This window comes from Clostridium bowmanii (genome assembly GCF_018861315.1).
Lineage (GTDB): Bacteria > Bacillota > Clostridia > Clostridiales > Clostridiaceae > Clostridium_AD > Clostridium_AD bowmanii.
Genome location: NZ_JAHLDL010000002.1, coordinates 115344 through 173014, shown reverse-complemented (window position 1 = coordinate 173014; position 57671 = coordinate 115344). Strand labels below are relative to the sequence as shown.

Annotated in this window: 48 protein-coding genes and 4 pseudogenes (2 of these 52 cut by a window edge); 15 read left to right on the top strand and 37 right to left on the bottom strand. The window is 31.0% G+C overall.

Annotated elements, in window-relative coordinates; all coding sequences use genetic code 11:
* Together KPL51_RS02010 and KPL51_RS02005 are read left to right on the top strand one after the other, a co-directional pair.
* Positions 1-613, top strand: partial view of an AAA family ATPase gene (locus KPL51_RS02010; protein ID WP_216156577.1) — the final stretch only. 1079 nt of this gene lie to the left of the window's left edge; the window shows 613 of its 1692 coding nt (coding positions 1080-1692); its start codon lies beyond the left edge, outside the window; the stop codon is at positions 611-613.
* A 33-nt stretch (positions 614-646) separates the two neighbouring features.
* Positions 647-964, top strand: coding sequence for a DUF6618 family protein (locus KPL51_RS02005; RefSeq protein WP_312888317.1), 318 nt, complete (start codon positions 647-649; stop codon positions 962-964).
* A gap of 169 nt (positions 965-1133) precedes the next feature.
* On the opposite strand, the gene KPL51_RS02000 is transcribed toward KPL51_RS02005, so the two are convergent.
* From KPL51_RS02000 to KPL51_RS24210, 4 genes are all read right to left on the bottom strand, one after another.
* A complete protein-coding gene (locus KPL51_RS02000; RefSeq protein ID WP_216156571.1) occupies positions 1134-2645 on the bottom strand; it encodes an IS1634 family transposase in 1512 nt (503 codons plus the stop codon).
* A gap of 115 nt (positions 2646-2760) precedes the next feature.
* A complete protein-coding gene (locus KPL51_RS24220; RefSeq protein WP_216156568.1) occupies positions 2761-3504 on the bottom strand; it encodes a MerR family transcriptional regulator in 744 nt (247 codons plus the stop codon).
* 176 nt (positions 3505-3680) lie between these two features.
* Positions 3681-4076 (bottom strand): Rpn family recombination-promoting nuclease/putative transposase, encoded by a 396-nt coding sequence (locus KPL51_RS24215; RefSeq protein WP_312888299.1) that lies wholly within the window; start codon positions 4074-4076, stop codon positions 3681-3683.
* 40 nt (positions 4077-4116) lie between these two features.
* Positions 4117-4368 (bottom strand): PD-(D/E)XK nuclease family transposase, encoded by a 252-nt coding sequence (locus KPL51_RS24210; protein ID WP_312888298.1) that lies wholly within the window; start codon positions 4366-4368, stop codon positions 4117-4119.
* A gap of 211 nt (positions 4369-4579) precedes the next feature.
* On the opposite strand from KPL51_RS24210, the gene KPL51_RS01985 reads away from it, so the two are divergent.
* The 3 genes from KPL51_RS01985 (at position 4580) to KPL51_RS24205 (ending at position 8112) form a co-directional block, all read left to right on the top strand.
* Positions 4580-4780: a hypothetical protein gene (locus KPL51_RS01985; RefSeq protein ID WP_216156566.1), complete on the top strand. Its 201-nt coding sequence runs from the start codon at positions 4580-4582 to the stop codon at positions 4778-4780.
* A 376-nt stretch (positions 4781-5156) separates the two neighbouring features.
* Positions 5157-6536 carry an RNA-guided endonuclease IscB gene (gene iscB, locus KPL51_RS01980; protein ID WP_216156563.1) on the top strand — a complete coding sequence of 460 codons (1380 nt, stop codon included), beginning with the start codon at positions 5157-5159 and terminating at the stop codon, positions 6534-6536.
* A 22-nt stretch (positions 6537-6558) separates the two neighbouring features.
* Positions 6559-8112: a M56 family metallopeptidase gene (locus tag KPL51_RS24205; RefSeq protein ID WP_224853601.1), complete on the top strand. Its 1554-nt coding sequence runs from the start codon at positions 6559-6561 to the stop codon at positions 8110-8112.
* A gap of 330 nt (positions 8113-8442) precedes the next feature.
* On the opposite strand, the gene KPL51_RS01970 is transcribed toward KPL51_RS24205, so the two are convergent.
* Entirely contained in the window at positions 8443-8709 is a 267-nt protein-coding gene (locus KPL51_RS01970; RefSeq protein ID WP_216156555.1) for a DUF4272 domain-containing protein, read from the bottom strand.
* A 199-nt stretch (positions 8710-8908) separates the two neighbouring features.
* On the bottom strand, positions 8909-9001 hold the full coding sequence (locus tag KPL51_RS23875; protein WP_216156771.1) for a helix-turn-helix domain-containing protein: 93 nt from the start codon (positions 8999-9001) through the stop codon (positions 8909-8911).
* Between the two features lie 677 nt (positions 9002-9678).
* Between KPL51_RS23875 and KPL51_RS01960 the strand changes: the two genes are divergently transcribed.
* Entirely contained in the window at positions 9679-12303 is a 2625-nt protein-coding gene (locus KPL51_RS01960) for a hypothetical protein (RefSeq protein WP_216156552.1), read from the top strand.
* Positions 12304-12367: 64 nt separating this feature from the next.
* Here the strand turns inward: KPL51_RS01960 and KPL51_RS01955 are convergent, their stop codons facing one another.
* The 17 genes and pseudogenes from KPL51_RS01955 to KPL51_RS01880 all read right to left on the bottom strand — a co-directional run bounded on the left by KPL51_RS01955 (position 12368) and on the right by KPL51_RS01880 (position 38274).
* Positions 12368-12631: a Fic family protein gene (locus KPL51_RS01955; RefSeq protein ID WP_216156549.1), complete on the bottom strand. Its 264-nt coding sequence runs from the start codon at positions 12629-12631 to the stop codon at positions 12368-12370.
* 29 nt (positions 12632-12660) lie between these two features.
* Positions 12661-12807: pseudogene (gene dinD / locus KPL51_RS24665) on the bottom strand (DNA damage-inducible protein D); the annotation flags it as partial.
* Between the two features lie 100 nt (positions 12808-12907).
* A complete protein-coding gene (locus KPL51_RS01950) occupies positions 12908-14116 on the bottom strand; it encodes an IS1096 element passenger TnpR family protein (RefSeq protein ID WP_216156547.1) in 1209 nt (402 codons plus the stop codon).
* Between the two features lie 219 nt (positions 14117-14335).
* Entirely contained in the window at positions 14336-16729 is a 2394-nt protein-coding gene (locus tag KPL51_RS01945; protein WP_216156545.1) for a restriction endonuclease-like protein, read from the bottom strand.
* Positions 16698-18161: an McrB family protein gene (locus KPL51_RS01940; protein WP_216156543.1), complete on the bottom strand. Its 1464-nt coding sequence runs from the start codon at positions 18159-18161 to the stop codon at positions 16698-16700. Before KPL51_RS01940 ends, KPL51_RS01945 begins: the two co-directional genes overlap by 32 nt.
* A 303-nt stretch (positions 18162-18464) precedes the next feature.
* Positions 18465-20306: an MrfA Zn-binding domain-containing protein gene (gene drmB / locus KPL51_RS01935; RefSeq protein WP_216156541.1), complete on the bottom strand. Its 1842-nt coding sequence runs from the start codon at positions 20304-20306 to the stop codon at positions 18465-18467.
* A gap of 2 nt (positions 20307-20308) precedes the next feature.
* On the bottom strand, positions 20309-23704 hold the full coding sequence (locus KPL51_RS01930; RefSeq protein ID WP_216156539.1) for a helicase-related protein: 3396 nt from the start codon (positions 23702-23704) through the stop codon (positions 20309-20311).
* Entirely contained in the window at positions 23704-25431 is a 1728-nt protein-coding gene (locus KPL51_RS01925; RefSeq protein WP_216156537.1) for a PhoH family protein, read from the bottom strand. Before KPL51_RS01925 ends, KPL51_RS01930 begins: the two co-directional genes overlap by 1 nt.
* A gap of 14 nt (positions 25432-25445) precedes the next feature.
* Positions 25446-28025, bottom strand: a complete 2580-nt coding sequence (locus tag KPL51_RS01920) for a DrmE family protein (RefSeq protein WP_216156534.1) — start codon at positions 28023-28025, stop codon at positions 25446-25448.
* An 18-nt stretch (positions 28026-28043) separates the two neighbouring features.
* Positions 28044-30077 carry an AIPR family protein gene (locus KPL51_RS01915; RefSeq protein WP_216156531.1) on the bottom strand — a complete coding sequence of 678 codons (2034 nt, stop codon included), beginning with the start codon at positions 30075-30077 and terminating at the stop codon, positions 28044-28046.
* A 778-nt stretch (positions 30078-30855) separates the two neighbouring features.
* Positions 30856-32178 carry a DNA cytosine methyltransferase gene (locus KPL51_RS01910; protein ID WP_216156528.1) on the bottom strand — a complete coding sequence of 441 codons (1323 nt, stop codon included), beginning with the start codon at positions 32176-32178 and terminating at the stop codon, positions 30856-30858.
* A gap of 615 nt (positions 32179-32793) precedes the next feature.
* A complete protein-coding gene (locus KPL51_RS01905) occupies positions 32794-33897 on the bottom strand; it encodes a hypothetical protein (RefSeq protein ID WP_216156525.1) in 1104 nt (367 codons plus the stop codon).
* A 1-nt stretch (position 33898) separates the two neighbouring features.
* Positions 33899-36079, bottom strand: a complete 2181-nt coding sequence (locus KPL51_RS01900) for an ATP-binding protein (protein ID WP_216156522.1) — start codon at positions 36077-36079, stop codon at positions 33899-33901.
* Between the two features lie 264 nt (positions 36080-36343).
* The gene (locus KPL51_RS01895) at positions 36344-36580 is read right to left on the bottom strand and encodes a DUF2922 domain-containing protein (RefSeq protein ID WP_216156519.1); all 237 of its coding nucleotides are present in this window, start codon (positions 36578-36580) and stop codon (positions 36344-36346) included.
* Positions 36581-36649: 69 nt separating this feature from the next.
* Positions 36650-36874: a DUF1659 domain-containing protein gene (locus KPL51_RS01890; protein WP_216156516.1), complete on the bottom strand. Its 225-nt coding sequence runs from the start codon at positions 36872-36874 to the stop codon at positions 36650-36652.
* A gap of 79 nt (positions 36875-36953) precedes the next feature.
* Complete coding sequence (locus KPL51_RS01885) at positions 36954-37487, bottom strand: sigma-70 family RNA polymerase sigma factor (RefSeq protein ID WP_216156513.1); 534 nt, start codon at positions 37485-37487, stop codon at positions 36954-36956.
* A gap of 445 nt (positions 37488-37932) precedes the next feature.
* Entirely contained in the window at positions 37933-38274 is a 342-nt protein-coding gene (locus KPL51_RS01880; RefSeq protein ID WP_216156510.1) for a hypothetical protein, read from the bottom strand.
* Between the two features lie 564 nt (positions 38275-38838).
* On the opposite strand from KPL51_RS01880, the gene KPL51_RS01875 reads away from it, so the two are divergent.
* From KPL51_RS01875 to KPL51_RS01870, 3 genes are all read left to right on the top strand, one after another.
* Positions 38839-39423: a hypothetical protein gene (locus KPL51_RS01875; RefSeq protein ID WP_216156509.1), complete on the top strand. Its 585-nt coding sequence runs from the start codon at positions 38839-38841 to the stop codon at positions 39421-39423.
* Between the two features lie 160 nt (positions 39424-39583).
* The gene (locus KPL51_RS23870) at positions 39584-39706 is read left to right on the top strand and encodes a hypothetical protein (RefSeq protein WP_263628171.1); all 123 of its coding nucleotides are present in this window, start codon (positions 39584-39586) and stop codon (positions 39704-39706) included.
* Positions 39707-39731: 25 nt separating this feature from the next.
* The gene (locus tag KPL51_RS01870) at positions 39732-39917 is read left to right on the top strand and encodes a hypothetical protein (RefSeq protein ID WP_216156506.1); all 186 of its coding nucleotides are present in this window, start codon (positions 39732-39734) and stop codon (positions 39915-39917) included.
* A gap of 213 nt (positions 39918-40130) precedes the next feature.
* Here the strand turns inward: KPL51_RS01870 and KPL51_RS01865 are convergent, their stop codons facing one another.
* The 3 genes from KPL51_RS01865 to KPL51_RS01855 all read right to left on the bottom strand — a co-directional run bounded on the left by KPL51_RS01865 (position 40131) and on the right by KPL51_RS01855 (position 42595).
* Complete coding sequence (locus KPL51_RS01865; RefSeq protein ID WP_216156503.1) at positions 40131-40295, bottom strand: hypothetical protein; 165 nt, start codon at positions 40293-40295, stop codon at positions 40131-40133.
* A 266-nt stretch (positions 40296-40561) separates the two neighbouring features.
* Positions 40562-40936, bottom strand: coding sequence for a hypothetical protein (locus KPL51_RS01860; protein WP_216156500.1), 375 nt, complete (start codon positions 40934-40936; stop codon positions 40562-40564).
* A gap of 237 nt (positions 40937-41173) precedes the next feature.
* Entirely contained in the window at positions 41174-42595 is a 1422-nt protein-coding gene (locus tag KPL51_RS01855) for an IS4 family transposase (protein ID WP_216156497.1), read from the bottom strand.
* A 389-nt stretch (positions 42596-42984) separates the two neighbouring features.
* Here KPL51_RS01855 and KPL51_RS01850 point away from each other — a divergent pair, with 389 nt between their 5' ends.
* Entirely contained in the window at positions 42985-43827 is an 843-nt protein-coding gene (locus tag KPL51_RS01850) for a hypothetical protein (RefSeq protein ID WP_216156470.1), read from the top strand.
* 305 nt (positions 43828-44132) lie between these two features.
* On the opposite strand, the pseudogene KPL51_RS01845 reads toward KPL51_RS01850, so the two are convergent.
* From KPL51_RS01845 to KPL51_RS01810, 8 genes and pseudogenes are all read right to left on the bottom strand, one after another.
* A pseudogene (locus KPL51_RS01845) lies at positions 44133-44782 on the bottom strand (nucleotidyl transferase AbiEii/AbiGii toxin family protein).
* A gap of 152 nt (positions 44783-44934) precedes the next feature.
* The gene (locus tag KPL51_RS01840) at positions 44935-45528 is read right to left on the bottom strand and encodes a type IV toxin-antitoxin system AbiEi family antitoxin domain-containing protein (RefSeq protein ID WP_216156467.1); all 594 of its coding nucleotides are present in this window, start codon (positions 45526-45528) and stop codon (positions 44935-44937) included.
* A gap of 902 nt (positions 45529-46430) precedes the next feature.
* Positions 46431-46682, bottom strand: a pseudogene (locus KPL51_RS01835) (ATPase); the annotation flags it as partial.
* A gap of 2 nt (positions 46683-46684) precedes the next feature.
* Positions 46685-46849 carry a hypothetical protein gene (locus KPL51_RS01830; RefSeq protein ID WP_216156464.1) on the bottom strand — a complete coding sequence of 55 codons (165 nt, stop codon included), beginning with the start codon at positions 46847-46849 and terminating at the stop codon, positions 46685-46687.
* A gap of 260 nt (positions 46850-47109) precedes the next feature.
* Entirely contained in the window at positions 47110-47424 is a 315-nt protein-coding gene (locus KPL51_RS01825) for a type II toxin-antitoxin system RelE/ParE family toxin (protein ID WP_216156461.1), read from the bottom strand.
* Position 47425: 1 nt separating this feature from the next.
* Positions 47426-47683 (bottom strand): type II toxin-antitoxin system Phd/YefM family antitoxin, encoded by a 258-nt coding sequence (locus tag KPL51_RS01820; RefSeq protein ID WP_216156458.1) that lies wholly within the window; start codon positions 47681-47683, stop codon positions 47426-47428.
* A 173-nt stretch (positions 47684-47856) separates the two neighbouring features.
* A complete protein-coding gene (locus KPL51_RS01815; RefSeq protein ID WP_216156456.1) occupies positions 47857-48894 on the bottom strand; it encodes a virulence RhuM family protein in 1038 nt (345 codons plus the stop codon).
* Positions 48884-49126, bottom strand: a complete 243-nt coding sequence (locus KPL51_RS01810; protein ID WP_216156453.1) for a helix-turn-helix domain-containing protein — start codon at positions 49124-49126, stop codon at positions 48884-48886. The genes KPL51_RS01815 and KPL51_RS01810 overlap by 11 nt, the downstream gene beginning before the upstream one ends.
* Positions 49127-50853: 1727 nt before the next feature.
* Here KPL51_RS01810 and KPL51_RS01805 point away from each other — a divergent pair.
* The 3 genes from KPL51_RS01805 (at position 50854) to KPL51_RS01795 (ending at position 53155) form a co-directional block, all read left to right on the top strand.
* A complete protein-coding gene (locus tag KPL51_RS01805; protein WP_216156450.1) occupies positions 50854-51645 on the top strand; it encodes a transporter substrate-binding domain-containing protein in 792 nt (263 codons plus the stop codon).
* Positions 51646-51738: 93 nt separating this feature from the next.
* Positions 51739-52419, top strand: a complete 681-nt coding sequence (locus tag KPL51_RS01800; RefSeq protein WP_216156448.1) for an amino acid ABC transporter permease — start codon at positions 51739-51741, stop codon at positions 52417-52419.
* A 10-nt stretch (positions 52420-52429) separates the two neighbouring features.
* Entirely contained in the window at positions 52430-53155 is a 726-nt protein-coding gene (locus KPL51_RS01795) for an amino acid ABC transporter ATP-binding protein (protein ID WP_216156768.1), read from the top strand.
* A 233-nt stretch (positions 53156-53388) separates the two neighbouring features.
* On the opposite strand, the gene KPL51_RS23865 is transcribed toward KPL51_RS01795, so the two are convergent.
* The 3 genes and pseudogenes from KPL51_RS23865 to KPL51_RS01780 all read right to left on the bottom strand — a co-directional run bounded on the left by KPL51_RS23865 (position 53389) and on the right by KPL51_RS01780 (position 54668).
* Positions 53389-53466 (bottom strand): type II toxin-antitoxin system RelE/ParE family toxin, encoded by a 78-nt coding sequence (locus KPL51_RS23865; protein WP_216156766.1) that lies wholly within the window; start codon positions 53464-53466, stop codon positions 53389-53391.
* A 110-nt stretch (positions 53467-53576) separates the two neighbouring features.
* Positions 53577-53852 (bottom strand): annotated as a pseudogene (locus KPL51_RS01785) (VapE domain-containing protein); the annotation flags it as partial.
* A complete protein-coding gene (locus tag KPL51_RS01780) occupies positions 53853-54668 on the bottom strand; it encodes a metallophosphoesterase (protein ID WP_216156445.1) in 816 nt (271 codons plus the stop codon). It abuts the pseudogene before it with no gap.
* Between the two features lie 468 nt (positions 54669-55136).
* Here KPL51_RS01780 and KPL51_RS01775 point away from each other — a divergent pair, with 468 nt between their 5' ends.
* Both KPL51_RS01775 and KPL51_RS01770 read left to right on the top strand, forming a co-directional pair.
* Entirely contained in the window at positions 55137-57146 is a 2010-nt protein-coding gene (locus tag KPL51_RS01775; RefSeq protein WP_216156442.1) for an alkaline phosphatase, read from the top strand.
* A 209-nt stretch (positions 57147-57355) separates the two neighbouring features.
* Positions 57356-57671 carry the 5' portion of a CPBP family intramembrane glutamic endopeptidase gene (locus KPL51_RS01770; RefSeq protein WP_216156439.1) on the top strand. 506 nt of this gene lie beyond the right edge of the window, so only the first 316 of its 822 coding nucleotides appear in the window; it begins with the start codon at positions 57356-57358; its stop codon lies off the right edge, out of view.

Below are 57671 nucleotides of genomic sequence, written 5' to 3'. Positions count from 1 at the left end.
AAAAGTCAATTCAAATTTAACAAAGGTTATTTATCTTTGCTTTACTACCGTAACTACTGCTGAGTTTTATCGTCAGTTTTGTATCTCCTTAGGACTTGAACCTTCCTCTCGCAAATCAGATATGTTTAAAAATATAAAAGACTATATGGAAAGCATGAGCAGTGACAAACACCTTCATTACATACTTGTATGGGATGAAGCACAGTATTTGAGTAATGATATATTGAAGGATTTAAAACTACTCATGAATTTTTCTATGGACTCAAAGGATTGTTTTTCACTAGTTTTGATAGGTCACCCTATACTTAATAACATCTTAGAAAAACAGATACATGAAGCATTAAAACAAAGGATCATAATAAATTATGATTTTGAAGGCCTTTCAGAGACTGAGGCTATAGAATACATTCATTCTAGACTGTCACTAGCATGTGCTTCTTCTAAAATAATTGATGATAATTCCATTTTAGCTGCATATAGCAGCTGCACTGGTTCTATAAGACGTCTAAATATGATATTAACAAAGGCTTTGATAATAGGTGCACAGCACGAAAAAACAGCGATTGACACCAACACAATAATGGCTGCCGCCAATGAATTATCGCTTCGTTAACCACAAATTATTTTTATACGAGGAGGATTGTCCATGCTAATTAAATTTGAGTGTACAATGAAAACGGGTAAAAAAATAGAAAACTGGTCTGGGATGATAACTAAATTAACTAAATTCGGAAGTCATTACGAGCTTAAGATTGAAAGTAGAAGTGGATTTATTGTAGTTATAGGCAAAACAAATTATGGCAATTTTGCTTGTATTCCCGATTATGATGTAGGATGTCATCTTTCTACCTTAAACGATTTGTTTTGGAATTCTGAACGCTTATGTGAAATTATGAACAAAGTAGATGCGATAACTGTGGCTCACGCCCTACAATCTGTCGCTGAACATATTGATTTAAACTAACATGCTTGAGTAGCTATTATTGCTACACATTTTTTATATAAAAGTAGCCTTCCGGCTAAAGGAAATTATACTAATAAAGTGAATTTTCCTTATTGATAAAGTGATTTTATAGGGAAAACCTTACGTAAATCACCTACTAGCAATAGAAATAAAATGACGTTTCAATTAGTTATAATTTGACGTTTAACATTATAATTGCACCTTCTGCTTTCATTTCTCGCCTTACCACATGTTCAGCAACAGAAAGTATCATCATTGATATTAAAATAAGGTACGTCAGTGCCTCTATACGCTCCGGTGTTTCTAAATATAACGAATTAACAAAGTGAGGCGATTTAAGCTGCTGAAACTTTTTTTCAACTCCGATTTGTGTTTTATATTCCCTAAGTAAATCCTCAGCTTTTAAGGTAAGATCATTACTACAAAGTATGAATGTGCAGGCTTGCTCAAAGTTTTTCTGAATTTTTTCTTTATCTTCATTTATCTCTATTTGTAAAAAATGCTCCATTATATGTTCAACTTTACTTATATCCTTGGGTTGGCGACCCTTTTTCTTTTTTTCTGTAACCAGTATTTGCATACTTACATTGTGATATTTGACTTTTTTTAAGTCCCTTTTAAGCAATCTTAAAATTTCTTTATTAGCATCTTCTTCACATGCAAAAGCTGTCTTTAAATATGTTTTTGAAAGTTTCCGCAATACCTCTTTTTCTTTAATTACTTGCTTCGCAATTGTTCTTTCCTTAATATTTTCAAGATTTACAGAGTAACATACTGCACATTTTAATTTAGTACCTTCATAAGTACAATCTTGTTCTATTACATAATATTTACTTGCTTTACCTTGTGATGTTTGAATTTCTATCTCACTCATTTTTGATCTACGATCGAGAGCTTCTCGTATACATTCTTTTGCAAGTGTTGTAGTTTCAGGCATCCTTGTTATAAGCTTAATATTTCTACTTTCTGCTTTTTTCAAATTTCTTGCTGTAAAAAGTGCACTATCTGCTATATAATGAAAATCTTCGGTGGAAATGTTAAGTCTTCTAAGAACACCTTCAACGTCTTCGAGTGTTTCGTTGTTGTATGTTTTGTCATCTTTGTTTCCTGATAATACCTTTGCATCAACTATAACCCCGTTGGCTACGCCTATACCCATTTTAATTTGTTTTTTATCTTGCCTTTTCTGCTTACTATGACCAAAATCTATTGATATTACCCCTTGCTTAAGTTCTTCAGTTTCATACGTTCCCCACATTACCTTTGAAGTTGTGTCATAATTTATATTTACTACTTTTATCCCATAATTAGCAAATGCTTGAGCACTTAGTTCTCCGAAAATTTTCCTTGGTCCAGCTTCATAAAACGCGTCTAGAAATTTACCAAATCTATCATCATTAATTTGACTTAAATCTATAGGACAATGAAATATTCCTTCAAGATCTTTCTCTTTATAGTATTCATTTAAAAGATATAGTGGATGATGGTCATCACAAATATTTACAATCATCATCTCAGCCATTATCCCGTAAGGGATATCAGTCTTTCTTCCTAAACTTTTCTCCAAATTTAAGTTGAACACTTCTGACAACTTGAGCTGTTCGCAAAGGCCAACCATAAAATTCATCTTACAATCATAGTACATTTCCATATCAATAGATAACATATCATTCATATCCATAAGTTTACTCACCTTCAAAAAGTATTTTATGAATATATTCGACATAAAACTAAAAAATCCTTTTTGTAAATAATTGTAAATAAATATCTTTTTAGTAAATAATTAGTTTTGAAATTCATTCAGCGGAATATAAGATATATATTTCCCTGGATGGTATTAAGAAGTTAATGTTGTTTTCCTGCGCATAGTCAAAAACAGCTTTATATGCCATGTTTAAACTTTCATAACTCCCTGTATGTCTTGTGAAAACAGCACTGATTTGCGGTAATTCTTTTGTAGTAATGATGGGGTCACTAACTTGTTTTGATATAGGAACACAGACTTCAATATCTGCTGCTTCTTCTTTATACTCACCATCATAATAACAACTAAAAGGTTGACCCTTTGCAGCACTTTTTATTGCTTTGTATATTCTACTGATATACATACCAAGATCACTGTACTTACCTTTATACCTAATAGATGCCACTTTAACAGCCGGAATATCCCTTATCTCAATTTTATAATTCACAATATCACCCTCCAATAATTTTGGTTTAATATAGAGGTTGATTTTTTTCAGCAATGCTTTTTCTTCCATAATCTTCTTCTTAATTATATCTTTCTTTTCTTCTAATATATAGGCTATATCAGCTTTATCCTGATATATACTTATAACATCTTTAATTTCAGAAATCGAAAAATTCAGTTCACGCAACATCACAATTAGTTCTGCCTTCTTAAACTCATTTTCGTCATAAAACCTATATGAATTTTCTTCACTCCGATAAGAAGGTTTAAGAATATTCTCTTCATCATAATATCGTAGAGCCTTAACACTTAGATTTGTTATTTTTGAAAACTCTCCTATTTTATACACTGTATCACCTCTATATTTATATCATAAACTATTTCCTGCACAGGAAAGTCAAGTAATATCTCGTGACAATTAAAATATTGGATATTAATAATTTAAATTATAATAAAAAACCGCCTGGATAAAATTCAACTTACCCTGGCGGTGGATATTTTTCTTTAATTATGCTCACTATGGTTTTAATGCACCATATTATGCTTTATTTCAATTAACCTTTCTACTGTAAGCTCTGTTATTTCAGCTATATCATCCATAGAAAGGCCTTTTATTATCATTTTCTCTGCTACCTTTATCGCTTTCTCAGTTGCTCCTTTTTCTATTCCTTTTTCCTCTGCTGATTTTATCCTAGTAAGTTGGTCGCTAATTTCTGCCTGCCTAGCTTCATATAACATTCTAGCCTTTTTATCCTTGCTTATTATTTGCAATAAGCCATAAGCTTTCTTCATGTCCTTATTTTTTTCTGCTAACATCTCCATCTCTCCCTTCGATTTTGCATCTAAGAATTCCATCCACTGAACTATTGGATCATTTTCATCTTTCTCAATGTCTTCATCAAATAGTTTTGCGATCTCCAAGAAGTGTACCTCAATTATATCCGTCAACCTATAACCTGTTTTATCTTCTGTTTTTTGTTTTTACTCGTACATCCAGTATCCCTTTTTTATCTTCCTTAAAGTCCTTTAGTAGTTCACTATTTATTATTTCTATTCCCTCAAATTCTTCTTCTGGAACACCTAACACATCACTTAATAGTGCTATTAGTAAGTCTTTATGTTTTTCATTTCCAAATATATACTTAAATACAATGTCATATTTTGGAGACATGATGAAATTATCATCTATTAATTTCATTTTTTTCTTAGTCATTGTATCACATCCTCAATATTTAACTTTGACTATTATCTACTATTTTATTCTACACTATTTATTATATAGTATTGTAAAATTGGTGGAAATAATGCAAATTTATCTTGTTTCCATAGAATGGCGCATTACCTTTTACATTCACCCATTTTATGCTAAACTTATCTATAGATGCTTTATATTTAGAAATTTAAAAAAATTTGTAGGGAGTGAAATGTTTGAACCTATATATTTACAATTTAGATGGAACTTTAAACTTACTAAAGTAGATGATTTTTTTGAATTAGACGATCATAAAGTTATAAATGTATTTGCTATAGAAAAAATGGGAATCTTAGATGAATCGTATGATTTATTTAGCAAAACAATAGATGCCTGCTGTCATTATACTGAGGAAATATACTCGTTTTATTAAAAATGAGAAATTGTCTAAAGATGAAATTGAAGAATTACAAAAGTTACTTAATAAAAGTATAAAGTAGTCAATCACCCTCGACTGAAGTCGAAGGCATGAGCCGTTAGGCTTATATCATCGGTGGAAGTTTGATTGAGCAGGTATAAGTGTAAACTACGTTATCTTGGTCATCATAGAGTAATATGCTTCTCCAGTATTTTAAACTATGGGTAGAAGTCTAAACATGGCTTTGAGGGAACATATATGGTGTAAGCTATATATTTAAAACCAAGTGCTTTTATCATAAAGTCAAGATAACATTGCCGAGGAGAGATGGTTCTTGTAACCACGTTACTTCCGCACGGAAGGATTCTTAAATTGTAGGAGGATTTTTAAAATGGTATTTGTATTAAGTAAACATAAGAAAACACTTAATATGTGCACAAACTCAAAAGCTAGAGTACTTTTAAAGCAAGGCTATGCGTTAGTACACAAAATATATCCATTCACTATAAGATTAAAAACTGAATTAGAAGTCATTAATATTAAAGAATGTAAAATTAAAATAGATCCAGGCTCAAAAGTAACAGGAGTTGCTATATTAGAAAACAATACAGATGTAGTATTTCTTGCAGAACTTGAGCACAGAGGGGATAAAATAGTAGCTAATCTAATAACAAGAAGTGGTGCTAGACGTAATCGTAGACAACGTGAAACTAGATATAGAAAGTGTAAGTTTGTTAATCACTATTTAAAGAGTGATAGTAAATATCAAGCTACAACACCAAGTGATAAGGGCTGGCTACCACCTTCAGTAAAATCAATAGAATTAAATATAATAAATCTAGTTAAAAAACTAAGTAAGCTTTGTAAAATAACATCTGTTTCAGTAGAATCAGTTAAATTTGATACACAACTTATGGATAACCCAAATATATCATCAGTAGAATATCAGCAAGGTACTCTTTTAGGCTATGAGGTACGTGAATATCTATTAGAAAAATATGGGCATACATGTCAATATTGTGGTGGTGAATCAAAAGATAAAATACTTGAGGTAGAACATATGATTTCTAAATACAATGGTGGTTCTAAAAGTATTAAAAACTTGAATTTAGCTTGTCACACTTGTAATAATGAAAAAGGTAGTTTGAATTTATTTCAATGGCTAGATACTTTAAAACAATCTAAAACAAATTCATTAAATAAAGCTAGAATAACTAGAATTGAAAAGATTTTAACAACGGGCAAGCCATTAATAAATAAAAGATACGCAGCATGGGTAAATAGTTATAGATGGACATTAGTAAATGATTTAAAAACTATAACTAATAGTCTAGAATTAGCTACTGGTGGCAGAACTAAATTCAATAGAATAACTTTGAAAATACCAAAGGAACATTATTATGATGCATTATGTGTAGGAGAAGTACCGGAATCTTTTAAATTTAAAACAAATAATGTATTTTCTATAAAATCTTGTGGTAGAGGTTCACACTTTAGAGGTAGAACTAATGCCTGTGGAATAATAACTAAAAATTTACCAAGACAGAAAACATATTTTGGGTTTCAAACTGGAGATATAGTTAAAGCTGCAGTAACTAAAGGTAGGAAGATAGGTATCTATACTGGTAGAGTGGCATGTAGAACATCGGGATATTTTAATATTCAAGGGAAAGATGCTGTAGTTCAAGGTATAAGTCACAAATATTGCAAGTTAATACAACGGAATGATGGCTATTCTTACTTTTTTAAACAGAAAACAGCATTAATTTAACTAGCTTGTTTGAACAAATTATATTAATTTCTATAATGGGAAGCATTTTAACAATTGCTATTTTGCTTATAAAGACTATTTTCAGGAAAAACTTAGTGCGAAGATTCATTACTATATTTGGTTTTTGCTTCTACTCAAACTAATAATTCCTTTGGATTTTCAAAACCTATTAAATCCATTTAATTATTTTAATACTGAATCTCAAAAATATGATATCTCTTCAATAGTATTACATAATATCTCAAGTGGTGAAGATTTAAAAGTAAATACTAACAAAACGCAAGCAACTACTGCAGTTAATGATAATTATAAAACTCCGACAGTTGTAAATAATAAATTAGTGTTTAATTTTAAGACCATGGCCTTAATTTGGATGATTGGTGCTTTATCAGTTCTAACATATATAATTTTTATAAATATAATGTTATCAATCAGTATAAAGAAAAGCCCTCATTGCAAAAGGCAGGATATTAATGAAATACTAGAAGAATCTAAATTAAGGCTTAAAGTAAGTTCAAAAATAGATGTTATTTATGGACATTATTTAAAATCACCTGCTGTTTATGGAATTATAAAGCCTAAAATATTAATCTCAGAAAGTATTATTAATAAACTGTCCACTGCAGAACTTAAATTTGTCTTTTTACACGAAGTAACCCATATAAAAAGGAAAGACTTAATAGTAAATGTAGTTATTATGATTCTCCAAGTTATTTATTGGTTCAATCCAATAATTTGGTATTCCCTTTATCAATTTAAGCAGGATTGCGAAGTAGCATGCGATGCAACTGCACTTACAGTTTTAAGTTCTAGGGAAGTTAGAGAATATGGGCAGACAATTCTTAATATGATTAAAATTGTATCTAAAACAAATTTAGCAATAGGTACTCTAGGTTTCTCAAATAAATATAGTAAAAGGAGAATAATTATGATTTCATTATTTCATAAAAAATCAGTTATATGTACTATTACAGCTTTATGTTTGGTACTTGCTGTAGGATGTTCAAGTACACCTAATCCTCTTAGTACAAATATTAACAGCAATAAAGGTGATAATGAGCCAAAAGTCGAAACTATTGCTAAGTCTCAGCCAGAGGCTACTTCTTCTAATTCAGCTTCAACTTCTGTTGATCCAAAAGTTCCACAATCGGAAGATAAATCAGATAAAACAAATGCTTTAAAATCTGAAATAGTAACTAACAATACAGTAAAACAAGAAAGTAAAAAACAAGAATATAAAACTAAATTAGATAATGTTGAAATAGGATTAGCGTATTTAAAAGAAAAAGAAGCTGGAACGACAATGGACATGAGAGAGGCCGCTGATGAAAAATACAAGAAGTGGGATGCTGCTTTAAATGAAATTTATAGTGAATTGAAAAAACAACTATCCTCAAGCGATATGAAAAATTTGCAGAGTGAACAAATTCAATGGATATCAGATAGAGACGCTAAAGCTAAAAAAGATTCGTTAAAATACAAAGGTGGAACTATGGAACCACTTGTATATAGTATTTCGCTTGTTGAGATAACAAAAGACAGATGTTATGAATTGCTAGAAAAATATATGCATTAATTTCAGTAAATACCACAATGAATTAGGCGATGACTGGATGTCATCGCCTTACTAAAAGTTTATTTCTTACTGTTTCTTTTTTCTATAATATCCTTTATTATTAAATAGAAAATGCTGATAATTAGTATGGCTATTATTACCATTATTGTATTTTCTAATGTTTTACTAATAGCTCCTACAAATGATTTATTAGAAAACGTTAATATAAACCCCGTAAGTATTACTAATAGTTTGTATTTTTTTTCTCTCTAAGATAATCCTGAAAAATAAAGACTACCAATATTAAAAAAGCGATTATACTAATAATGTTCCTCAAATTAATCACCCCCCTTATGTAGAATTATAGCCTCTTAATACTTCGGCAATTTTACGAACATTACAAATTTCAGTTGGTGGATTTAATTCTATAAATCCAAGAGACCATATTAATACAGCACATCTTTCATATTGCCATGCAAATTGTATAGATGTTACTCTATCTGGCTCATCCATTTCTATATATTCTTTTTCACTATTACTAAGATAATTCATAACCCCATATGTTTTATTCATTTCTTCAAATTCATATTTTGCAAGTCCTACAGATCCGTCTTCCATCAGTAAACATTCCGCATAATGTATTTTGACTATCTCGCCCCAGTTTTCAGTTGATAACTAAACCATGCACACTCGTGATTTCAATCGTGAGTTAATGGTTCTTTTATTATTGTGTATAATTACTACTCTCTTATTATACCAATTTGTATAGATAAAATCCAATTTGTAATACTCAGGTTCTGTTTCTGTTTTTACTAACTCACAAATAATCTAATGAAACATTAAAGTATTCTACAAAATTCCTAATAGCATTCATCTCTGGTACTCTTTTATTATTCTCGTATTGGCTAATAGTTGTTTTTGTAAATGCATATCCATATAACCCGTATAGGTTTTATACCAAGTATGGTTGTACTAGTGCATTTTCAAAAAAATATTCTTACCCTTTTTTAAACAAATCTCACTAATTACACTGAATTAATATATCCTATCTATCGTCACATAACAATTTATTTCAATCTATTACAACATCTTGTAATTCACACAAACTCTTAAGATATCTACATTGGAACATAAATATAAAACATATTACAAAAAAACAAAAATACCTTATTGATATAAGTATAAAAATACCCTATATAAATGGGAATTAAACTTTAAAAACTCTAATAAGGTACATACCCCCTCATGATAAATTTGTAATGCAATAAGTAAATTGCTTACAAACCCTTATATATCAATGAGCTAAGCTAATTACATATCTCATATTTAGTTACAATATTACTATAATTTAAAAATTTTCGTAATAATTTAACAAATTTACCGCAAAACTCTGCGCAAGGGCATATATATTTACTGAAAGTGTAATACAAAAGCAATCTTTATTATTTTCTAGAAATTTATATTAGATATAATGCTTAGTGATCTAAGCCGTACAAAAGTAAGAAGGCATAAGTGTTTTGTAATGTTTCAAGTGAAATAATGCTTAGAAATAAGCCGTACAAAAGTAATCAGGGGGTTTAAAAATTTATGATAAGTAAAATTCAAGAAAGTAGTATACGCAAAATACAGGATCATTTAAAAGATTACATAATGGAACATAGCAGTAAAAATAAGAATAGAAAATTTACATGTTTTAATAAAAATGCACATAGCCATATGGATGAGGATCCAAGTGCAACCATTGTGCCAGGAAGCAGTGGAAGGTATTGGAACTGCTTTAGTTGTGGAGCTAAAGGTGATATTTTAACTGCCGCCTCGTATAAAGAAGGAATAGAGGGATTCCACAATGGAATAAAATTTTTAAGTGAAAAATATAATATTAAAATTGAAACAGAAGACCCTAAACCTACATTAAGTTATCACAAGGAGACTACAGCTAGTTATTATTATGAGGATGAACTTGGAGCTATATTATATAAGATTTCTAGACGAGAGTGGTTGGATAATGGCAAAAGAAAAAAAGATTTTATGGCTTATACTAAAGATAATAATAATTGGAATTTCGGAATAAAGGGTACAAGACATATTATTTATAAGCTACCCAAGGTTTTAGATGGCATTAAAAATGATAAGACTATTTTCTTTGTAGAAGGAGAGAAATGTGCAGATGAAATTTTCAAGTTAGGTCAAGTTGCAACTACCACTGCTTTTGGAGCTAGGGGGTTTTCATCTTATAGTAAAGATTATGTTGCTTCACTAAGGGGAGCTAATATAGTAATCCTACCTGATAATGATGAAAGTGGTAAGGCTTATGCAAATGATGTTTTAAATGCAATAAAGAATGAGGCTAAATCTATAAAAATAATAGAACTCCCAGGCTTAAAACTTAAAGAGGATATTGTAGATTGGATAAGAAATGGAGGCACTCTGGAACAATTAATTACTTTAGTTAATGCTCAAGAGGAAGCATTTGTAGATGATGTTGCAAAGCAGATCAAACCTGTAGGAAATATTTATGAAGGTGAGTTTTGCTACTACAAATATTATAAGGAGCAGATAATCAATATTTCTAATTTTACTATTAATCCTAAATATTATATTGAAAATGAAGGAGATACTCAAATTATAGGACATATTGTTACGGAAGAAGGGGTTATAGGCGAGAGGACATTTAAAAGCTCCGATTTTGATGATGTATTATCTTTTAGAAGAGCACTAAACAGCTTTAAGGCTTTTTATATAGGTAGAGTTGAGGACCTTCAATATATAAAATTTATTATTTCAAGCAAAACTCGTGAAATAAGGAAAGGCGTTACCTTCAGTGGTTTTCATAAGATTAATAATCAGTGGTGCTTCGCGACCGAGCATGGTGCTTTAAATTCTGATGGACAAGCCATGCTAGATATAGCTATGCAAAGTCAATATGCCGAGCTTAATACGAACATTCTAAAGAATGATGCTATAACAAAAGAAGAGCTTTTAGAAGTTGCGCCATTTTTATTTAAATTTAGTATACTTAAAAATACTGCATCCATATTAGGGTATGTATGTGGTTTGTTTCTGAAAGAAAAACTTAAACAAAACAAAATTCAATATAACCATCTTTTAATAGAAGGTGAAAGCAGTAGTGGTAAAAGTAGTGCCGTAAAGTATATTATTACGCCTATATTGTGCATGGAAGATGGAATACTAAATGCGGCGCAATGTACAGACTTTGCCTTAAACAAAACTGCCAGCAGTAGCAATTTTATACCTCTTATTTTAGAAGAGTACAAGCCTCACATAATAGGTAAGTATAAGGTGGATTTAATATCAGGGGTTATGAGGAATTCCTATGATAACTACAAAGGTATAAAAGGAGTAGCCACCTTAGATAAAAATAGAAGTTTTATTCCTAGAGCTTCAGTGATTTTGTCCGGAGAGGTAGGCATCGAGGAAACGGCTAATATAGGAAGGAGCCTTAGAGTTATATTTGCCACTTCCTATTTTGATGAAATAACTAAAAACAGTCTAGAAAAATTAAAAAGAAAATCTATTTTACTTAATAAACTTGGAGCTAGTCTTTTGAAGGAGGCTTTGAAAATGGAAGAGGAAAAAATCAAAGAAATTCATAGTACAATTTTAGAAAAAAACATTGGCAATGATATTAAAAATGATAGAGTTAAAAACTCTATAGCTAACTGTATGATTGGTATAGCTTTACTTAAAAAGGTATTTGAGGATTTAGATTTAAATATGGAGGGATGCACTGGTTTTGCTATTAAGGAAATTTTATCAGCAATAGAAAAGGGAGCTTATGAAGATTTATTAGATGGAGGTTCTTCTAATAAAACAGTTATAGAACAAAATTTTGAAACTGTGAATCGTATGGCAGCTAATAATGAACTTTTAAGAGATATTGACTATGATGCAGTGGTAGATTTAGATGGAGATTTTGTGCTTCGCCTTAATTATATATCCTTTTACGATAGGTTTGTAAAGTACTGTAGAGAACACAATGTGACTCATGAGGTGTTGCCACTGAGTAGTTTCAAAAAACAATTAAGTAATATGCAATATTGTAAATGCTACAATAAACCTGTAAATTTTTCAGTGAGGCAAGAAAACCCAAAGAATAAAAAAACTTTTAGATGTGCAGTGGTTTATATAAATAAGCTTAGGGAGAAGAATGTTGATGTAGATTTTATGGTGGATGATAATGTGGTAGATTGAAAACATAATGAGTTAGGCGATGACTGGATGTCATCGCCTTGTTATAAATTATTACTATGAGATATTATCTTTTTTTAGAATAATATTTTTGTTTTGGACTTGTTGGTTTAGCTGGTATTGTTAATATCAATAAACCACCTTTAATCAGAGGATTTAAAATGTTCTTTCTGAAATAGTCTCTATTAACAAGATGCATGAATTCTTGCATTTCACTTCTGGTTCTTGGTATTCCGCAATACTCCAATAAGCCTTTTACTTCTTCATCAGCTTGCATGGTAGCTTGCATGGTAACCTGCGAGGTCAGTGGATTTTTTAAAATCTCTAACATTTCCTCACAAGCTGAAAGTTAAATCATTGCTAATTACCCTTCAACTTCCTCTCCTGTTCTTTTTCGATTTTCTTGACACTCTTTTTAGGAGTTGGTAAATCTTCTGGCATGGTTCCACCCAATTCTTCAATAGTTTGTCTAACCTTTTTTCCTACCTGGAAATGGATTTTATTAGCATTTTCCGAAAGAGCTAGCGACTGAGGTTGCTATTAAGAGGAGCAAATTTGCTAAGGGTGTGTAAATAATTTTGGAGTCCCTCACTTCAATGTACTGAATTTACCACTCATCATCATAATCCGGATATTGCTGTGGTAAATCTCCTTTGCTTTCAATTATTTCACCTTGGAATTCTTCAATAACTTCTTTTTTAATTACCAAAACTTCTACATTAAATCGCCAGTCTTCACCAAAATCAAATATATACAAGAAATTTTGCTTTTTAATCAACTCTAACTCTCCAATCTCCACTTCATCTGCACTAATCCCTTCATCATCATAAGGACATTTAAATGAATTTTTTGACCATGGTATTCCATCCATAAAAAATGAATACATGTGATCATTATCAAATTCAAATGCCTCTTGAATTAAGTTATGTAAATCATGTAAAGTACCATGTGCAGATAATTGTATTTTTGACCAAGTTCCCTTATCTAAGGATACTTTGAATGTATATATCCCATCTTTAAACTTAATTTTCCTTCTAGGCAGTGTTTTTTCTAGCTCTACGTCTTCAAATATACCTTTGAATGGAACAAAAAATTCTTCATCAAATTCTATATTGAATTCACCATATTCTTTTCTGTGGCTTATATTCCACTCTGCTAAATTTCTTTTTTCATCTAATATTTTAATTATGTTTTCGCCTACTGAAGTTAATATAACTTCCTTCACAAAGAAAATTTTCGATATACTATATTTAGATTTCACTTCAGCATCTTCCAAAACATCCATAATTCCAAAATAAGAAAAATATAATAATATGGTACTTATATCCCTTGAAAATTCATTTACTAAAATCCGTTTATTTGCTTTTTTCCTCATAAACATGTCCATATTTATAACAACTTTCAAAACATTTAAATCATTATAAGATTGAAATTCAAGTTTTTCAAAATCACAATCCACCCATAATATCTCTAATAAACAAATATATTTTTCTACCTCATTTAACCTTTTGAACATTTCAATTCTTTCTGTAGGTTTTAATGCTAATCTCCCACCCTTTATTTTTGCTTCTGAAAGTAATTTGCTTTCTACTGCCAATCTATAAAACAAATAAATCATGGGATATGATGGTTGAGTACTATTAGCTGTAACATCTTGTTGTTTAGTACTCATTATTTCATTAATTTCGAATAAATATTTCTTTGATATGTACTTAGTTGCTTTTCCTATCGTTACATCTTTTGTGGATATGTAATCTATAAACTTATCAAAATCTGATAAGAACTTCTTAATTTTTTCATTGCTTTTAAAGTTCATATTATCTAAATACCCCTCCTTCACCATGGGTTACCAGCCTAATTCGCCAGACAGCGTCTGGCAATTTGGATAATCTATATAAAGCACTGAAACCGTCTGCAAAAGCATCAATATCATCGGTTGACTTAATTTATATTTTTGATTTTTACTAGTTGCTTTAATAACTTAATAAATATTTTATAAATATAGCGGTAGATTATCAATCGGTTGCAGTTGTTTTTACAACCACTCACCCTCAAGCTCCATAGCCTCAACTATCCTCCCATCAACCCTAACTTCCCCATGCCCAAGCATTTCAATAACTTTCCCATCTAAAACATAAGAGTCAGTTTTTCGCAGAAGTTTTACTCCCTTTTCCTTTGAAATTTTCTTCAAAAGTTTATAAAGTTCAATCTCATCCCTATCTTTAAGTTTAAGCTCATGGATATTACCTGCGTTTTTAAGTAAATACAGGGTAGTATATGTAATGAGTTGCGTTCCATACTCCACAGGTTTAATATTATTAATTTCAATTAACTCTTCTAATTCAAACCTTAAATATTCCTCCTCCTCATTCCCTCTTTTAACTGGGATGTCGGTGCACATATAACGTTTGTACCTTTTAACTTCTTTTATTTTTCCATAAAAATTTATGCCGCTGCTACCTTCACTAAAGGATTTTTTAGATTCATAAAAAGCTAAATACGCAACTCCCAGCCTAACATTAGACAATCTACTTGCAGGTATATGATAAAACTTATTTTTAACATAAGCCTTTAAATGCTCTTCATCTTTAACATTAACAACCATAACATTTTCAAGCTTGAACTTTGCGTAATCATCAAATTCATCAGCTGCAACTCTTTCCTGCTTTGCTTCAATTGTTGATAGACATAATATTTTCTCTAAATGCTTTCTAATTAAATTTGTGCTACCTGGAAGCATAGGGAAAGCTCCTATATTAACACTTTCAATGCTTTTATAATATTTATGATGATAAAATTTACTCTCATCACTATATGGAAACATAACATAAGCACCAAAGGTTTTATATTTAAATTGCATAGTTTCTCCCATTTCTTCAACAATTGCATCTCTATATCTATGCATTACATTAATGTCGTCTTCCATAGGACCTATAACATTACCTTCTACACATAACCTATACTTAGCATCAAATATATAAATTCTTTCATCATTATCTGAACTTTTAAGACACAAAACTGTATCCGGTCTTTGGCTTACAGTTGGTAGCTTTGAATAGCTTTTGTTGTACCATAGTTCTATTTTCTTTCCTTCATTATTAGAATAAGTCATACTAGCTTCTTTATCTTGAATTAGAGAAAGAGATAATCCATTATCTGTTGCTCTAATAATTCCATAGTTTTCTACCTCATAGCCCATATCCTTTAAAATATTGTGCAGCTTCATATAACACCATATTTCATAAAGCTTCCAAAGCTTTTTAGGAGTTATATTATAAATGTCCTCACTTAGAGTAAGTCCCTTTTTCAAAAGCATATAATTATAATAAACCTGTTTATATCCAGGAGCCATCTGAAATACTAAGCTCATACTTTTTCTTCCAGTTAACTCACCAATATTTTTGAAAAATGAATTCAAATGAAACTCCAGCTTCTTTTTCAAATCACATATTAAAGTATAATATTCATTATCTGCTCTATTATTAATTTGAAGGATATTTTTAATAGTAGAAAGCCTCTTTATTATAGATTTCAAAATATATTTTACATACCTATTCTCAAATATATCTATGGTGGTGATCTTCTTATTTTCTAGCACCTGCGTAGGTATATATTTATCTTCATTAATGGTTATAAAACCCCTACTACTTTTCGCTAATACCTGAGGATGCTTCCTTAAATAATTCAATGAATTTCTAGATGGTCTCTTCGCTTTTTCAAATTTATTAACCACATCGCTATTTAACATAATATGTTTAGGATTTTTCTCAATACGAATTAAAGCCCTTTCTAAGATGTTAAATATAATCTTTAAAATACTAACAAACTCCGCTGCTGTTTGGTGTTTAACATCAGAAAGGCCCGAACTATGATAGGTTTTACCTAAAAATTCAAATGCTAAAGAAGCTATCTCATCATTTACATCATTCATAATTTCAAAATAATCTTTTCTGTAATCCATTTTTGTTGGAAAAACTTCAATGGTCAGCTCTAAAACTATTCTTCCTCGCTTTTTAACTTTAAAAGTAGAATACCCAATCTCTCCACTGAAGGAGAAAGCCCCTATAAGATTTTTCCCAATAGTGGTTATTTTTTTTCTTATGTCACTGCTAATGTGATATATCTCAATATTACTTTCAGTATTTTTCTCCAGCCAAATTTGGTAAATCCCATCCTCAAAGAAACAAGGAAACATATTATACCCACTATTACGTTCAAGCTCTCCATTTGTGCATAATGTTTTTGTTTCTATTTGCGAAGGTAAATATTCATCACTTATCACCTTTATAAAAGCAGGAATATTTAAATTAGCCTTAATTGCCTCAGCTTTTTTATTACTTATGCTACCCATAAAATTCAGTGTAAAATCATCTGTTTTAATAGAAATTATATTTACATTATCCCCAGAAAGAAGCGAAACCATCTTCATAACCTCTTAACATCTTTATAATTTTATCTGCACTTTCAATATATAGTGCATTTTCTTTAAACTTTTCAGCATCATCTAAATATTCCGTACCATCAGCTATTTCTCCACTCGGACTACAATAATTGAAAATCTTAATAAGTATTTCTTTTACTATGTACTCACTGCCAGTAATTATAGGCAGCACCTTCTGCATAATTTGAAAATCAAAGGCATTATCCTCTGAAAGTAAGCCAGCAATTTTATTTTCAAGCATATAGAAAACTATCTCATCACGAACTCTATACCCAAAATGCTTATTTCCTATCCTTAAAATGCTATTTATAGCTATAATCTTATTATTAATTTCATTTACATAATCCTTATCATACCTTATAGCATCCTTAATAGTTAGAAATGAGGTCTTTAAAAAATTATTCTTTAAAACATTACACTGAATATCTTCATCTGGGAAATCAAGACTTTGTAGATTGACATCAGAAAACTCAATAGTATTAGCCCTATCTAAAACCTTTCTACTAAAGGCAAAAGTAGTATCATCCATATTAACAGTCCCTACGATATAAATATTCTCAGGAATATAAAGATTACTATAAGGATTATTCTCACCTAAATAATCTACAGAAAATAATTTATCCGTTAAAATTTCGCCACTTTCACTTACTTCACGAGACTCAATAAGACTTAGATAATCACTCAAATAATACTCCACCCTAGCCAAATTCATTTCATCTAGACATATAAAATAAGGTTTGTCCTTATTTTCAGCTTTAGAAGCTTCACAAATAATTTTAATAAGCTTGCCTGGCACAAACTCCTCATTTATATTTTTGTAACCTAAAAGCTCTGTACTGTCATTCCAATCTGGCTTAACAGAAATCATGTTAAATCTTCCATTCTCCTTAGTTGCTCCAATTGCTTCTGCAAATAATCTTACAAGTTTAGATTTACCTGAACCACTTATACCTGCTAGGATAACGAAAGGTTTAGTTTTTAGGGAGAGGTAGAAGTTTGAGAGGGTTACGGGTGAGTATAGGAACGATCTAGTTATAATATAAGAATTTATGTATTCTATTAAAATTTCTAAATCATCAACAACTATTTCTTCTTTTACTATTTTATTTGCATTATTTTCACTTAATATATCTAGCACAGTCTTTCTTAATTCTTCTTCAGTGTATTTGCTATATTCGTCAACAATTCTGCATCTACTTTTTGTCATTTTCCTTTGATACCATCCTACTCTTTTATTCTCATGAATTGGATCAAATCCATCTCTCATGTTTTTTATATTAGCTGGGTTCGCATGAATTATTTTGCTTGTTTTTTCAAAAGCTTCTGTATAATTAGCATATCCCAGATTCTTCACAGCTAACTTATCAAACCTTGACAAATAATATGCAATAGTTAAAGCATTTGTGCTACTCGTATCCATTATATGTCCTCCTAAAAAAGCATTCTATATTCACAAAATGTATTACTTTACTATAAAACATAATAATATGACTTGCTATTATTATTCAAAATAAATATATATTTCATCAGCTTCGCTGGTGGCAATGAGTATAAAATAAATTCATATTTTTCCAAATGTTTTAATTAACTTTTTAATTTTGATTGCCATAGGTATAGCTCTTCTCACTACCATTCTATAATCCTCTACTTCATATAATTATATAACTTTTGCATCACTCCTTTTCTCCAATACAATATACATATAATTTCCTTATTCATTCAACTAAATTTCATCAATATCAAAAAAACCTATATTAGAATTATCAAGAGTTCCAACAATAAGTGCTCTATCCAAAAGTCTATTGCCATTTTCGCAACAAGTTTCTGGTAACAAGGCACAGTTATGACAGGCTGATAAATTACAAGAATCTGGTCCTTGTCCAGGTGATTGTATGCACACAGGATCTGATGAACACCATTTTGCATTTTTAATTGCATCAAGAATAGTATCCTCAATTCTATCTGGCAATCCTTGTCTTACTAGACCTCCAAGTGAGCCTTCAGCATCCCCAGATGCAGTATAAATTAACACTCCATACATAGAATGTTCCTCCTCTCCCTTATCGCAATATAATCTTTCGCGAATAGAAGAACTTCCATATCCACACTCAAAGCTTAGCTGATTAATAAGAATATGTGCAAATGTGTGAATCATTACATATTTGGCATTAAGTTGGCACTCTTGAGAATTTCTTCGTTCTAACATTGCATTATATGGTTTACTCAACTGCTGCACTCTACTTATTACATCAAGCCTTTTCGACCATTCTTCAAGTGCTTCAAAATTAAACTCAAAAAATATACCCTCACCATATACTTCAATTGCAGGCAACCAATCTATACCACCCAACCTAAGCATCTTTTTCTTATCTTTAATACTTTGACCATCATTCGGTTGAAGTCTTGAAAATCCTACGAAAGCTCTTGTTTCTCTCAATTTAGGAACAAGTGAAATGCTTTTAAAAAATGGGTGAATCGCAGGATTATATTCACAAACAGAATAATTTTTCGAATGGAAAGCTATCTTATCTCCACCACTATCTTTAACTAACATATTATATTCAGCTAGTCGATAAGCTTCTTCAGACATTTCTTCAGTCACTTCTTCTTCACACTCTATATTTTCAATTCTTCGCAAAGCGGCTTCATATAGATCATTCGCATTAACATTTTGTTTCTTTGAAATTATATCAATAATAACTCGATTAATCTCTCCATTAACTCTCTGACTATCTATCATTTCAAAATTATCTTCTAACACCCTAAGTACTAGCCTGCTTGCGTTGGCAGTATCAACCGGTATATAAATTGAGCTTCTAACATCACCAAACCACACATTTGCTCCACCACGTTGTACAACTTTAACTGGCTTTTCACATGGATGTTCTATATCAGTCTCAACCCCAAGCCAAGGCTTTGAACCCTTACATTTATATCCTACCTTCTCTAATGCTCCATCATTAGTAGCTCCTGCCATACTTCGCTTAGCACCACAAGAACATTCATAAAAAACACCTGTTAAAGATGCAGAAACACCTCCAGTACTTCTTCGCAACCTGCATGTATCCTTTGGTTTTGAATTGCTTAGATTGTGATGGACCCACTCCATAATAGGAAAATCATCAACATGACCATCTTCACACACAACAATAAACCTCTCAGGAATAAGCTTTCTTCTAAACTTTTTGCCCGCACAAGATCTACCATGAGGCCACTCATATCCACTGCATCTTTCTTGTGCAGAATAGTAACTAGATTTACTCATTGTTCCACAGAAAGGACAATATAGCCACCTCGGAAACCGAACTGCTGGTATTTTAATTAATGCATTTGTTATGTCTGAATCAGGATCTCTAAAATCAGGAGGTCTTCGTAATTCTTTTACTCCTAACCTTTTTTCCAATCTTTCGTCTTTAATGATGAATTCCGACTTGCTGTTTCCAAATGTCCACATATCAAGACCTGCAATCATTAAAGATTCATCTTCTGGAAATGGTACAATAGCACCAACCCCCCAAGGGCTAATTAATTGAGACCTTCTGACTGGTTTAACTGAATAAGCCATTTTTAATCCTCCTCCATAGAATACTCATTTTTCAAAACATATACTTCACAAGTAGAATCAACACTTCTCATTGAAGTAGGTGTAGGTATTCCACGTCCTCCCCAATCTACATTGGGAATTGTTCCTGCTGGGTACATTAGTGGTACTACAGATTGTGCAGTAAAATCATGATACTTTTGTGGTAAGTTATTTTTCCATGTTTTCATAATTTCTTGTATATGAGTGCTGGTATTGTTGAATTCGTCCTCATCAATTGATTTTACTCTTGATTCAATTACTTTAATAATATCTTTCAGTTCCTCATCTTTTGGAAATATTTTAGGATTATTATATGTATCCTTAGTTCCTAACAATCTAATCATTCCTACTAAAATAGCATGCAACGCCCTTTCTCTTAGAGGAGCTGAGAATGGTGTCACACTTGTTGGCTCAACATGGCAATATATTCTTGAATGATATGATTTAAAGTATTCATAGTAAGACCGATCTCTTGGTTTTCCTGGACTATATGTTATAAATACAATACCCGGAGCACTTTCGCTTCTTCCTACACGACTTGTTGCTTGAATGTACTCTGACGTTGTTTTGGGCTGGCCAGTAACAGTCATCATTCCCAATCTGGGAACATCTACACCTACAGAAATCATATTTGTAGAAAGGCAGATATCAACTGGTCGACTTTCATCACGCTCCGTTGGATATTTAATATTTAAGTTCTGAAGACTCATTGGAACTTTATCACTACGAATACGACTGGTTAGTTCTTCACATCTCCAAATATATCTGCGTTTTTGTTTATATCCCTCTTCCTTGTCCTTCATTCTGCGCTTATACATTGTGTGCAAATATTCATCAATATCAGCACTAACCCAAGTAGCAGTTTGCCCTAGTTCTCGCAAACTGTTGAAGTATCCTAAGTTAGTCCAATAAGGATCTCTTTCTCTTTCTTCCTCTACATCAAGTTCTTTTGCTCCATATAATAGAGATGCATAAAGTCGTATATTGGTCATAGAATATGAAGAAGATGCCAGAGCCATAATGCCAACATATAATCTACCAACTTTTGTTTTATCCTCAATAGCAAAAAAAGAATCTCCTGCGTCAATGCCTGATGGTGGAAACTGCGTGACCTTATCTCTGCCACAGTTGTATAGCGCATTACATTGTTCTTTTGCATGGCTAATAGTTGCTGTTGATGCAATTATTTTAGGGTGTATTTGTGTTTCTCCACTATTTTCAATGCACAGCCTACTTATCATTGTTTCATAGAGACCTACCATAGACCCCAATGGTCCTGAAATTAGATGTAATTCGTCCTGAATAATCAGTTCAGGTGGAGTTTTCCTATAATCATTATATATTCCAAATATCTTTTGTGCCTCAGGTATAAAAGGTAGCATAGCAAATTTATCTACCGTACCGATAAGAAGTGTAGGCGGTTCTTCATAGATTGCATCATCTACCATCATTAAAGGCAAATTGAAATTGTCTTTTGAAAAGTCACAATCATTATTAAAACATTGAAATATAATTTGATTTGGATGCATTAACTTTCTATATCCTGGAATTCTAACTTGCTTATTTTTCAAGTGAACCGGTCCCATTTGTGCTCCACACCAAGGGCATTTCAATATAATAAATGGATTTTCCTCAGTTTTTCCATCATATAATCTTCTATAAGCCTTAACTGCATCTGCCATTTTATTCGGAGTAGAATCTTTTCCTACCCACAGACCAATAGTAATACGCGATTCCCCAAGCTCTTCACATTTTTCATGCCTTATAATTTCACAGGCACAAATCATAGAAGAAGCCCTCTCATATTGTTGAGCTGTCAATAATCTTAAAGTATATCTCATCAAAATAGTAGTTCCGCAATCATCAAGATTATTAAGTTTTCTAATAAAAATCGTAAATGCTGACAGTCCTAAATATGCTTCAGTTTTACCACCACCAGTAGGAAACCATATCAAATCCACATTGTTCCTATCATCAGAGGTTTTATCAGCCATTGATCGTAAATTTATAAGTATAAATGCTAACTGAAAGGGTCTCCATTTTCCATATTGGCCGTGATTGTTAAACCAAGTAGAAGTCTCACTAATATTCAGCGTATTCTCGTATTTTTTGTTGAGTACTATCTCGCCACTCCCGTTATCTTCCCACTCCCGCAGTGGTAAATTGTAATGAAGTTGTTGCAACAACATAGCTCTGTTCATATATTGGAATGCTTTTATAACTTTCGAATCTGTACTTAAGAGCTGTACTCCATCAACCATTCTTTGATAGCAATTTTCACAATTATAAATGTGGCGTTTAGTAGTTTCTTTGTATTCAACAAGGTGCAAACTTTTTAACTTCAATTCATCAATCCAGTTCTTATACTTTTCGCACATTAGATTAAGTTCTTGGAGAGTTTCAGTAAAATTTCCTAAATCACTCATCTTATACATTTCAAGAGAAACGCCCTCAATACTTGCAGGAACTACAGGCTTAATTTCATATGTTGGAAAAACAGCTGTTTTAATTTCAACTACTTTATTATTCTCTTCTTTCCAATCTGCAGAACAACCATGTCCAATGGCATAATTTTTTATATTTCTATATAGTAATTGATTTGATTGATAATCCTCATCATTATTTATTTTTTCACTATCCGGTAAAAAAGCAAAACCATTCCTGCAAAATATTTTGAACTCCACTTGAAAATAACAATCTTCATCCCTAACAGATTCATCACCTATTTTTTTAGAATTTTCTAACGTAAATGTATAGATAATCTTATTTGTTTTGGAATCATTATAACGATTAGTTACTGCAAATTTTAAATTTGTATTCTTTACTGAATTGTAAACATCTATTTTTTTAATTCTTTCATTTTTTGTCGGTAACTCAACAACTTGACCATTATTGTTCCAATTCAATTGGCTACGCAAGTATTTTGTGGATTTCTTTTCAGTATCTGGATCTATGCTCTTAACAGCATTATAAATCCCTGCTTTAACCTCAACTCTAACATCTTCGCCCATATTTACTGCGACCGTCAAACTTATAGCAGATTGGCGAAATGCATTAGATAAATTTATTAGTTCTTCTGCGTTTTGAAGTAATTCTCTTCCACCACCCGTTCTATCTTCTGTTTCTTCCAAAGTCTTCTCTTCAGGTAAATCAGTTGTTGTTTCCTTAGGTGCTTCCGTTTCATCTAGCGCATCTGCTTGGTCATCTAATACCCCTTGTGGAAATAGTATTCCCGCAGAATATCTAATTCTTGGTGGATCCACATTTAAAATTTCTTCACCATTGGGCTGCATCATATTTTTATAATTAATTGGATCTGGTCCAACGAACTCTTTATTAATAATATCAATTAATTGTTCTCTCCTAGTGTCTTCTCCCATTACAACCACCTCACTAATAGTTTGTTTCTTTCCTTATCCGCATGTTCAGTTTCAAAAACATAAAGTACCGTTCTTGCCCTACTTAAACCTATATACATTATTTTTTCATGCTCAAAAGTATCAATGTCTGTTAAAATAATTACAGAGTTTTCAAGTCCTTTAAATGCTTGAATAGTGCTAAATGAAACACTGCCTTTTGTCCTTGGATTATAATCTTTGACTTTCTCCAAATTCAAATTATTCACAACCGAGTTTTCACGTTTAACAGGTGATAAAATGGTGATTTTAGAATTATCAACCTTTTCTATTTTTAATGTGGATAATAATTCTTCAAGCTTCTCCTTTTGTTCTTCATCATTTTTGTAGGTTATGTAGTTTACTGGCGGGCCCACAACATTCGTCTCCATATAGTTAGGATTGTCAAATCCTGTAATATATTTAATTTCATTTCCAATTGGTTTAGTATTTCTACAATTAATTTTAAGCTTATATTTTATAAATGACGTTCTTTCTTCTAATAGCTCTTTCATATCTACGGCATTTACGTTTCCACTAAAAATGGCCTGCATTGCAAAGTCCCCAAACATACTCCACTTTCCTCGATAAATTCCACCTTTTAAAATTAAATCCATAATATCTAGATAATTTGTATTTAATAAATCTTGTGCTTCATCAACTACAATCTTATCAAAATTTATGTGTTTTCCCTCTAATGCTTCAAGTGCAATTAAAGGTATTTCTTCTCTATAAAACCTTTGCATATTCCCATTTTGAGGATAATGAACACCTATTTCTGCTGAATTTACAAGCCAATATAAAAATGAATGAAATGTTCCTACAAACTCTGGACGAAGAGATTCGTCCATTTCATCAAAATAACTCTTTAACCAATTTCCAAGCATTGTGTTAAAACAAAAAAATGCTACTTTTTCTCCTTTTGCTACTGACTTTTTAACCTCTTCTATTGCTAATAATGTTTTGCCGGTTCCCGCTGGACCTTGAATCAAGCATCTTGAGTTATCTTCAAGTTGATCAAGACATTTAAGCTGCTCACCTGTTAAAGAAATTAAAGCTTTCTCTGCATAGTTTATTTGTGTGGAGAATGAAACTGCTTTGTCAAAATCTCCTCTAAGTATATTAGCAAATTCTCGGACAGCTTTTATATCTGGCAATTTATCTGGATTGATAGCACCATACTTTTCTTCCCATTTTCTTTTGATATTTTTAGAAAGTCGTCTAATAAATCCACTAACATTCTTACCATCATTCTTGTCAAACACTTGCCACTGTTCCCCATCCATATCATCCACATAAAATGTGATATCTGGGAACATAACTCCAGTTGCAAATAAGAGTTTGCTAAGATGATGGTTTGGTCCACATTTCTTTTTTACGGAATCGAACAAACTAAAAACGCCTTCATTTGCCTGTTCAAATGGGCCTCTTTTTTTACTAGATGGTTGCCCATATTTATTGGTAAAATTCCATATTCCATCTTTTCTTTTTACTCTTCCTCCTTTTACCTCCAGTGCGAACACACCAAGCTTAGGAGCAATAACAAAAAAATCTATCTCACCATATAATACCGTTCTATGGTTTGCTATGCCAAGCGAGTGCAAAACAATCCAACCTTCCGTTTCACAATCATCCCTAAACCATTCAAATATTTTTCTCTCGGCATTACTTTTTACTTCCGGAGAAATTACTGAAGGAATCATTCTTGCCATTATGTTACCCCCTATTACTCACTAATTAGAGTATTAGTAGTAGATGCATCTACTACTAATACGGTGCCTATGTCTATTACTTTTAATATCTTTACTGTACCTATCTCATCCAAATACAAAGTGATTGGTTCCCATATGTTATATGGGTCAATCTCTCCGATTTCTTGAATTTTTTGAGCAACTTTTCTTTTGAGAAGTTCAGATAATGTTCTTCCTGCTTGTACATGTGCGCGTTTAACTTCCATTCCTGCCTCAAAAATACTTTCCAGTTGCTCTAATAACACATTATCTTCTGTAGCTTCCGCTATATATTTTAAATCGTTAATATTTTGCGGAGAAATGACATCTTCATTTTTCATCCATTGTCTAACTGTAAATTGGTTTTTTGTACATCCTGCTTTTTTAAGCTTTAGATATATATCATCAAATGTTGAAAAAACGCTTTCCAACTTCAATGCCTCTTTCCATTTTGTTGCAAACTCTCTCCGGCCGCTTTTCCCACTATTGGATAAAATAATGTCTGCGTAATCCTTTATTAAATCATGTTGAGATTCTCTTACTACAATAAAATCACCAATTTTCAATTCTATAGGTAAAATTATTTTGATATTATCCTTTTCTTCTAACACAATTTTTGTAACAGACACTAATTTATGTGTAGATCTATAAAAAGCGAAACATCCACCAACAAAATTAACAGGAACGGATTCTACTACTTCGTTTATATTTTTGTTGCCACCATTCGCTAAATATTTACGATACTTATTCTCCCGTAAAACCATCTCAATTTCACTGAGCTCATCATGATTCTCTTGTCCAGTAGGCATTGTTAATGTTTCATCTTTAAAATATGGAAGATCTATATTTGCTTCTGCAAAAACTTTTTCAATAACCTTTCTACTATTGCATTTATGTAAAATGCTATTCCAAGATTTAATATGTGCGTTCTTCCAACGCTCCTCATAGGCATATAAAAGTACAATATATTTAGAAGTATTGTAACTATAGATAATACGCCTCATAATTGTACTGCTAAGCCATCCACAAACGATTGTAATATCACAGGCTATTACTTCACTATTGCAATACTCTGCTTGACTTAAAACACTTACTTTTGTTTCTAATTTTTTTTCAGTACATACTTTATTCCAAAACACTTGATGCTTTTCTTTGTCTGCTCTGTCTGGGATCACAATACAAACATTTTTATAATGGTTATCCAACAATACCTCTTTAAGTGCTGATATTTTCGGTATCACATATTCTTTACTATAAACAACTTCAAAAGAGGAAATAACGTTTTCTAAGTTGTTAAACAGTTCATCTGAAATGAATCGCTTCTCATTTTGCAATTTGACTTTACAATTTAAAATATTTTCATTTATTCGTGTGTATTCAATATCCTTTAAATCCACAATGTTTCTAAGACACAAGAAGGCCAATGAAAATAACTTATCATAGACATCAATCATATTAACATTCGTCAATGCCACTTCTTTACGATAGTAATATAGCTTTCCCAAACAATTACTTATTTCTTCACTATCACATTTAAGATATTGGATTTTTTGTACTGCGCAATTTCCAACTTTCTTATTGATACATAGCGTTGAAACATTATACATGTCTGGAGCGATACTTTCTTCATCCCATCGCCAAATACAAAATCCTCTCAATTCGAGTGATTCTAATTCAAAGGAGTTAAGTGTATCCGTAAGACAAATAATAGGAAAGTCTTCGTTAAGAAGCTCATCTAAAACATCTAATTCATTATTAATAGTGTTAGGGTTAGATATATCAACAAACAAACATTTTACATCTGATTCTTTTTTAGTTGCCTCATAAACTGCATACATATCCGAAGTCACAACAATTGCAGGTTCACCTGATAATTGGCCTCTATTAATATTCTCCACATTTCCTTCTGTGTCAGCTTGCCCTATTAGAAGTAAATCTTCTACTTTAATACCATTGATGCAAATATCCGACATCATCTCTTTTACTTTTCCTGTTGGTGCAACATTAAACACCGTGTTATTAAAATGCGTTTTGTAATCAATTAATATTGTTGTCAAATGGTCAGAATCAGATATTTCAGCTTTACGTTTTTTGATTTCAACTTTTGTTTTCGAAAATACTTTATCTGTAGAAAGACACCTATTTGTATCCGTCAATTGAAAAAATGGCGCTAGATCCAATGGAATACCATTACTACAGTCTGCATCTTTAACCCACAAAGTGGTTGTTCCCCTAAACTGGTCAATTCTATCAAATTCCACAACACAGTTTCCACATTTTAGTTTTTGTCCTTTTATAAACGTATTAGGATTATATATTTTTTCTGACTTGCCATCAAAGATATCATGAATTACTTTTAATACGGCTAAGAAGAATATACTTTGCCTTTTTTCAGGGAAAACCATAATAACACGTTTTTCATCAGCTTCAAAAAATCTATTCAATAGATCAATACTCACTTTAATAATTGGAGGTGTACTAACGCATTCATTGGCATCATCTCCAAAAGTTATTTTCAACTCACTCAAGCTGTTATTCTTGGCCAGTTCACTTTTTACATAATCTACCCAATCCAATTTGTACACCTCCATAGGTTATTTAAATCCTTTAGTCTTAGCTTCCATATAGACTTTAATAGCTTGATTTGCTTGTTTATACGTTGGTACCTTATTTCTACCCAAAATCGTACCTATTGAAAATGCCAAACTGCGTTGCCATGTTTGAAAATTGTTAGTTTCTTTAGCCCATCTAGATAGTGAAAACCAAGTTTCTGCAGGAATTTGATTTACTTCTTGGATTAAACTTATTTCATCTTCAGTTACTGAATTAATGCTTTTATTTTGTGTTTCTGCTGTATTGGGTCTTAATACTGATATAAGTTCTTTTGCAAGCTCATCGCTTATTGTATAATCAATTTCTTTAAATTCGTTCCAACATTTAACATTCTTACACCATTCTCCAATATTTGCACCACCTGGAGGATTTACGATATGTCGTTGTGCTAGTTTTGATATATTTATAATTTCATTTTCAAGAGCAGTAGACAAGCACTGCTCCTTCCAAATACAATCCAGATCAATTCTCTGTGATGTTTTATAAGATGCAAAAGCAATCGTATAAGCTACTATATTTGCTCTATATCCACCATACTTCTGCCCTTGAACTAATCTTTCGGTTTGCCTAAATAAAATAGTTTTGGAAATGAGGTGTTCATAATACTTCGAGTTTGGCATTACATTACCTCTCTCCTTCAGCCGCAAAGTGAATTTTTTAAAATTTTTCTGTGCACCTTCACTTACTTGATAAGGAAGTTGATCCCAAGTATTTTCATATTTAGATAAATCAGTTTTTGTAAAGAGAGGGTGTTCTTCTTTATATTGTTTTTTTCTCAGCAATGTAGACTCTCTTGATAGCATGTCCGAATATTGTCCTCTTGCTCTCTCATAAAACCAGTTCTTAGGTTTCAATCCTCCTTTTGCTGGCGCCCAACATATCCTTGAAAGTTCCTCGACTTTTCTATGAAATGGATCATTAGCAGAAAAATCAGCAATTTGTACTTTATTCTGTGTATTTGCAAACGCAGAAATATTAGGAATTATTTTATTCATTTCGTCATAAACATTGATTACCGATAACTTCATTTGTACATAAACATTGCTTATCTCAGATTGTATTTTTTTATCTTTATACGCGCTGAAAATTGATGCCGTCGTCTGTCCTCCATTAACGATCTGCATATCTTTTATCTTTGTAATTGATGGCTTTCCATTCTCGTCTCTTTCAACTTCAACACTTTCTGCTGTAACAGAAATTCCGTTGTTATATGCTAAAAACATATCTGGCTCATCTCTTAAAGTCTCTCTAATCCCTTTGTTTACTGGTCCTTTTACTTGTAAAAAAGACCTTACGTTACGTTCCAACAACCTTGCTCCGTGTTCTTCGTACAATTGTGCTAATATTTTACCAGGTACAATGGCAAGATAAACGATATATTTATCACTTGTTTTATTCTCAATACATTCAATAGCAGTATTAAATTTTTCAACAAAGTCTATTTCAACCATCTCTCGCATTTTACCAGAATTTACACACCTATATAATCTTTCAATATCCCATATTAAAAAAGATACGTTAGCCCCTTCAATTAATATGTCTTTAAATGAAATAGGTTTTACTAACCCATTTGTTAAAGCAATGACCCTTACATTCTTAATATCATTTTTGTGCTTATGAATAGCAGATGCAAATCCATATGTATCGCTATCTTTTTCAAAAGAAGCATATAAATCATTTATTGCTTTTCGATACAGTTGTATTGCTCGCTTTAATGAAGCATCAATCTCTGTACGTGTTATCCTTTGCGGATTTTCATTTTCATCAAAGATACTAACATATATATCCACACTATCAAATTCTTCTGAAATACTATACCCATTCATTTGCAAACCTAATACACGGTACGGACAGATAACAGCATTCTCCACCTCACCTATTTCTTCTAAGTATTCAAGCATTACAGCAGTAAAAAAATCTTCAAATTCCAAACTGTATGCATCGGTTTCTTTTGCAAGTAACACTTCTTGGTAAAAATTCGATGCAAATTCAAGCAAACTTATATTACTTTTCATTATCTTCACCTCATTTTAAATTTTTTTTACAATCTATGCTATATTCTTCTTCTTAAAGTGAGCAGTGCATTCATAATTTAAACAAGCTTAACACATCTTGTCCATAAAATAGTAACTTTCTGGTAAATATTTATACCTAAATTTTCTATTTACTTGATTCCAAACTTTAATCATGCCTATATATTTTTAACTTTTTAATATTAATTAATCTACCGGATAACTCTTTTGAACATATCACAAGTTTACTAATTCATCTTATTTAAGTACAATTTTTCCATTAAATTTAAATTCATTTATAAATTCATCAACTTCTTCCTTAATTCAAGATATAAGCCGGAATCCATAATATACTATATTTTAAAATAATGTCATATAATTATAATTTTCATTCAGATAATATGTTAATATAACTTATATTATGATATTATTCCCTAAATAGTAATTCTATATTAAAATAAGATTACCTTCTTTTTTGAATTTTTATTCTATACTTTATATGCAAGGAATAATGTTCCAATAAATATTCAAATGCAATAAAGAGCTGGCAAAATAACTATGATAATACGTAAGAGTCAAATACAATTAATATCTATATAGGCCACAGTGAAATAAAATATTCTAGTTAAGCTTTTAAAGTGCTTTTTATATTTTTCTTATCATAAATAGCTCTATTATTCTATAATTAGGATTTAATTCACCACCACACCGAAGATGGAAAAACAAAAAAATAAGTTACGATTATTAATCATAACTTATTTTTTGTAGTTTATTTATTATTTTATAATATAAATAATTTTTTTATTGATTTTGCTATTGCCTGTGCCATTAAAGGTGGAACAGCATTACCAACTTGAACATACTGCCAAGTCCTAGGCCCTTCGAATTTAAAATTATCAGGAAAGCTTTGAATTCTTGCCGCTTCTCTAACAGTAAGTGACCTACATTGATTAATATCTGGATGTATATTATAATGTCCATCCTTTGATATATGGGCTACAATTGTATGTGGTGTTTTATTCCAGCCATGAACTTTGAACCTATCTAAAAATGACTCAACATTTTTATGTGTTCTTCTTAATTCAGGTAAATCAGAATAGTAGAACTTTTCCCCATTATTAGATTTAATAATGGCATCTCCGTAAGTCTTCCTATCAAAATCTTTGATATTTCTTGCTTGATGATTTATTATTCCGGAACTATTTTCTCTCATTAAAAGTTCAAATTCTGAAAGCTCTACATTAAAACCATAGGGCTGCAACTTATTTTCATCGCCTTCTCCAGGTTGCAATTTTAATAAATCGCCTATAGCATTTTTTGTAACCTTCTCTTCATTAAAAGTATTAATGCAATTATCAAAATTAAGATATTCTGATTTAAGATCATTTCTAACTCCAAATAAAATCATTCTTTTCCTGTTTTGATATACACCAAAATCAGCAGCATTTAAAATGTTATCTTTATGCTTTTCATTTAATCCTGACTTTAAAGTATAACCTATCTTTTCAAAATAGTCCTTTATAGAATTAAAAATTTGTCCATTCTTAGCTGTCAAAATACCTGGTACATTCTCAAAAATAAATATTTTAGGTTTAAAATAATCCACTATATTTTTATAGTAATAGAAAAGGTAGTTTCTTTTATCTTGACCTACACTCTCACCCATTCTAGCCCTTCCAATAACTGAATATGCTTGACATGGAGGCCCTCCAATTATTACATCAACTTCTGTTTTATTATTATAGTTCATAGCCTTTTGTATTAGTTTTATAATTTCTTGTGTTGAAGTTACACCTTGTTCATTTTTAGAATTACCAAAGGTTTTATTTAGAACTTCCAATTCCACTTTTTCTTTTAACTCAGGATATTTATTATATATTATTTCTCTTGCTTCATTAATTTTTTTATAATCGCATCCACTCATCAAATATTTTTTATATAATTCAAGATCATTTTTTTGTAATAAGTAATAAAAACATATACGTGTTTTTAATGTTTCACATGCCCATTTTTCTTTCTCAACATGGGCTACTACCTCATACCCTTCTTTATAAAATCCTTCTGTCAACCCACCTGCTCCTGAGAATAAATCAATAACTACCATAAACTCACTCTTCCTCTGTATACTATATTAACTCCTATTATATGATTTTAAAATCTTATAATGAATAAAATTATAACACTTAATTATAACATGTCCTAATATAATTTGTTTTACTAATCGTTAGCAAATAGAACATCTTTACTACGTTACCTATTACTATAGTGTTGTCATAGGCGCTTCATCAAAAATTACATTCTTATTAGAATGTAATTTTAACTCAACTCTACTAAGAAATCACTGGTTTCCCACTTTCTCAAAGTTACCATGAATTGTAAGAAGATGACTGGAGGATACCATCTTGATATGGAAACTATATGCCTTAGTACCACCTTCCTCTTATCTTGCAGTTGTTTTTAATGATCTAGTATAATTGTTTAGACACTGCTATATTTTCTTTAATGATAGATCATCGCTTATTACTCCTGTGCCTTTAGTAAATTCAATTCACATAACAGTTCCGATGATTAAATAATTTTTTATGTGCTCTAATTCCATAATATAATATTAAGAATTATAAAAACACCAGATATCTCTGATGTTATGGATTTAGCCATTAATTTCACACTAAATAACTGTCCCTTCACAAGTTGCACGTATTCTCAGCCATCTAGATATTTACAATAATATTTTCTTATATATTGCGTTTATATCTAAATTAGGCTGCCCTTGTCTAGAATAATATTGTGAAAATCTAGATATAATATCTTTAATAAACTCACTTGATATAGTTCCTACTCGCTTATATTCAACTTTAAGTTCCTTTACTTTAACAGATTTAATTTTTCTAAAATCAATAAATCCGCCACTAAATGCATTAGTTTGAGGTAAGAAATGATAATTTAATGAGTAAGTATTATTTAATAAACTCAAAATTTTAAATTTAGCCTTATCATCCGAATTGTCTTTTTCTAATTTTTTCTTTGCATCCTTTATTTGACTGAAGTTTATATCCTCGATTTTGCCTAAAACAATATTTTGTACTTTCCCATTTGTAGCCATATCACAAGGTGGCATTAGAATTATATAGTTTATGCCTACTTTCTCTACTATATCTCCTGTAAAATAGTTCTGTTTTATAGGAGGCACAATATAAAATTCTGAAGAATGATAAACTTCAAATTCTCCGTTTTCATCTGTTTCAAATCCTTCTTTTAAATGATTTATTATATACCTTGAAACTATTTTCTCTATTTTAGTAGTGTTATCACTTTCACTAATCCAATATTCTAAATTAGTTGAGATTCGTTCCCAAAATATTTTTGTTAATTCTTTAATTATTAGTCCATCCTCACCTAAAATTTTAGTTATTCCAGTATTATAGATTTTTTTTAGAACATTAAAAATCTCTACAATTTCTATACTTCCTCTCTCGTAAAATCTAAGTAAACTAGTTTCATTTTTCAATTCAGGATCTAAATCACCCATAAATCCAGATACAACAATTGCAGGCATTCTTAAATTTCCAACTATACTTTTAATAATTACATTTCCTTCTGCGGCCTCAATATTATCTTGATTCAATTTCAAATCAACTATTGCCCCATCATATTTATTATTCTTTATAGCATTTATTCCATCTTGTAAAGTCGTGTTAAAATCAGCCTCTATAATAAAGCCATCTTTTTTATTATCTTCATTAAACAATTCTAAATTGTCTTTATAATTAACAATTTCATTTTTGTCATCTTCAACTATTAATAATCTAAAACTATTTTCCACACTAATCTTCCTCCGTTCCTATAACCTCTAATCTAAAATGAGCACCATTCTCCCAATAAATAGCTTTCAATTTACAATTATTTCTATCACTCGCCTCTCCTGCTAAAGCCAATCCTAGCCCAGTTCCTTCATTATTTTTTTTAGTAGAAAAATCAGGTTCAAAAATTATCTTACTTTCAATAAAATCTTTTCTTATTCCTAATCCATTATCTGTAATATCTATATATTTTAACTTATCTTTAAAATTGATATTGACTTCTATAAATTTATCTTGCGCATCTGCCTTATCTAACCAATAAACGCAATTTTCAAATAAATTTGTGAAAATAATATAAAAATCCTCTTCCCACCCATTAAATTTTATATTATCTTCACAATTTAAACTAAATTTTATATTTTTATTTTTAATCTCATTTTCAAAAACCTGATAACTACTATTTATCACTTTTTTTATATCAAAATCTTTTGCTAGACTTCTTCTATTTGATGCTAACGGTGTTAACCTACTAAATAGTTTACTCAATTTTTCAGCCTGCTCTTTAGATGTTAAACTTCTATTCTTAATTTTTAACAACAACTCTTCTGACGGATCTTCTAATATTTTATCAACAGTATTTTGGATAACACCAGCTTGACTTTTAAACCAACTTAATGGTTTTCTCCCTTCGTGTAATACTACCTTTATTATTTTACCTAAAGTAGCTTGGCCTTGGTATATAGCTATTATATCTTCGATTTTTTTTAACTGGCCTGCCTTTTCTTTTTCTGTTTGCTCTATATACTCTTTAATTTTAACTATTTTGTCATCTTCTATATTAGATAAATTAAGAATTTTTTCTATCTTATCCGATAGCTTTTCAAAATCAAACAAGCTACTTAATTCCTTCTGTAATCCAACATTAGACCTGCCTCTGCCTATAAGCTTTCTAATTTTATATCTTCTTATTTCCAATTGATTAATAGCTTCTTTCAAAAGTGATTTTAAAGTTTCAAAATACATGTCTTCTTTTAAACCATCTCTTGCACTTTTTTCTTCAAGATGAGAATTCTCTTCTGCTTCAATTTCTATAAACCCAATAACTTGATTACTTCCTATTCTTTTCGCTGGTGTTTGCACTCTTGTTTTATCCAATTGTAACCAATCATAGCCTGGATCACCATATGGTCTAATTCTAAATTTTCCTCTATAAATTCCTATACCGGACATACTATTCAAAAGATGCCTAGTATCCCTTTTCCCTAATAAATTTTCTGTATATTCTTCTTTTAGTCCCCTATTAATAATTTGTTCTAATGAATCTGGATCTCTATCAAAAACCCTTATATCAATATTTACTTTTCCAATAGCTTCATTTTGGGGAATAAATGTTGATACATCAATTTTCTCATTATGAATTCCCTTCATAACTTGTTCCTGAAAAATCAAATCAAACTTACCATCTTTGCTTACACTACCGTACAATCTATAATCATAAAAATCTATTAAAGGTATAGGCAATATCTCAATGACTTTATTTTCATATTCTTCTACTATAAAATCTTTAAACATTATTTTAATACTAAATTTATCTTTATTATTTCCCCATGTTGTTATTGGAGATAACATTTTTTTTAACTCATCTATTAATAATTCAACTTCTCTTTTAGACCAATTATATAATTTATCTTGGCTACCTGTTATTTGAATATTAGTTTGACTTTTTAAATTAGTTTTTTTTAAGTCAATATTAATATCAACATCTTCTAAGAACTCATGATTTTTAAACTCGTCCCAATTAATATAAAGTGAGGTTTCATTTCCAATAATGTCTACTGTTTTTAATACTACTTCTTCACCTAAAATAGCTACAGCATAACGACCAATTCCTTTTCTCCCTTGCAACCTCCTTCCTTTTGGACTATATTTTCTAATCAATTTATCATTAGTAGCAGGTACCATCCATTTATTAACAACAGTATCAAAATTCATACCATGCCCGTCATCATGAATATTAAGCTTTATATTTTCTTCCTCTGTTTCTTTAGTAGTAACCATAGAAAATTCTATATCAACATTATTAGCATCTGCATCATATGAATTTTTTACCAATTCAACTATTGCAGCTGTAATATCCTTAATAAGTTCTTCCCCAATTGATGTCACTATCCTAGCTGAAGGTTTAATTTTATATAATTCGCCCATTTCATTTCCCCTTTCTGAACTAAATTTGTATACTTCCAATAACATTATACCAAAGATGTATATATTTAGACAAATTGTTATTTTATTATTTAATAAGAGGGCCCCTTCGTTCCCCTCAAACACCTCCGAGGACCAGAAAATTACCATGTACAAGCAACTTCGACTAGCAAGAATGTAACTTCCAGTTTTTATTCTACCCCCCCTCTAACAAACATTTATAAAAAAAAATGAGAGCCAGTAGATTTATCTACTAACTCCCTTTTCCTATGCTACTTCAACTGTACTAGTATCCGTAGTAATTATCTTAGCATCTTTCTTGCCAACCAAGCTACCATTAGCTGATGCAAAAATGTTCTTTGCAATGACTAGATCCATTAGAGCATTTGCCTGCGCATCAGTTACAGTTGGAACTCCATCACCATCAGCTTTAATGTCATCTACAGTTAGTGTAAAATATTTACCTTCTGTAGCTGTTAAAAATCTCATAACTAATTTATGCATATCACTTTTCCTCCTTTAATTTATTTGGACCAGGACTCTGGATTTTCTACTTTCCCTTTCAAGTTAAAACTACTCAGTAACTAAGCTGTACTGATCTTCTCTGTCTAATCCAAACAATGGGTAAGTTTTGATGTTAGAGATTGCTTGTCCTACGGCAAACATGTCTTCATCTGATGCCGCAACTTTTAGATTACTTAATCTTTTTGTTGCATATTTGTCTTTGCCTTTGATGTCTACTCCTACCTTCATAGTAAGCTTTAACGCACTGGCTACCTTTGTTGATACAACTGCCATGTAAATCACTCCTTTCATTTTGTTTTCATTGAATATATATGCTGCTGGAAAGTTTTGTGAGAAATTTTTATAAATAAATCTACATTAAGGACCGGAGCTTTTCTAGAGCTTTTCTCTTAATTCTTGCAAGTTGATGATAATTTTTATCGCTATCACAAGCTATTTCTCCAAGGGACTGGTCCATAAGATAATATCTTTTTATTATTTCGCGCTCTAGTGGATCAAGTTTTTCTAGAGCACTATATAACTTTTCCACTTCATAGTAAGCTATTACCTCATCCTCTAGGGTGAATTCATAATCTCCACAGGTATCAAAATCTAACATATCATTGTTTGGCACCTCTCTAAAATGCTTTATTTGTCCTTTCAAAAGTGCTTTGAAATTCATTTTTATAGTATTTATGCAATAGCCATTAAAGCTGTTGCTACCTAATTTATACATTGCTATAGCTCTAATCACGGATAGATATCCATGCTGGATTAGGTCTGTTAAATCAAAACCTGGAATGTGATATTTTGAAGCCTCCTTAAATATTAGATACTTGAATTTTTCTATTATTTCTTCTGTAGCTCCTACCTCTTTAGCTTTAGCCCTTTCAATTAATTTTTCCACAATATACACCGCCTTGTTTTTAGCAAACAGAACTTGTCCACTACATTACCAATTTCTGTAACGGGGTCGCACCAGCCAACCAATAAATGTAAAACACATATAAAAGATTATAGTCAAACTGAATATTAATTTATAGAACCGGGCATCCCTATTTATAGTTGGCTATCCAGACCCACTAGCGCGTAAATAAGTTAACTGCCATAGTAGCTAGTGTTAGTCGCGTAAAAAAATACTACTCTACTAATTACACTCTATCATTTAAACATTAACATATTGTTGCCTACCAGCTTTTATTTATCTATTCTTACAAAAGAATTAGTTTCATCTTATTAAATCTTCACCAAATATTTTATTAGCAAACACCAACTTCCAGTTTATGTAATGACATCGAGGGACGTAACAATAACTGGAAGTTATTATTTGCTAGTTACGGATCTTATGCTCTCTAATTCATTACCCATTGCATAAAAGGAGTTCTATTGTCAGGATTGGATTTTTCATGTCCGTACCAATGATTTGTTACAATAAAAACTTTTTCTCCTATTGCATATTTTTCAGGATAGTATCTTCGATGCCCTGAGTTATCATTGTAATAATCTTTTGAAACTTCATCTAATGTAGGTACTTCAGATAATATAGCAAACCGACACAAGAAATTTGCGCTACAATAATCTCTATTAGTTAACAAATTGATATTTTTTTCTGTAAGCTTTCCTGTCTTATTCAATATATTAAGGCAAGTAAATATGAACTGTTTGTTTGGCATTCTTGATAATATTTCAATCATGTGTTAATCTCCTCCCAATTTACTACATATAATTTGATTTTAGAGATTGCTTAAATGACCCACATTTTACAAGGTTAGCAAGTAAAAAACTGTTCTTTGCTACGTTTTGCCCATTTTTCATTTTTAATAATTTCCGCACATCCATACTTAACTTGTATAGTTATTTAAGTTCCCTCAAACTATATTTCTACATTAATTTCCAATTTCCTCTATATAGAGTAACATTTTTGTCAATAAGTACTAATTAATCATTCCAATCAATTAGAGAAAGCCAAACCCTAATTTCTGTATGAAATAAACTTTTGCGGATACATATATTTTATTTTTAATAGCGAAAGCATAATCTCCCGTGCAGAAATTCGTAATCCATATGTATAGTAGTAGTAAGCAAGAAAAAAGCATGAAAATAATTAGAGGGGTGATCTTATGTATACATGTTATCATTGTAAAAAGAAATTTAAAAATGAGCCCTATATATCTTCTAATAGTAGAAAGTACTGCAGCTCCGAATGTATTCCAGAGTCTGGAATTGACCAACCTTATTCTTTTGAATAATTTACTTTTATGGATAGAATAAGAGATATTGAGATTGGTATTAAGAGCATTAAAACCCTTGATGATAGAATTGAACTAGAAAACGAAATTGAAGAATTATCGACTTCCTATACTCTTGAAATTTATGGAGATTATGAGGGGCTGTTTTATAAACGTCAAATTGGTCTTTTTCTTGATACCTTAAGTGAACTATATAATAAAGTTCATAATATATTTATGGAAAGAAAATATGATTCAATGCCTTTTGTTATTATTAATTGGGAAGATTTAAAAAGAATTATTGGAGAAGAGGATGCGAACCTAATTTTTGATATTTTTAATGATGAACTAGATAAGTTTATTTTTGATAATGCTTATTTCACATGGCCCGACTATATGTATAAAACTATTGATTGTAGTTATGAAAGCAAACTAAAATTTGCTACAATGCGTGATGCAAAGCATGTCCGAAAAATTTATCTTGATAGTTTTAAAGATTCTTTCAATGTATGTTTTCTTAATCTTACTGAAGATCAATTAGATGAGTTGGATATCTATACTTATTGCATTGATATTTTTACCCTCCATCACTGTGTTGTATGTGGAGGCTGGTAGCTATGGGAACATTTTACGTTTTATGATAATCTTAAACTTTATAAATGTGAACACTGTGGTTGTAATGCATATGACCAACTATACCAGGATGAAGATTAAAATTAGGATTTTATAATTATAAGCTTTTGCAGAGTAAAAATTATTTTTGGGGGAATTGTTTATGACTAGAGAAGTAAAAATAAAATGGCAAAAAATATACTATCCATCAGGAACATTAAATATAAAGGATTTACTAAAATGGATTGTAAGGTTAATAAATTATTACCCTGTGGGGAAGGAATAAAATTTTTTAAGGATGTCAAAAAAATATGGAACGAAACTTTGCTGACTGGTTTATTGAAATAGGCACAGAGTACTATAAAAACGGTAACATAAGATTTATAGGCGAATTTAACAAGGGCCCAAGAAATTATTATGGACCAAGATATTTTGTTTTTGGTAGATTGTTCAATGAAAATGGTATACTTTGGTATGAAGGTACTTTTAATATTTAACATAGCTTAATAGGGTATCCTTTATTAAGAAGAGAAGAGTCTTTTAAAGATGGTGTAGAGTTTAATCATGATGGCACAATTAAACGAAACTTTATAGGTGGCACCTAAAAATCACCTCTTAGCAAATAGGACTTCTTACGTAATATAAAAACAGCTAGTAAATAAACTTTACTAGCTATGAATTTAATATATTGTTAACCCAGCTTGGCATAATTATTTACCTATTACCTTTTCTTGTTCTCTTTGTAAAACCATATTAGATAACATCATATAAAAATCTTGCTCTTGTTTACTCTTTGCCTTCCTAAATAATCCCTTTAATTGACTATAAGACATGCCCAGGAATATGTCATATATTTGGTTATTTCCATCACTCATATCTATTACCTCCGATTGAAACTATTTATATAATATTATATACCAATATACTAAAATATTAAGCAGCTCTTATAACATCCTTTCTGTTTATTTTACAAAAATTCGCTTCCAAAGTTGTTAATATTGCAGCATATGAGATGATTAGCAAACAGACCTTGTCCAATACATTACAAATTTCCGTGCTCCATAACAGAACTTGTCCACGACGTTACCAATTTCTGTAATGGGGTCGTGTCAGCAATATAAAAATAGGCAATTGATTAGAATCATGTACCACTAAAGTAACCGAAATTAGAAAAAGTATCTTTTAATCCACTCACACTTCTTTCATTATATCCCTTAGTAGCACAGCTTATCTTAACTGGTATTACTGCTTTACCATTTAAACCAATTGTTGCTTTATAAGTAGTATTAGTGGATTTATAATGGCATATTATTTTAACAGACCCTTTTGCAGGACCATTTACAGTAACTTTAACTATTAAGTTCTGCAAAGGTGTCTTGTTATTTACACTTGACGATACTTTTACAGAATTTAGTGTTTGTGCAGATACCACTTTAGTCTTAAAACCTAAATTAGTTGCTTCTGGTACTACTACAATGTTAGGTAATAGATAAAATGAAAAGATAAAGATTAGCAAACATAAACTTCCAGTTTATGTCACGACCTCGGGGGACGTAACCATAGCCATCAACCTTATAATTCAATAATCTACCAAATATTAAAAATGCTTATTAAGTTCTAATTGGAATTAGTTATTAATAATTATTTTTAGTTGTAAAAGCTAATCGGAAATTATAGCTATTTTATTGTAAACTTAATAAGCCCATGTTAAATAAGTGTAAAAATGTTTAAAATGAGTATTTATACCCCAGTATTAAACTGCCATTTTTAACAATACTCTTTCGGTCATCTTCATGGTTTGTAGGATTCTAAATGCCGTTTTCTTCCCTTTTTTAATAGATTTTATACCATAGCGTTGAATGGATGTTGATATACGCCGAAATAGTTCAAATAAAATTACTTTGCTTCTAAAAATATTTCTATATAGTTCATTAAAATATTGCCTCACAATTCCAAAGGACTTTAGGTCACTTAATTCTTTACCTGTTGCAGAATAAGTAATCTTACGTACTGTAAAAACTATGGTTGAAGTTAGCAATAACATTATTAACCTACCATAAATAAAACATTGAATTCTTTCTAAACCAGCTTTCTTTACCTCATGAATTTTAAAAAGTGATTTCCATACTTTAAACATTATTTCCACCTGCCACCGCAAAGTGTACAACAGGTGCACTTCCTCCATAGCTATCATTTCACAAGTTACATTAGTTATGTAACAATTAAAGTCAAGCCACCATTTGTTTTGTTCAAGGCCCTTTATTTTACCTCTGTCTTTCATTTTTTTATTATTAATTTCTTTTTTTCTCTTGCATTCTTCTGTTAATTTAGTTAAAATTAATCTACATTTGGTACTATTTTTAAAGGTATTTCCTATGTAAATGTTATTGAACTCTAAGGTTTCGCCTTCCGATAAAGGCTCTGCGAGTGATTTAAGATCTACATAGGTGTACCTTTTTCTTATTGTAGCTTTTCCTTTAAATCCATATTCAATAATTTCCTCTTCTTTATAAAGATTAGTATTAACTTTAAGTCTAGAAATGTAGAAGGCTTCTTTTTCCTCAATAAGTTTTAAATCTGCAGTTTTAAAATATCCTAAATCTTTTAAAGATAGATCTCCTTTTTCAATAGTGTCTTGCAGTGTTGGAAGGTATGTAGCATCTGAAACTGAGCCCGCTCCAAGCTCGCAGTGAATAAATTCACCAGTCAATAAATCGTACTGTAATTGAATTTTTACAGATGATTTTATACCGCATCCCTTATATTTAGCTGCATGCTTATCATCTAATTTAAAACCAGTAGAATCAACTATTGTTATCCTATTAAAATGGCTTTTCAATAAAGGCTCATTACTTCTTAATACCTCATTTTGAATATTTAGCATATCGTGAAAAACCTTCTTAAGAAAATTCACAGCTTCCCCGTTAAATCTTTTACTTAATGCTTGAGGTGAAATTGATATCTTTTCATTAGCTTCTAATTTTGCACACAAATCTGATAATGACGAAGAACATAAATCTTCACCTAAAAAGGTGCATAGATTTAAAAAACTTCTAGCAGAAACCTTTCCTTTTCTTCTTATAAACAAATTCTTTTTAGCCATTTTTTCAATCTTACTAAGGTTGTACAACTCACCCAAATTATGAATTATTCGCATTATTTTCTCCCTATTCATCGTAAATAACATCCTTTCACATAGTTTTATATATAATTACATAAAAGTTATATATACACTAATTATATATTATTTAACAATAAAACAAAAAACAAAAGGTGTATTTTATACCATAATTAGGTATAAAACACACCTTTTATTAAAATAAATATTGATATTTTAAATCATAACTTTTACCCTGTTTTTACTCGCATTTATATGAGATTTAATAAAAAAATTCATTGCTTACATTTAATGGTTCTGTTAGGTTGATGGCTATGTTACGACCTCGGGGGACGTAACAATAACTGGAAGTTATTGTTTGCTATTGACAGTATGTAAAATAAAGTATTTACACATATATATAAATTAGCAAAATAAAGTTATGTCTAATTAAAAGGGGGAATTATGTGAAAAATTTATTCAAACTATCAAGTATAACTAAAGGTCTAATTTGTGTATTTTTAATTATTCTAACAATTATACCCAACAATGTTTTTGCAGTTACTAACACTAAAAAAGTTAGTGCAACTAATGGCAAAGTTACAGTAACATTCAAATATGCATTGACTACAACACAAAAAATAAAGGATTTTGTTGTAACTCAAAGCATAAATAAGGGTACTACAAAGGTAGTAAAACCAACAAAGATTACTAAGAATTCAACTAAAAAGATTATTGCTTTAACTGTACCCGTTATAGCAAAGACATCTGCAATTCAAAGTGTAGTTTATAGAGTATCATATAAAAAGGATATAAGTATTAGTTCGACAGCAATGGTTATAGCAAAAGTTCCAGTAATTGTAGCAGATAAAGCTAATGCAGCAATTGCTCTTGTCGTAAAATCTTTACCAGGCATGGTGTATAAAACATTAGGGACAATTAAAGCTGGTACAGCGGTGGGTGTATATGGTGGCGTACCTGTCGGTATGGATCAGGATGACTGGTATGGTTATCAGCAATATGGCTGGTCCAAAATTAAATATGGAAATGTATATGCCTGGGTCAAAACACATGAGCTAAGATTTGCTAATCCATATAATTGGGCACCAGGAATAAAAGAAAAATTTGAAAATGATATAGTAAAACAAGGATATGCTCGTGACAAAACAAGCATTCACTATAAAATTTATGAACTAAATAAACTTCCTGCTGGTACTATTGGTGCAGAAAGCTATCAAGTTTATACAGATGTTTCAGGACAACAATGTGTGGTGATTGTGAATGTAAAAACAGGTTGGTATCATGGTTAAGCAATAGATAATTTTGACAAACCAACAGAACTATATAAATTAATTTCTAAATTATATAAAAGAGTTTACAATAATTTAACTGTAGGCTCTTTTTACTTTAAGTTTGACAAGTAATATGGGCTTATTTTCATTTTGTTACATTTGCGCTTAGTAGCAAATTCGCTTCGCTCATAAAAACCCCTTGGGGACGTGAACAAATTGTAACCACAATTTGTTTTGCAGTTACATACATTTATTTTTAATAACAAACAGAATTTGCCCATACCTACACCTTATAAATCTATCAAATTCCATAACTTTAAGACCTAATCCTTAACATCATTCCATGAAATATCATAAGCATAACTATATTTTTTCTGGTACCTACTCCAATGATTATAAGAAATATCACTTGAGAAAACTTCTTTAAGAGTTAAGTCTCCATCAGATAAAACATTCAACGACCCTCTTTTTTCTGATGTTCCAATAACTGCTTTGCTCAATAAGATTTTATCAATATTGTTACCCTGCAACTTTAAGAGAATATAAATATCATAGAAATCCCTCATTCTTGTATTTGCAATGCCTCTCGCAATAATTGTCTCAAGTTTTCAGCTATCACCGTTTCAATATTGTATGCAAGAATATTAATGCTTCTATCTTCTAGCAATAAGTCGAATGTATAAACAACTTCCTTTGGTGTAATTTTATCACCAGTAGTAATATCTACCTTCAATGGAATTCTAGCATCATCCATTTGCGTTTCTAGTGATACTCTAAATCCATTGTAATCATCTTCATCACGTATCTTTTCTGTTTTTTTAAGTTCTATCTTAACTCCATCATCTATTGGTACTGACAAAATAGCATCAAAGGCGCTTTTAATAGATCCCATGCTAACTGGATAAGATTTTATGGTCGCATCCATATCAATCGTTGATCTCATATCTACACCAACTATTGCAGCTACTAACATACCACCTTTTAGTATAAATTTATCTTTAAATTTAGATAGAGATATCCTCTCAAGAAGTCTTTCCAGCATATAGTTTCTCAACAGGATTTGGGCATTGATATTCTTTTCTTTAGTCATATTTTTTATTAAGTCTTTTATTTGTCTTAAGTTTCTCATAGTAAAATCTCCATATAACTTCTTATAGTATTTTTAACGCCTAATTCTTTAGCATATCTTAGCAACAATGGAATATTCTTATCCTTATTATATAAATACCTCTTAATACCTTCATTTAAAATTGCAACATCCATATTATTACGGTTACGAACAATATCACAAATAGTCCTTTCCTTGCAATATACTTTAATAGGCCTTCCATATAAAGTTTTTAACTGAGCTACACCTATTAAATGGAGTTCCCTTTTAACAGTATAGACTTTAATTCCTGCTTCTCTTAAATTTGACCCATTATATCCAGTGGGAATGGTAACCGACCATTCAAGTGGATCCCTATCTGTCAATTCATGTAAATATAGCGCAGTCTCGTGTGAGAAAACAATCCTCTTACTTTTAACTTGAAGTGTATACATCTCATCCTCAAATGACTCAAGTGTCAGATATACGCCATGTGTGACTCTCTCAAGCTTATTCTCTCTGGTAAAAATCGTTAGATAATGACGTGGGATGCCTGCATCTTCAACCTCTTTAGTAATAATCAGACCTTTTTTTTTAATTATTAATTTTTCTAGTTGTTCTCGATAATTCATACTATCATCCTCTTTTTGCATTTATGCTCTTATTATACACCATCAAAGCATAAGTGCAAAGTTCTATTTTATATTTTTTTCAATTCCAGCACTAATGACATCATTAGCAAACACAAACTTCCAGTTTATGTCACGACTATTTGGAAAGAAAATATAATTTAATGCCTTTTTTTATTATTAATTAGGAAGATTTGGAAAGAATTAATGGAGAAGAGGATGCTAACCTAATTTTTGATATTTTAAGGATAAACTTGATAAGTTTACTTTTGATAATGTTTATTTCACCTGGCCCGACTATACGTATCAAACCATTGATTTTAGTTATGAAATCAAACTAAAATTTACTACAATGCGTGATGCAAAGCATGTCGGAAAACTCTTTCTTGATAGTTTTAAAGATTCTTTTAATGTATGTTTTCTTAATCTTACTGAGGATCAATTAGATGAGTTGGATATCTATATTTATTGCATTGATATCTTTACCCTCCATCACTGTGTTGTCTGTGGAGGATGGGAGCTATGTGAATGTTTTACGTTTTATATTAATCTTAAACTTTATAAATGTAATGAACACTGCGGTTGCAATGAATATGACCAACTATACCAGGATGAAGATTAGAATTGGGATTTTATAATTATAGGCTTTTGCAGAGTAAAAAATTTTTTTTGTAGATATTTTTGGCAAGAGAAGTAAAAATAAAATGGCAAGAAATATACTATACGTCATGAACACTTAAATATAAAGGATTTACTAAAATAGATTCTAAGATAAATGAATTAATACCCTATGGAGAAGGAATAAAATTTTTCGAGAATGGAAAAAAAATATGGAAGGAAACTTTGCTGACTGGTTTATTGAAACAGGCACTGAGTACTATAAAAACGTAACATAAGATTTATAGGAGAATATAACTACCAGACAGTGTACTCTCTTGGTTAAATGATATTTCTTGTGAAATATAACTTTTTATTAGTTTCACTGCTTCTCTAGCACATTTCATTTGAAGATCATTATCTTGCCAAGAACCTATACTGGCTACAATTTCATCAGTATTTATTCTCTTTTCATCTTTATTTTCATTATAATAAATAGACTTATATATTGAAGTTTTACCAGCACCATTGGCACATGCAAATATTGTGTACGTTGGCATAATTATTTACCTATTACCTTTTCTTGTTCTATTTGTAAAACCATATTAGATAACATCATATAAAAATCTTGCTCTTGTTTACTCTTTGCCTTCCTAAATAAATCCTTTAATTGACTATAAGACATGCCCAGGAAAATGTCATATATTTCGATCTTTCCATCACTCATATCTATTACCTCCGATTGAAACTATTTATATAATATTATATACCAATATACTAAAATATTAAACAGCTCTTATAACATCCTTTCTGTTTATTTTACAAAAATTTGCTTCCAAAGTTGTTAATATTGCAGCATCTCAGATTAACAAACAAAAACTCCCAGTTTATGTAACGACCTCCGGGGACGTAACAATAATTGAAAGTTATTGTTTGCTACCTCAAAACGGAATCCGTTGATTTTAGACTTCCTGTTAGTGATTTTATCTATAATAATTTCATCCAATCTCTTTTATTATATAATATTCTAATAATCGTAACTGTATTGCTCTCCTCAGTGATAATATAAAACACAATATAATTATCTACTAAAAATTTTCTTATTCTTTTATATGCCAGTCTATCATCAAATACTAAAACATTTCTTAATGGCATATCTTCTAAGGTAATAATTTCTTTAGCTATTTTTAAAACCACCTTTTGTGCGGTTTCAGGTTCTAAAAGTTCTTTAGATATATATGCACCAATTTCATATAAGTCTTTTTCAGCAGGTTCAGTAATTTGTATATTATAGGTACTCATTTTATAAATCTTTCTGTATGTCGGCTAACGCTTCTTTGAAAGGTCTTACTTTTTTCTTCTGCATCGCTTCTACACCTTCGTCAATTAATTTATACAATTCAAACTTACCCACAAGTTTTTCATAAGTTTCAATGCTCATAACTGCTAAATCACCTTTACCGTTTTTAGTAATATAAACTGGCTCATTATACTCATGGCAGAATTGTGATATTTCACCATACTTATTTCTTAAATCTGAGCTTGGTATTATTGATGGCATAAAATACACCTCCCGCTTAATATATCAATATTATATCGTTATTTCGATATATAATCAAGTCTTAAAGCTAAAACTTTAAATTTCGGACACTATTTTCTAATTCTTTCAAGCTTACTTAGAATTTATATACGTCAGCCATCTGTATTACAACCTTTCTATTCCTATCACTTATGCTATTCTTTCATACCATCCTCTAAAGTTGCGAATCTATCAAAATCACTTTCATAGAGCCTATCCTGAACGATACGATATTTTTCAAATTCCGTTTCTGCATGCAGTTTTGCTTGCTCGGCACTTATTTTACCAGCTCCAATCAGCAGCTCATTGCCATTGAATTCCAAAAAACCATCAAGACGTTGCGCCCAATCCTCCATGCTCATTGGAAGCCTACGTTCTGCCTGCAATTCTGCATAATCAAGATATAGCGATACAATTCTTTCTAAATAGGACATTTCCTTGTCATTCAGATAATTCTTTGCAATCGCAACATCAGATTTAACAATTTTTCCTTGGGGTACAGATTCCCATGTAATCAATCCCATATGTTCTTTTTCAGCATCAGCTCGTTCTACAATCAGTTCTGCTGCAGTATGCCTGTGAACTGCCCAATGCATTTTGTTTTGTACTGTTTGGAAAAACTGCCTTGTAGTCTTCGAATTTTTACCATAATCAAAAGATGTAGCATACAAGTCTGTGATTTTTTGATAAAACTTGCGTTCAGAGAGCCGTATTTCACGAACGCTTTGTAGCTGACGCTCAAAATATTCATCCGTAAACATATGACCCTTTTTCAGACGTTCCTTATCCATCGTCCATCCTTGAATTGTGTAATCCTTGACAATTTGACCTGCCCATTTGCGGAATCGTACAGCACGTTCATTATTGACTTTAAAACCTACCGCAATAATTGCCTGTAAATTATAATGAATCACTTCGCGATTTACCTGACGGGATCCCTCAGTTTGAACTATTCGGAATTTCCGAATAGTTGAGTCTGGAGCAAGTTCAGCATCATCATATATTTTTTTTATGTGTTCATTGATGGTTGGCAGACTAACATCATATAATGCTGCCATCATCTTCTGTGTCAGCCAAATATTCTCTTCTTCATAACGCATTTCCAAGCTTTCATCACTATCACCAACCGCAGCAATATATGTTAAATATTCAGCAGCAGATGAATGTATCGTTACTTCATTCTTATTCTTCATAGGTTTGTCCCTCGTTTCCAATTTGAATTTTTTCACCATTTTTAAGCACAAAAGTCTGTTCATAGGTTACACTCAGTGCATCAGCTATAGCTATCATTTCTTCGGAAGACAATGATGCTCGATTCAATTTTTTATTAAAATTCTGCGGACTTTGACCTATTCTTCTACAAAGTTCTGCAATGCTTATATTCTGTTTGTCACATAATTCTCGAACCATATCCGATGTTGTCATTCTCCACCTCCACCTGTATAAATACTATTATAAACCTTATGGTTTATACTTACAATCTTATATTCTATATTTAAAAAAATTTTACAAACGTAAAAGCATCCTTCTAATTTATTTTAAACTAGCAAAGAGTCTCCAAACTTTACTTTTTTCGATGTTGCAATGCACTGTTAAGTATATCAGCAAACAGAGCTTGTCCACTGCGTTACCAATTTCTGTTAGCAAACATAGACTTCCAGTTTATGTCACGGCCTTGGGTGACATAACAATAACTGGAAGTTATTGTTTGCTTCTGTAACAGGTAAAGGATGTTTTGTAGCTGAACACTCATCCGATGATATGCTTCAAAAGCGCAACGAAATGATCCTAAAGCAAATGGTTAATGACACTTCATATTACAAATCTCTTGGACTCACCATAGAAGAAGTTTTTGAGCTAATGAGGAAGGTTTACTGAGAAGGTATGAGTATGAACTCAATATATAGTAGAAAAGGTAAAAGTGCCCTTGCAAATAAGGAACCAGTTTGTTTAATTATATAAAGGTAGAAAGTGGTTAATATGTTTGATACAATAAGAGAAATTAAGAATATTTTGTTAGAACTTTTCTAAAAATAAGTAGATAACTACGAGTTAAGGATTAGTTATAGAATCTTCTTTATTAAGTTTAAACCTCATTGGCAACCCCTCTTTACAATGACGACATCTCCAGAATATAAGGGATATTGCAAAAAACAGTGTGAATAATGAAATTCCAATAATCTCGATTAACATTGAATTAAATAATGGACCAATGAAACATATCGGTATAGATGCAAATAAACATAATAGAGAAAACCTTCGGTACTTGACTGGTTTCTTGAAAAAAATGGTTTTAACCACATTAAGGCCTTGATATTTAAAAGAAATAAATACATAAAGTATAAAATTTGGAAGTGCTTATTCATATTATTAATATACCATAAATAACTCAAAATAAAAATGATTGTATATAATCTTCTATGATTTATTTGAAATAATATTAAGCATAACATACGATTCTCATTCCTTCATTATTATCTAGATATTAAGTAGTATTAAAAATGTACCTTGTATTTACCTTTAATAAATATAGCTCGTTAATTATCAGCCTGATTACTTCTTTTTATGATTTTAGCAAACAATAACTCTCAGTTTATGTCACGACCTCTAGGGACGCAACAATAACTGTAAGTTATTGTTTGCTTCAATATTAATACTTAACATAATATGAATTATTAGATGTGGCATTAATGCAAATAGTAATCAATTGTCGAAATTGGCACTTTCTTGACAATAAGCATAATACATGTTATAATTACATTATATTATAGTTGAAAATAAACAGAATAATATAATAATTGAATTTTATTAAATAAGCAGTTTTGCTTATACTTAAAACAGATAAAATTAGTAGCTTAAACACTTTAATACTATGGAATAGCATTAGAGTGTTTTTTTAAATTAATTTAATGCATAAATATTAACGATTTTTCGAATATTACTAATATTGTAGATAATTTATGATAGCAGAGGATAATAGTGTTCCTTCATTAACTTAATTACATTATGTAAGGAGTTGGAATTGTGAAAATGGTAATTAAAAATGGTTTTGTTAGTAATTATAAAAACACTTTTAATCACAGGGTGAGTATACGAAAATATTGGATAAAGTTAAGATATGCACCAAATAAGTATAATTGGAGGGGGAAAGTATGAATAAAAAAATTATTGTAACAGTAGGACTCGGACTTTTATTAGTTGGTACGTTAGTAGGGTGCAAGAATAATAATAAAACAACCTATGAAACTATCATGGATAAAAAAGAGATGACTTACACAATGTCAGCGGTGTATCCACCTTTTAACTTTATTAATGATGATGGAGACGTGGCTGGGTTTGATATTGACATAGCCAATGCTATAGCTGAAAAAATGGGAGTTAAGGCAGTTCCAATTACAACTGAATGGGAAGGGATTGTAGCTTCACTTATAGCTAATCGATCTGATATGATAATTGGGAGTATGGCTATTACTCCGGAACGTAAAAAGAAAGTTAACTTCACCGCTCCTTATTATCATGGTGGAGCACAATTTTTTGCTAAAAAAGGAACAACCCTAAAGAGCATAAAAGATCTAAAAAATGGTAAAGTAGGCGTTGTAACAGGAACAACTTTCATTCAAGCATTAGATAAAATGGATAACATATCTAAGGTTCTCCAATTCCAAAGCGACATAGACAATTTTAAGAGTGTAGTTCAAGGTAGGTCAGATGGACTTGTAACAGATTACTTTGTAGGACTCGAAGCACCTAAAAAATATGGGGTTGATATTGAAGCTGTTGGCAAATTACTTTATGTTGAAGATAATGCTATTGCAATAAGAAAAGAAGATACAAAATTATTAGAAGTAGTAAACAAAGCATTAAAAGATATTATAGCGGACGGAACATATGAGAAAATTAGTATGAAATGGTTTGGTATCAATATTCAAAATATAAATAAATAGTTTTATTCTTGTTAATTTTCACAAAATCTATCATTGAGTTGTGATAAGCAACTTATAGCTTTGTGAGATAACATTAAAAATGGGAGGAATTTTATGACCGGATTATTACATAGTATAACTACATTTTTTACAACTGTAGTTAAGTTCGCCCCTAAATTTGTACCAGGGGTTATATGGACACTAGAGTTAGCATTTTTTTCAATATTATTGGGTACACTTCTTGGACTTATAGTAGCTATGTTAAAGTTAACTAATAAAAAGTATTTAACAGTTTTTGTTGATTTATACGTTACTATTGTTAGGGGAACGCCTCTATTATTACAACTTTATTTTATATTTTATGGGTTACCTAATATGGGGATAATGATTGCGAGTTTTCCATCAGCAGTTATTGGATTAAGCCTTCATAATGGTGCTTATATTAGTGAAATTTTTAGAGGGGCTATTGAGTCTATTGATTTCGGACAAAGAGAAGCGGCAAGATCCCTTGGCATGAGTAGGTGGCAAGCGATGCAACGAGTTGTTTTACCTCAAGCTTTTAAACGGTCCATACCTGCTTTAGGTAATCAGTTTATTATAGCTATTAAGGACTCTTCACTTGCTAGTGTAATAACAATTACCGAAATTATGTTACTTGCAAAACAATATTCATCAGTAACTTATGATGTTTTCCCTATTTTCTTTATAGCGGGTGTTTATTATCTTGCAATTATATTAGTAGTTACAAAATTGCTTAAAAAGATTGAATTAAAATTAAAAATAAGTGAGAGGTGATTGTATGAGTATGATAGAAGTTAAAAATTTACATAAGTCTTTCGGAGATCTTGAAGTATTAAAAGGCATTGATTTAATAGTAAATGAGGGTGAAGTACTTTGTTTGATTGGAGGCAGTGGTTCAGGAAAAAGTACACTGCTTAGATGTATTAATTATTTAGATAAAAAAACAAAAGGCGAGATATGGATTGATGGAGAAATAGTTCACACTAGGGAAGGTAATATTAATTCTATCCGTCAAAAGGTTGGTATGGTTTTTCAACGGTTCAACTTATTTCCTCACATGACTGTTATTCAAAACGTTATGGAAGGACCAGTTACTATTAAGAAAATGTCAAAAGCTAAAGCAAGAAAAATTGCATTGGAACTTATAACAAAAGTGGGCATTGAAGATAAAATAGATGAATATCCTGCAATGTTATCTGGTGGGCAACAGCAAAGAGTGGCCATAGCCAGGGCGCTGGCTATGGACCCTAAAGTTATTCTGTTTGATGAACCTACGTCAGCTCTTGATCCAGAACTTGTTGGAGAAGTGCTAAAGGTTATGAAAGACCTAGCCAAAGATGGAATGACAATGATTGTGGTAACACATGAAATGGGATTTGCAAAAGAAGTAGCCGACCGTGTTATTTTTATTAATGAAGGTGTCATTGCAGAAGAAGGCCCTCCAGAGCAAATCTTTGAGAATCCTCAAAATGAAAGATTGCAAAGCTTTTTAGCACAAATTTTGGTATAGATAATTTATTAAGAAGTATTTAGTTAAGATCCATGGGTGATTTCAAATGCCCTCATGGATTTTTGTTTTTTTATGGCACGTATTAAAAACATAGAAAAGTGCAGAATCAATGACTGTAGTTATGAAAGCAAGACTTTGGAGCTCAGTCGTTCAGCTATTAAGAAAAGCCTAGCATAATTCCTAGGCTTTTCGATTATTTGATTATAGTGTAGTGTGTTCTTATTTTGTTAATTTTAATAATGACCTTTACAACTTACAATATAGATATTTTCATTATCAATACTATAAATAAGTCTATGAACATCTGTTATTCTTCGACTCTATTGGCTCCCTTTTCCTATGCTACTTCAACTGTACTAGTATCCGTAGTAACAATCTTAGCATCTTTCTTTCCAACTAAGCTACCATTTGCTGATGCAAAAATATCCCAAGGTTTAGATTCAGAGATTCCGCCCACCTTTACAGGCCAAAATCTTCTACCACCTGTGGTGTCTCTTAAAAAACCTGCTTCTTGATTTGTAGTTCCTACAATAATGCACTGCCTTGGATGTTCTTCCACTACTCGTCCATAACTTGCTCTAAATTTATCGTCCTGCCTTGTTAAAAAGGATTTTAAAGTATCCTCATCAACTTTTCTAATACCTGCAATTTCCCCAATTTCTAAAATCCAACTTCCTTGCAATTTCTCTGCTGCTGTCTATTTTGGGGAAGATATAGTAAAAAATAAGGACAAGAAGTCAATAACTCGTAAGAAACCATTTCCACCTTTTGTACTCCCCTGATAGTCTACTAAATACTGATAGACTTCTGATCCAGCATCGTTATTTCTTACAATATTATTAGCTCCTTGGTCGTGACCGTTGACAGTCATGAATATCTGATTGTTTTTAGAAATGAATTTTTCCCATATCTGCTCTGGCGAGTTATTCTCAGCACGCTTGTATGTATAAGGCTTGGAAGCCATCTCTCTCTGTGGTCCAATAAGTGTATGTGTCACAACGATAGTAGGATTATTGGGATATCTATCAACCACGGTTTGTGCCCAAGCAAGTTCATCATTGGTAGCATCAATGTCCAAAAATACAACTAAAAAGTTATGCCCTTCGGCCTCAAATGTATAGACACTGTTCATCTCGTTGTCAGAGCATTCAATATATCCAGGATTATCTTGTGCTCTAGATTTACCAAAGTATTTAACAAAATCCTGACGATTAATTGATAAATCGTGATTCCCAATAGTTACTCCGTATGGTACCTTGTTGTTATCTAGAGTATCCATTGCAGCTGTTGCATTTTTCCACTCAGCTTCTGTTCCCCCGTCGACTACATCTCCTAAATGCATTGCAAATTTTATATCATCTTTTTTAAAAAAATCCGCCAACCACTGAGTTTGATCATTAAATATTTCTGGATATTGAACCGCATATACTTGTGTATCAGGTAGTAAAGCAATTTTAAATTTACCGTCATTATCAAATTTTTTTTCTGGTACTAAGTTGATATTCGTCTCCACTATAGGCTCGTCAACTGCGTATGTGGGCTGAATATATCCAATAGAAAAAGATACAGTCATTTGTAGTATTAACGTAAACACAGTTAAATTTCTTAATCTTTTATACATTATTTTTCACCATCCAAATAGTATTATTGCATAATTTAATTATAGGTGTGGTTTGTTAAGCTTGTATTATTGGCGAGTTAATAAAGTATTGTTTTTCATACTAAAATAGCCATGAATATATTTTTTACATAGTCAATCCTATTCAGCTTGTAAAAAACTCCAAGGCCCATAAAATTACTGCATTGCTTATGTGAATAATAAGGTTTAATTTTAAAATAAATTTTTGACTCGACTATATTTTACATTAGCGGTATCATTATAATTAACATTAAGTTAACATGTTTATAACTTATTCATAATTTGCGGTTGTTATTATTCAAGTATAAACATTTCTAATAAAATTATTAGGTGGAATTATTTATGCTAAAATTTAGAATGAAAATTACTGCATTAACTTGTACCGCAATAATTGTTAGTCAATTTTCAGTAGGTCTATTACAACCAATAATGGGCTTTTCGAACATTGTTAGCGCCAAAGAAGTAACCCAAATAAAAAAAGCTAAAAATGTAATAATGATGATACCAGACGGATGTAGTGTTGAGACGGTTACCCTTGCAAGATTATATTATGATTTAAAAAAAGATGGCATTGCAGGGAACGATACTTTAAACATGGATTCCATATTAACTGGACTTGTACAAACACATTGGCAAGATGGTCCTATTACAGATTCTGCTCCAGGTGGAACTGCTTATTCTATTGGATTTAAAACTGAGGACAAGCATATTGGAACTTTAAGTACAAAAGATGGAAATATTCCTAAAGCAACTGTACTCGAGGCTGCAAGAGAGGCTGGTAAAGCAACTGGCATAGTAGTTACATGTGAAGCTACACATGCTACACCAGCTGATTATGCATCTCACTCTGCAAATAGAAGTCAATATAATTCTATAATGAAACAAATGGTTTACGGAGATTTTGATGTAGTATTAGGTGGTGGAGATAGCCTATTAAGTTCAGAAGCTATGTCATCAGATGGCAAAACTCAATATAGAAAAGATGGAATTGACCTAAAAAAAGAATTAGTAGCTATGGGTTATGAATATGTTACCAATAAAACCCAATTAAATTCAACAAAAACTTCTAAATTCTGGGGTATGTTTGCACCACAAGCAATGTCTCCTGACATTGATAGAGAGAGATTAACTCCTGAAGAGCCAACTATAGAAGAAATGACAAATAAAGCTATAGATACATTATCAAAAGATAAAGATGGATTCTTCTTAATGGTTGAGGGAAGTCAAATAGATTGGGCTGGACATGCTAACGATCCTACTCAAATAGTTAGTGAAACAGTAGCTTATGATAAAGCAGTAAAATCAGCAGTAGATTTTGCTAAAAAAGACGGAAATACTGTGGTAATATCAGCATCTGATCATGGTTGTGGTGGTGGTACTCTTGGTGTGGTTGGCCTTGGTGTGGTTGGCCTTGGTGTGGTTGGCCTTGGTGTGGTTGGCCTTGGTGAGAATATTGGTAAAAATTATTCCTCAGTTACTTTTGAAGATACAGTTATAAAACTAGTTAATGCTAAAGCATCTAGTGGCTTAATAGGAACAGAGCTTAAAGGTAAAGATGAAGCTACTATAAAGTCTACAGTAAAAGAATATTTCGATATAGAAAATTTAACAAAAGAACAAATTACAGAATTTCAAGCTGGTAACCTAAAATCAGTTATAAGCAAAATCGTTGGTATAGGTTGGTCAACTAACAATCATACAGCTGGCGATGTTGGATTATACTGTTATGCTCCTGCAGGAATTGAAAAAATAACAGGGCTTGTAGATAATATAGATGTTGCTGCATATATAGAAAAAGTAGCAGGTTTTGATTTATCTTCAATGACAGACAAATTATTTAAAAATGCAAAAAATGAATTTGAAAAATTCGGTGCAACTGTATCTGTAGATACGAATGATTTAGATAATCCAGTAATAAATATTAGTAAATCAGGACACACTTTAAAACTTAATGGATTTACTGATAATGGAGTATTTGATACAACAAAAGTTAAATTTGATGATATAAGTATTTTAATTACTAAAGATGCTAAAACTTATAATGCTGAAGATATATATGTACCAAGTGAGGTAATAACTAAATTTGAGGCATATGTTAAAGCAGGCAAAGTAGTAGACATTAAACCTATAGTTAAACCTATAGTTAAGCCCGTAGTAAAACCTGTAGTAAAACCTTCACATATAAAAGCTGGATTTGTAACTGCAAAATCTTGTTTAAAAGTTAGAAGTTCAAATAATTTAAATTCTTCCAAGTTAGGATTACTAAAATATAATTATTCTGTAAAAATAATTGGAGAAGTAGGAGATTGGTATAAAATATGTTACGGAAAAAGCTCAGGGATATATTTATAAAAATTATATAAAATTTTAGGATAATATAAAAGAGCAACAGAAATGTTGCTCTTTCTTTAGCATCCAGATGGTTGCAATCTGTGAACCTGACATGATTAGTAAACAGAATTTCTTCATTACGTTACCAATTTCTGTGATGGATGGAATCGTGTCAGCCACCTAAGTAAATACTTATAGAATATTGTGGAGAATTAAGGAGGCATGAAAATATGAACCAAAAGAAGCAATCGCTAAAGCTAATCGGACTTTTTCTACTTTACACTTTTTCTATAACATGGTTATGTTGGTCAATTATTATAATAGGGAATAGATATTTTAATGTTCTTTGGTATGGTGAACCATTAAGTTGGATAATTTACATAATTGGAGGTTTGGGACCAGCCATTAGTTCTTATATTTATCGACAGTTCAATGAAGAGTTTGATAAAAGGTCTTTTGTTAAATTTGTTTTCGGTAAAAAAATAAATTTAAGAATATGGTTGATATTTGGATTATATTTTATTTGGCGTTTCTTTATGATTTTGT

Bases quoted from the DNA above. Each gene is read 5' to 3' on its own strand.
- KPL51_RS02005 (WP_312888317.1), top strand. From the start codon at position 647: ATGCTAATTAAATTTGAGTGTACAATGAAAACGGGTAAAAAAATAGAA.
- KPL51_RS02000 (WP_216156571.1), bottom strand. From the start codon at position 2,645: ATGGATATGAATGATATGTTATCTATTGATATGGAAATGTACTATGAT.
- KPL51_RS24210 (WP_312888298.1), bottom strand. From the start codon at position 4,368: ATGACTAAGAAAAAAATGAAATTAATAGATGATAATTTCATCATGTCT.
- KPL51_RS01985 (WP_216156566.1), top strand. From the start codon at position 4,580: ATGTTTGAACCTATATATTTACAATTTAGATGGAACTTTAAACTTACT.
- iscB (WP_216156563.1), top strand. From the start codon at position 5,157: ATGGTATTTGTATTAAGTAAACATAAGAAAACACTTAATATGTGCACA.
- KPL51_RS01970 (WP_216156555.1), bottom strand. From the start codon at position 8,709: ATGGAAGACGGATCTGTAGGACTTGCAAAATATGAATTTGAAGAAATG.
- KPL51_RS01960 (WP_216156552.1), top strand. From the start codon at position 9,679: ATGATAAGTAAAATTCAAGAAAGTAGTATACGCAAAATACAGGATCAT.
- KPL51_RS01955 (WP_216156549.1), bottom strand. From the start codon at position 12,631: ATGTTAGAGATTTTAAAAAATCCACTGACCTCGCAGGTTACCATGCAA.
- KPL51_RS01950 (WP_216156547.1), bottom strand. From the start codon at position 14,116: ATGAACTTTAAAAGCAATGAAAAAATTAAGAAGTTCTTATCAGATTTT.
- KPL51_RS01945 (WP_216156545.1), bottom strand. From the start codon at position 16,729: ATGAAGATGGTTTCGCTTCTTTCTGGGGATAATGTAAATATAATTTCT.
- KPL51_RS01940 (WP_216156543.1), bottom strand. From the start codon at position 18,161: ATGGATACGAGTAGCACAAATGCTTTAACTATTGCATATTATTTGTCA.
- drmB (WP_216156541.1), bottom strand. From the start codon at position 20,306: ATGGCTTATTCAGTTAAACCAGTCAGAAGGTCTCAATTAATTAGCCCT.
- KPL51_RS01930 (WP_216156539.1), bottom strand. From the start codon at position 23,704: ATGGGAGAAGACACTAGGAGAGAACAATTAATTGATATTATTAATAAA.
- KPL51_RS01925 (WP_216156537.1), bottom strand. From the start codon at position 25,431: ATGGCAAGAATGATTCCTTCAGTAATTTCTCCGGAAGTAAAAAGTAAT.
- KPL51_RS01915 (WP_216156531.1), bottom strand. From the start codon at position 30,077: ATGAAAAGTAATATAAGTTTGCTTGAATTTGCATCGAATTTTTACCAA.
- KPL51_RS01910 (WP_216156528.1), bottom strand. From the start codon at position 32,178: ATGGTAGTTATTGATTTATTCTCAGGAGCAGGTGGGTTGACAGAAGGA.
- KPL51_RS01900 (WP_216156522.1), bottom strand. From the start codon at position 36,079: ATGGGCGAATTATATAAAATTAAACCTTCAGCTAGGATAGTGACATCA.
- KPL51_RS01895 (WP_216156519.1), bottom strand. From the start codon at position 36,580: ATGCATAAATTAGTTATGAGATTTTTAACAGCTACAGAAGGTAAATAT.
- KPL51_RS01890 (WP_216156516.1), bottom strand. From the start codon at position 36,874: ATGGCAGTTGTATCAACAAAGGTAGCCAGTGCGTTAAAGCTTACTATG.
- KPL51_RS01880 (WP_216156510.1), bottom strand. From the start codon at position 38,274: ATGATTGAAATATTATCAAGAATGCCAAACAAACAGTTCATATTTACT.
- KPL51_RS01875 (WP_216156509.1), top strand. From the start codon at position 38,839: ATGGATAGAATAAGAGATATTGAGATTGGTATTAAGAGCATTAAAACC.
- KPL51_RS23870 (WP_263628171.1), top strand. From the start codon at position 39,584: ATGACTAGAGAAGTAAAAATAAAATGGCAAAAAATATACTATCCATCA.
- KPL51_RS01870 (WP_216156506.1), top strand. From the start codon at position 39,732: ATGGAACGAAACTTTGCTGACTGGTTTATTGAAATAGGCACAGAGTAC.
- KPL51_RS01865 (WP_216156503.1), bottom strand. From the start codon at position 40,295: ATGAGTGATGGAAATAACCAAATATATGACATATTCCTGGGCATGTCT.
- KPL51_RS01855 (WP_216156497.1), bottom strand. From the start codon at position 42,595: ATGAATAGGGAGAAAATAATGCGAATAATTCATAATTTGGGTGAGTTG.
- KPL51_RS01840 (WP_216156467.1), bottom strand. From the start codon at position 45,528: ATGAATTATCGAGAACAACTAGAAAAATTAATAATTAAAAAAAAAGGT.
- KPL51_RS01830 (WP_216156464.1), bottom strand. From the start codon at position 46,849: ATGAGTGATGGAAAGATCGAAATATATGACATTTTCCTGGGCATGTCT.
- KPL51_RS01825 (WP_216156461.1), bottom strand. From the start codon at position 47,424: ATGAGTACCTATAATATACAAATTACTGAACCTGCTGAAAAAGACTTA.
- KPL51_RS01820 (WP_216156458.1), bottom strand. From the start codon at position 47,683: ATGCCATCAATAATACCAAGCTCAGATTTAAGAAATAAGTATGGTGAA.
- KPL51_RS01815 (WP_216156456.1), bottom strand. From the start codon at position 48,894: ATGAAGAATAAGAATGAAGTAACGATACATTCATCTGCTGCTGAATAT.
- KPL51_RS01810 (WP_216156453.1), bottom strand. From the start codon at position 49,126: ATGACAACATCGGATATGGTTCGAGAATTATGTGACAAACAGAATATA.
- KPL51_RS01805 (WP_216156450.1), top strand. From the start codon at position 50,854: ATGAATAAAAAAATTATTGTAACAGTAGGACTCGGACTTTTATTAGTT.
- KPL51_RS01800 (WP_216156448.1), top strand. From the start codon at position 51,739: ATGACCGGATTATTACATAGTATAACTACATTTTTTACAACTGTAGTT.
- KPL51_RS01795 (WP_216156768.1), top strand. From the start codon at position 52,430: ATGATAGAAGTTAAAAATTTACATAAGTCTTTCGGAGATCTTGAAGTA.
- KPL51_RS01775 (WP_216156442.1), top strand. From the start codon at position 55,137: ATGCTAAAATTTAGAATGAAAATTACTGCATTAACTTGTACCGCAATA.